This is a genomic window from Streptomyces sp. NPDC028368 (assembly GCF_055565615.1).
In genome coordinates, this window is record NZ_JBVHTY010000008.1 from 1 (window position 1) to 56968 (window position 56968).

The following is a 56968-nucleotide window of genomic DNA, read 5'->3' on the forward strand; positions in this document are numbered from 1 at the left end:
CAGGTCCACCTGATTCTCGACAACTACGCGACCCACAAGACGCCGGAGATCAAGAAGTGGCTGCTGACACACCCACGCTTCCACCTGCACTTCACGCCAACCAGTGCATCCTGGCTGAACCTGGTGGAACGGTGGTTCGCCGAACTCACACAGAAGAAGCTCAAGCGCGGCGTCCATCGCTCCGTCCAGGCCCTCGAACGTGACATCCGGTCCTGGCTCGCCAACTGGAACGAGCAACCCAGACCCTTCACCTGGACGAAAACAGCCGACGAAATCCTCGACAAAATCGCCGCCTACTGCCACCGAATCTCTGACTCAGGTCACTAGTAGTGCTTCGTCAGGTCGGGGCTGCGCTGATGCTGTGCGGGTGAAAGGGGTCCGCCTGGATCAATGCCCGGGCGGACCATGGCCGTCACCCTGGGAGGCGGCCTCCCGGATCAGCGGCTCGAACTCCCGCCGCACGTAAGTGTCGAACGGCTCCGTCAGCGCGCCGTCGATCACCCGCCGCACCCGGTGCTTTGCCGCGAACTCCTTGATCGCTGCGCGGGAGTCCGGCTCCACACCCCCGCCAATGATCAGCACCCCGAACTCCTCGGTCTCCAACAGCTTCCGGGCCTCCTCGTCGGTGCTCACTCCCTCCGTGTCGAAGCCGTCCGCGCGCAGCGCGCTCAGCACCTCCGTCACCCTGGCGGGCGTCCTTCCCAGCACTAGCGTTCTCATGGTCGCTCCTCTCCGGTACGTCGGCATCGGTGCACCCGAACCTAGAACCTCAACTCGACTTGAGGTCAACCCCAACTCCCGCCCCACCCCGACAGCCACATGATCCGCCGGACAGGGCCTAATCCCGGTGACCCGCTATGGGCGAGGTTCACGCCGGTGTCACGTCGGGCCGACGATCTTCCTGCGCATGTGCCCGTAGACCACCGATGTCCGTACGTCGGCTAGTTCCGGGCGCTTCGTCAGCTTGTCCAGGACCACGGCGTGCAGATGGTCGGTGTCCCGGACGGCGACGTGCACGAGGAAGTCGTCGTTCCCGGTGAGGACGAAGAGTGAGATGACCTCGGGCATCTGCTCCAGGAAGGTCTGGAAGGACTCGATCACCGCACGGGTCGGCGGGCGGACCCGAACGGCGATCACCGCCTGCAGCCCGCGGTCGATCGCAGCGAGGTCCACCTCCGCGTGGAATCCCGTCAGGACGCCGCTTCTGCGCAGCGCCCGGATGCGCTCCAGACAGGTGGAGGGGGCGATACCGAGTTCCTGGGCCATGTCCCGGTTGGTACGCCGACCATCCTCCTGGAGCATGCGCACCAGCGCCGAATCTAGTTCGTCCACGCGTCCCCCATCTCACCGGATTCCGAAGGTAATTCGGACTCTTCACATCATTCTCGATGATGTTGTTAGCCTCCAGCCTAATGGGCTGACGTTTATTCGGTAACGATGCGATCGGCGCCGATGGGCTGCGGATAGGGGCGACTTGAGATGCGGGAACGCGGACCGACGGTGGGGGCGGTGTGTGCCGTCATGGCGGCCGCGCTGATGTGGAGCAGTTCGTACGCGGTGACCAAGCGGGTCCTCGACGATGTCGGCCCGCTCAGTATCGGCGCCGTCAGATTCACGCTCGCGGCAATACTCCTCGGCGTGCTGGTCCGGCTGGGCCGACGCCGCCCGGCCCGCCCGGACGCCAGGCAGCGGCGGCAGCTCTACCTGAGCGGATTCCTCGGCATCACCGTGTACTTCGTCTTGGAGAACGTCGGCGTCGATCTATCCACGGCCTCCGATGCGTCGCTGATCGTGGCCACATACCCGCTGATGACGATGCTGGTGGAACTGGTCGCCTTCCGTACCCGGATGCCGCTGCCGAGGGTGGCAGGGGTGCTCCTCGCCACCATCGGCGCCTTCCTCGTCGTACGCAACGGGGCCGAGGTGGGCGGCAGTTCACGCTGGCTGGGGGACGTACTGCTGCTGCTCGGCGGTCTTGCCTGGGCCGGCTACAACGTGCTGGGCAAGCGCGCGAGCGCCGGCCAGGACGCCGCGAGCGTCACCTACTACCAGACCCTGGCAGGCGCGGCCGGGTTCGTGCTCGCATCGCTACTGGAGGCAGGCGACTGGCGGATACCGGGCGCAACGGCCTCAATCCTGCTGGCCTACCTGGCCGTGGCATGCTCGGTCGGCGGCTTCCTGCTCTACAACTACGGCCTGCGCAGGATGGCTTCGAGCGTCGCGGTGAACATCCTCAACCTGGTCCCGGTCTTCGGCGTCATCGGCGCCATCGTGATCAACGGGGAGTCGGTCCGGCTCGCCCAGGTAACGGGTGGCGTGATCATCATCGTCGGGGTGGCGCTGGGCATGATCGAACGGAGACAGGGAACCACAGCGAAACCGGACATGGAGAGAAACGAACCTTCCGGGACTGCGACCGCGCGGACTACGGTGAACGCCGGCCCCATGCCGGACGAGCCTGAAGCGGGAGTGTCAGGTTCTTGGGTCTGACACGAAAAGGTCCCGCAGTTCAACTTCGCGCTCAGACTGTGGGGAGGGAATCGAAGCGGTTGGCCGGCCCCAGGCTCCGCACACCGCCACCAGCGGCGCGTCCGTCTTCCACTTGAGGGTCGAATGGCGGGAGGGCGGGGCTGACCTGCGGCTTTGCCGTGAAAACCCTGCGGACCAGGGGAAACTACGCCCGGTAGTTCTCATTGGTCCGCAGGGTCTTTCGGTGCATTGTGCCCTGTGTGCGCCCGGCAGCATCTTCACCCCGCGGGGGCGGCCACCAGCGTGCGCGCAGTCATGGGCTCAACCAGGACACGGTCCAGGACCTGCCTGGCATGCAGGAAATGGGCGGTTGCGAAATGTCCCTGCAGAGCCCCCAGGTCAGTCCGCTCCTCGACAACCACCATGCGGGCCGTGCCAGGGTCTGCCCCTCTACCAGGCCCTGGACCTCCTCCAACACCTCCTGGCCACCTGGCCACCTGGCCACCTGGCCACCTGGACCGGCACCTGCCCCACCTGCCACCAACACACCCCATGGCAGCCCTACGACACCACATAACGAAGCACTACTCGGGCGTGTCGGAAGTGCTCTAGGTTGGCTGACGTGAGTGCGCGGGGCGGAGTTACCGATATGTCGGACCGGTCGAGCTGAAGACTGCGTGGATCCGCTCCCCGCCACCAAGGTCCTGACCCGTATCGGCGCTCTTGTCGAGGATCGCCGTACCGAGCTGTGGGACTCCGATATCCCCGCGTAGAGAGCTAGTGGGGCAGCGGCGACTGTTGCCGAGTGCCAGCAGGCTGGGGATCTCGTCGATGGCCACCGTCGAGCCACAGTGTCCAGGACGACACCTCGTGGGGAGGGATGCGCCTGCCCGGGGCAGACTGCATCTGCCCCGGGCTCCGTGGGCCACGGTGCCCGTGTTTGCCGTGCCCGCAGTGCGGCGCGAGCAACCCGGTGGGTGCCAGGACTTCCCAGCACAGCTGTCCGTGGTGGCGACCGTCGTCCGGCCCGAGGTGGACGATGCGCTCGGCTGTCTCGTGACGATCCGACGACTCTGCCGGTTCACGCCTCGAACTCGGTGAGATCAATGGCGTGAACGCGCAGCGGAAAGCCGTACACCGGGTGGGTCGTCTCGCGCTCCAGCACCATGCCGAGCTTGCGGATGACGTTCTCGGAGGCGTCGTCACCCGCCCGGCTGATGCTGATGACGCGGTCGAGGCCACGGTCCTGGAGCGCGAACTCCAGCGTGGCCTGGGCGGCTTCGGACGCGTATCCCTGGCCCCAGAACTGTGAGCCGAGCCGCCAGCTGATCGCCACGGCGGGCGCTACCTCCGGCAGGAATTCGGGCACGGACAGACCCGTGAAGCCCGCCAGTTCGCCCGAGGCCAGCAGCTCGACGGCGAAGAGGCCGAAGCCCTCGTCGTCCCACTCCTCCTCCCACCGCTCGATGTCCTCTGCCGTGTCGTCCAGGTCGCGCACCGAGCCGTCGTCGATCCAGTGCATGACCCGCGGGTCCGCGTTGATGTCCGCCAAAGGCACAAGGTCGTCGTCATTCCAGCGGCGGAGCAGGAGGCGGGGGGTGCGGATCTCGGTCATGACGCCCATCCTGCCGAAGGCAAGCCCCTCATAGGTAATCGCCACTCGCCGTGCTGCCGCTCCAGGCCCCCAAGGCATCGGGCCGCCGCCACCCCACGCTGTGACCATCCGACGCGTTCCTGCCGGCCGACGCCCGCGTCGTGCGAGCTCGGGGCACGACTCCAGGGACGGAGGGTCTGGGCTCCGGGCGGATGAACGCCGCCGACTATTCGTCGCCCGTCTAACGGCTGACCCGCTGACTGCGGCTGTGGTGAGGTTCGGCCGACTCGGCACTCCAACGTCAGAGGAAGATGAGCTCGACGCCCTCGTCCATACAGAGGCGCAGGACGACCGTCAGCTGTTGGGCGTCCTCGATGTGCTGCTGGAGGAGCGGCTCGTCGGGCTCCCGCTGCCATTGACCGATGATCGCTTCCAGGCGGGGCAGCATCGCAGCGCACTCGGCAGTCGAGAGGTCGTCACCACCGACGTCCGGGTGATCGAGGAGCGGTTCCAGAACGGTGGAGACCTCACTCCACGGACGGCCGCCCCCGAATCCCCGCATCTCGGAGAGGACAAACCCCTCGGCCCGTGCGAGCCGTTCCCGGAAGGCACCGAATCCGGTGTAGGACCAGGCGACGTCCGGGCTGCTGGTGTCTTCGTCTCCCGGGAACAGGATCAAACCCACGTCGTCCTCCTCGCTCGCGAAGTGGACAGGATCGGCCGGAACAAACGGCGCCGGCAACTGAAATGATCGCCGGGTGGTTGGGCGACAAAGCGGAAGGGCTGGGGCCCGGCCCGATCGTAAGCGGGTCCGCGCTGGGTGGGCCGCGGCTCGGTGCCGTGTTTTTCACCAGGCGACGGTCTGGCCGCGGTAGTCAAGGTATTGCAGGCCGGCGCGGCCGCGTTGTGCGTCGATGGTCGTGACGAGGTTGGGGATGCTCTCGCTGATGGTGAGGCGAGCGTTAGGGCCGCCGAGCTCGGTCTTGACCCAGCCAGGCGCCATCAGAAGCAGCGTTCGGTTGTCGTCGTGGTGACGGGCGGCGTAGCTGCGCATGAGTTGGTTGAGGGCGGATTTGCCGGCTCGATAGATCTCAAAGCCGCCGCGTTCGTTGTGGGTGATGCTGCCTTGGCCGGAGGACATGATCGCGATGGTGCCGTTCGGGGCGATGAGCTCGCTGAGCGTTTCGATGACCCGCATCGGGCTCAGCGCGTTGGTGATCATCAGGCGGGTGAACTCCTCGGTCGTGACGTCCGCGGTGGTCTCCTCCGGACGATTGGTGACGCCCGCGTTGACGAAGAGCAGATCGAACCTGCGGGCAACGAGCCGGTCGCGGAGGGCTTGGACCTGCTCAGGCGCGTTGATGTCCAGGTGCTCGATCTCCAGCCGCCCGCCGGCGGTGTCTCGCAGCTCGTGCAGGGCGGTGCGGGCAGGACCGCGGACGGTCGCCACGACACGAGATCCCCGGTCGATGTATTCCGCGGCGATCGCGTAGCCCAGGCCGCGAGAGGCGCCGATGAGGAGAAGGGTGGTGTTCTCCGAGACCGAACTCATGACTGCTCCTGAAGCCCCACCGGCACCTGGACGTCCGCCTCGGAGGGAGGCTGTTCCAGGCCGTAGAGCGACTCGGCGTTGGCGTGGGCGACCTTCTGTTGATCGTCGCGGTCGGGAAGCGTTTGCAGAAAGTCGGTGATGGTCGCGGCTTCGAGTCGGTGGAAGGGATAGTCCCCTGAGAGCAGGATGCGGTCGACGCTTGTGTAGTCCAGCGCATGGCGGAGCAGACGTGGGGTCAGCATGCCGCTGGTCGCGATGTGAATGTTGGTTGCGAAGTACTCGGCGACTCGCCGCTCGAGGTGGGTTGCAACAGTGGAGAGGCTGTCGATCCGGTCAAGCGCGAACAGGAGCATCTCGCCCCAGTGACCCAGGACGATCTGCAGGTCCGGGTGGCGGTCGAAGGTGCCGCGCACGATGAGGCGAAGCGCCGCAAGTCCTGCCTCGATATGCCATCCCCAGCCGAAGGTGGCCAGCGCGAGGTCGATGGTCGGGTCAAACCCGCGGTAGGACGCCTCTCGGACCGCGTTCGGGGGAATCTGAGGATGGAGGAACACGGGCCGCCCCAAGCCGGCGGCGGTCGCGAGCAGTTCGTCGTAGACGGGGTCATCCAGCGGGCGATCGCCGCTGCGGCCGTAGGACATGATCCCCACGTGGCCGGGCGCGTCCGCGGTTCGCTGGAGCTCGGCCACCGCTGCGTCCGGGTCTGACATCGGCAACGTCGTCATTGCCCTCAGGCGGGTCGGATAGCGAGTGGCGGCCTCGCTGGCGCGGTCGTTCGCGTCACGGCTCAGCGCTACCGCCTCGCGGGCCGGGAGCCCGTGAGTCCCCGGCGGGGCGATCGAGAGGATCTGGACGTCGATGCCCGCCGCGTCCATCGCCTCAACTCGTTGCTTGCCGATGTCGCGCAGACGCGCGGGGATGTCCCCTCGGTCGTTCAACGCCACGCTCTCGTCTCGCGCCCCCGCCGGCCGCGCTCGCAGCGCCCGGTCGATTTTCGTGGTGGTCCAGTGCTCTTCGATGGCGATGACTCTCATCACGCTCCTCCACACCGCTACCAGCGGCAACCATGTACGGATCCTGCGCTCTTTCCGTCGTGCTCGTGCAAGCCTCGGCCAGGCGCGCTGCACAACGGTCCGAAAACGGCACCTTCTGTATGATTGCCGCTATGCCACGTCCGGTGATCGCTGATTCCGTCACCTTGGAGCCTGATGATGTGCGAATCCTTCGTGCCCTTCAGGTTGATCCACGGGTCGGATTCGCGACCGTGGCGACGGTCCTGGGGCTCTCCGAGCTGACCGTCGCCCGCCGCTACCGCCGCATGCGGCGTGCCGGGGTGATCCGGGTGATCGGGGTAGTCGACCCGGGAGCGCTCGGGCAGAGCCGGTGGATGGTGCGCCTGCGCTGCCGGCCCGGCAGCGTCACGGCCATCGCCGAAGCACTCGCGCAACGCGACGACATCAGCTGGGTCGCCCTGAGCGCTGCCGGCTCCGAGGTCACCTTCGCCGTGCGCTCGCGATCACAGGAGCAACGCGACGACCTGCTCGGCCGCCGACTCCCCCGCACCGCCGCCGTGCTCGACCTACAGGCGTCGGTGATACTCCGCCAGTTCCTCGGCGGACGCGGGCACTACTGGGCCGCACTCACCGGAACCCTGACCCCCGAGCAGGAGTCAGCCCTCGGGCCCGGCGACAGGCCGTTCACCGAAAAGCCGGTCGTGCGGAATCAGCCGTCGCAGCTCAGCGCCCATGACGAGAAGCTGCTCGCGGCCCTCGCCGCCGACGGACGGGCCAGTCTCGTCGACCTCGCAGCGGCTGCCGACCTCACCCCGGGCCGAGCGTCACGGCGTCTGCACGCACTGCTCTCCAGCGGAGTGGTCCACATCGACGTGGAGATCGCACCGATGGCCCTGGGATTCCGAGCCCGAGCGAACCTGTGGATGCGAGTTCACCCAGCCAAGATCAAAACTGTCGGGCGGGCGATGGCGCAGATGCCCGAGGTGGGATTCGCCGCCGCAGTGTCCGGACCGTACAACCTCCACGCCGCCGTCCACTGCCACGACCTCGACGGACTCTTCGAGTTCACCACCGACCGCGTCGGAACCCTGCCCGGCGTCGAAGGCATGGAGATCAGTCCCGTCTTCCGCCAGATCAAGCAGGCCGGAACCCGAGTGGACGGCGACCGCCTGAGCGACCCGCCGAGCGACCACAGCCGCGGCTGACGCCCCCGACAGAGAGCATCCCTCGCGAGGAACGAACCGGAACCAGACCTTGATCTGCTCACCTGCGTTCTCCATCGATGGCGCTCTTCGCATTTCCCCACCTGGTGCTCAGCGGTTGGCCAAACCTGCTCAATTGATCTCCCCGACGACACGGTCCGGACGAACTAGGCTGGAGCATGGCGTCTACGTGGTGCGAGATATGGCGTCTACACGGTGGGAGATGTCGTGGATGTCGATCTGCGCAAGATGCGCTACTTCGTGGCTGTGGCCGAGGAGTTGCACTTCGGCCGGGCCGCGGGGCGGCTGCACATCACGCAACCGGTGCTGTCCCGGCAGATCCGCGCGCTGGAGCAGGAGCTGCGCGCGCAGCTGTTCACCAGGAACAAGCAGACCACCGAGCTGACGGCCGCCGGCCATCAACTGCTGGAGGACGCGCGCCCCCTGCTGGCCACCGCGCAGGCCCTGTGCCACCGGGTCCAGCAGGCCGCCCACGGATCTTCGGCGTTCACGGTCGGCTTCATGCCCGGGATCACCGTGACCGGCGCGGTGCGCGCCTTCTCCGCCAGGCATCCCGAGCTGAGTGTGCAGGTGATGCGCACTTCCTGGGGTGACCAGGTCCAGGGCGTGCACGAGGGCCTTCTCGACGTGAGCTTCGTGCGGCTGCCCGTTGACCATCGCGGCCTGGAGCTGCGCCCGCTCTTCCGGGAGCCCCGCGTCGCCGTACTGCCGGCGGACCACCGGCTGGCGGGCAAGGAGTCCATCGTTATCGCTGATCTGGCGCCCGAGCGGCTGCTGCAGGACCCCGACGCCGTCCCCGAGTGGCGTGACCTCCCCGAGCGGACCGGCGGCGAGGAGGCCGGGCCGCGGCCCTCGTTCGCCACCGTCGAGGAGAAGCTGGAACACGTCGCGACGTCCGGGGGCGTCCTCGTCCTTCCGCTGTCCACCGCGGTCTATTACACCCATACCGATGTCGAGCATGTGCCCATCGACGACATCGGCCCCAACGAGGTCTGCCTTGCCTGGAGCGCCGGCCGTCGCTCCCCCCTGCTCCCGGAGTTCGCCGACATCGCCGCTACCCAGCACTGATGCTCTGGGGGCATCACCGCTGACGGAAGAGGTCTTGGACGCCTGCCGCGGCACGGGGCCAGGGTGGAGGAGCGGCGGAATCCTCGGCCGCTATCGACAAGGACCGTGAGAGCGATGCAGATCTTCATCACAGGCGGCTCCGGCTACATCGGCCGCTCCACCATCCGGGCACTGGCCGGGCACGGCATCGGCGTGACGGCGCTGGCGCGCAGCGTGCACGCGGCACGCACCGTGTCGGACCTTGGTGCCACCCCGGTTGCAGGGGCGCTCACCGACACCGATGTCCTCCATGAGGCGGCCCGCCGGGCCGACGGGGTCATCCACGTCGGGGTGGACTACGCCGAGGGCACCGCGGACGTCGACCGCGCAGCGGCGGAGGCGCTGCAGGACGGCGTGGGAAGCGGTCCCTATGTGCACACGGGCGGGGTGTGGGTGTACGGAGACACCGACGGGGTCGCCGACGAGGACGCCGCGCTGAGCCCGCCGCGCATCACCGCTTGGCGGCTGGAGAACGAGAAGCGGGTGCTCGCCCGCGCCGCCACCGGAGAGCACCCGGTGGTGGTGATGCCAGGGCTGGTCTACGGCCGCTCCGGCGGACTGGCTCAGTCGTTCTTCGTCGAGCCGGGGCGCACCGCAGGTGCCGTGCCCTGCATCGGGGACGGCTCCAACCACTGGGCGCTGGTCCACGTCGACGACATCGCCGAGCTATACGTCCTGGCCCTGAACGCCCCGGCCGGTTCCGTTTACGCCGGGGTCAGCGGCCAGAACCTTCCGCTGGCAGACGTCACCCGGGCCCTCAGCCACGCCGCCGGATGCCCGGACCGGATCGAGTCGCTGACCCTCGAGGAGGCCGTACGGCGGATGGGCCCGATCGCCGAGGCATTCGCCCTCGACCAGCAGTTCAGCGGCGACCGGGCGCGCCGCGAGCTCGGCTGGACGCCTACCCGTCTCGACGCCCTGGCCGAACTCGCCCAGGGCTGAACCACCAGGGAAAGGGGTGCCTGCCCCATCGGGAAGGCGGTGCCTAATGCGGGCGCCAGAGTGCAGATCAACGGCTTCTGGGAGGTGAGCACCTTCATCCTCAACAGTGCCCTGTTCGTCCTGGTGGGCATCCAGACACCCGCCATCGTGAGCGCGATCAGCGCCGTCTCCCTGGGACACGCCGTGGTCACCGCGTTGCTGGTCGGCGGCGTGGTGATCGCCGCTCGCCTGCTGTGGCTGTACTCGGTGCCCTACCTCCTCCGCGTCGTCGACCGCCGCCCGGTCCAGCGCACGCTGCGCTCCGGAGCCCGGGAACGGTTCCCCGTCGCCTGGAGCGGGGTGCGCGGGGCCGTGTCGCTGGCGGCCGCCCTCGCTGTCCCGACCACCACGGCCGCGGGCCGGCCGCTTGGGGGACACGGCCTGCTGGTGTTCACCGCAGTGGCCGTCATCCTGGTCACGCTGGTCGTCCAGGGGACGACCATGCCCGCGGTGGTCCGCTGGTCCGGGCTCCACGGCGATGCCATCGAGACCACCGAGGAGCGCCGCGCACATCGCCAGATCGTCACCGCCGCGATGGAGGCGCTTCCCGACCTCGCCGAACGCCTGGACGCACCACCGGAGACCGCCAACGCCATCCTGAGCGAACTGCACGAGTACGCCACTGAGGACGCGGAACCGTCCGACGCCACCGGGCCCGGCGTGCGGGCCGGGCTGGAACTGCGCCGCGCCCTGATCGGCGTCAAACGCAGCGCCCTGATCCGCCTGCGCGACCAGCGCACCATTGACGACATCGTCCTGCGCCGGCTGCAGTCGGTCCTGGACAGCGAGGAAGTCAGGATCGAGCTGGCCCTGCGTGCCTTCACCGGCCGGCCGCCCTCGCCACCGGCCGACGGCACGGCCGATCCGCGCGGCGGGGCGCCCGGGGAGTGAGCGACCGCGTCCGATCCTGGGATGTGATCTTCCGCCGGCCAACTCCCTTGCTTTCAACCGGTATTGACGTGGACGACGACAACGGACACGGTCGCTCCGATTCCTGGAGCCGCATCCCAGGCTTCGCCGGTACACCGTCCCGAGGGACACGGCGAGCCGGAACGTCGCCCACGGCCGGGGCGGGGTAGAACACCCATCGGCTCGAACAGTAGGGGCGGGCAACCCACCGGACAATGGTTTACGCCGCTCGACGTGAAAGCGCGCAAAAATACCCTCTCAATGATGTCGGGAAGAGCCCGCCGTGTCGTCGGCATGGTATTAGGTAGGCACCATAAGGGGCGATGGAGAGTTATTGTCATATACGCTGCCCCGCAAGGAACAGGGAGTCCGATGGCGCAGCTTGAGCGAGCCGTCCATAGCGGGGAACAACAGAAAGACCGCTCCGTTCCCGGCCGGATGATGGTGCACTGGATCACCACTACGGACCATAAGGTCATCGGCAACATGTACATGGTGACCGCCTTTGGATTTTTCTTGCTCGGCGGAACGCTGGCCATGCTGATGCGAGCAGAACTGATGCGTCCGGGCCTACAGATCGTGTCCAATGAGCAGTACAACCAGCTTTTCACCGTGCACGGCACCATCATGATGCTGCTGTTCGCGACACCGATGTTCGCGGGCTTCGCCAATGCGGTGATGCCGCTCCAGATCGGATCCCCGGATGTGGCTTTCCCCCGGCTGAATGCCTTTACTTACTGGGTTTTTCTGCTCGGTGGGCTCATGGTGGTTTCCGGGTTCCTGGTTCCCGGTGGCGCCGCGTCGTTCGGCTGGTTCGCCTATGCACCGCTCAACGGACCGGTCTTCTCTCCCGGCAAGGGAGCAGACTTGTGGACCATGGGCCTGGTGGTTGCCGGGCTCAGCACGATTTTGGGGGCGGTAAATTTCGTCGCAACCATTGTCTGTCTACGGGCACCAGGCATGACGATGTTCCGTATGCCGATCTTCACCTGGAATGTACTGTTCACCTCCATTCTTGCCCTCCTGGCTTTTCCGGTGCTGACCGCCGCGCTCCTCGTCCTGGAAGCGGACCGTAAATTCGGGGCTCATGTCTTCGACGCCGCATACGGTGGCGCCGTGCTATGGCAGCACATGTTCTGGTTTTTCGGGCATCCCGAAGTTTATATCGTCGCCCTGCCGTTCTTCGGGGTCATTACCGAAATCATTCCGGTGTTCAGCCGTAAGCCCGTCTTCGGGTATGTCGGCATGGTAGGTGCAACCATTTCCATCACGATGCTTTCCGCTTCGGTCTGGGCGCACCATATGTTCGCGACCGGGGCCGTGCTCTTGCCCTTCTTCTCCGTTATGTCATTCCTTATTGCTGTGCCGACCGGGGTTAAATTCTTCAACTGGATCGGCACCATGTGGGGCGGCAGCCTCTCGTTCGAAACACCCATGCTCTGGAGCATCGGATTTTTGGTGTCATTCCTGCTGGGTGGGCTGAGCGGCGTACTCATTGCCTCTCCACCGCTGGACTTTCACGTCACCGACAGCTATTTCATTGTCGCTCATCTGCATTACGTTCTGTTCGGCACGGTCGCTTTCGCAATGTTTGCGGGGTTCTATTTCTGGTGGCCCAAGTGGACCGGAAGAATGCTCGACGAGAGACTGGGCAGGGTGCATTTCTGGATGTTGTTCACGGGGTTCCAGGGAACTTTTCTGGTACAGCACTGGCTGGGCGAGATGGGAATGCCTCGCCGCTATGCAAACTACCTGAGCACGGATGGCTTCACCACGTTGAACACAATTTCCTCCGCCAGCTCATTCCTTCTGGGGGCCTCTACGCTGCCGTTCCTGTTCAATGTCTGGCGCACCCGCCGCTATGCCGCCAAAGTGGAAATGGACGACCCCTGGGGCTTCGGTCGATCTCTTGAGTGGGCGACATCCTGTCCGCCGCCACGCCACAACTTCCACACCTTGCCGCGAGTACGCTCCGACTCCCCTGCCTTCGACCTGCATCACCCGGAGTTCGGAACGGGCGGAGTCGCCCTGAGCCCGGCTGGCGGCGGGCGAACGGACGACAAGCCCACTCCTGACCCCCTGAGCGAGTGAGCCCATGAAAATCGAGACATATCTTTTCGGCGGCGTGGCGCTCTTTTTCGGTGGGACCGCTGTGGGTTACGCGTGGTGGTCGGACAGCGAGCCGGCAGGGACCGCTGCGCTGATCGTCGCCTGCATCATGGCGTCGCTGGTCTGTTTCTTCCTTTTCATGCAGTACCGCAGGCGCGGCCTCCGCCCCGAGGACCGCAAGGAGGCCGAGGTGCAAGATCGCTCCGGCCCCCTGGACTTCTTTCCGCCGCACAGCATCTACCCGATGCTTACCGCTGTGGGATTCACGGTCGCTGCGCTCGGCGTGATCTACGGGGCGTGGCTGTTCCTGATGGGCATCGGGGTGCTGGCCGCGGGCGTCTTCGGTTTTGTGTTTCAGTACGGAAACCGCGACAGCTGAGGTGCTGTGGACCGCGGGTCGGGTGAGCTGCGAGGCAAGGGCACTGCTGCTGTGGTGAGCCGGCGGGTGCGTGGTCACCTTGAGTCGCGCGGCGGTGCGTTCAGGGCAGCGATTTTTTCTTGCTGTTCCGCAGTTGCCGGCATTTCCACCTGGTCGCGGTAGTACCAGCGGCCCAACATCGCCCGCAGACGTTCGCGCCGAGGCAGCGCCTCCGGCACCACGGAACGCCGGTCCGCCCCGGCCCCGAGTCCCGAGGGTGCCGGGTTCGACCGTGCGAGCAGCGTGAACTGCTCCTGGTGGGCCAATGCCTTTCGCCCTTCGGCCAGACCGCCGTAAACCGACTGGCTCACCAGGCCCGTTTCGTCGCCCTCGATGAGCCTCTCCCGTTCACGCCGCTGCAGTGCCAGACAGATCCGTTTGGTGATGAGGAACGACAGCGGCGGCGCAGTCACGACCGCCACCCGGAAAATCCACGTCAGGGTGTTCAGCGACAGTTCGAAGCCGAAGGCGATGATGTCGTTGCCGCCGGCCAGGAGTAGGACCGCGTAGCACACGAGGGCGGCCACTCCCAGGCCAGTTCGGGTGTGCCGTTCACGCGGCCGGTCGCACAGATGGTGTTCGCCGTGGTCGGCGGTCAGCCATCGTTCGAAGAAGGGGTAAAGGTAGAGAGCCATGAACAACAGTCCTGGCAGTACGACGGCGGGCAGGAACACGTTCCACATGATGCTGTGGCCCCACAGCTGGGTCTCCCATGGGGGCATCAGCCGCAACGCGCCTTCCAGGAATCCCACGTACCAGTCGGGTTGAGCGCCGGTGGAGACCTGGTCCGCGCGGAAGGGGCCATAATTCCAGATCGGATTGATCTGGGCCACCGCGCCGAGGACGGCCGTGCATCCGAAGAGGATGAAGAGCAGGCCGGTCGACTTAGTGATCCACTGAGGCACCATCGGCTGCCCCGTGACGCTCCTGTTCAGCTTTCCCGGACCGCGCCACTGTGTGTGTTTGAGGAAGACCACGAGGATGAGATGTGCCGTCACCATGGCGATGAGAATGCCGGGCACCAGCAGGATGTGGACCGTGTAGAGGCGCGGAATGATGTCATGCCCTGGAAATTCGCCGCCAAAGGCGAAGAAGGACAGGTACGTGCCCACGACCGGGATGGATCCCATGATGGTGTCCGCGGTACGCAACCCGGTACCGGAGAGCAGATCGTCGGGCAGTGAGTAGCCGCAGAACCCCTCCAGCAGCGCGAGCAGAAACAGTGTCACCCCGATGACCCAATTGCCCTCGCGTGGTCGGCGGAAGGCACCGGTGAAGAAGATCCGCAGCATGTGCACCCCGATGGACGCGACGAACGTCAAAGCCGCCCAATGGTGGATCTGCCGGATCAGCAGCCCGCCCCGCACATCGAAGCTCAGCCTCAGCGTGGAGGCGTAGGCCTGGGTCATGCGGGTGCCGCGCAACGGGACGTACGAGCCGTGATAGGTGCTCTCCGCCATGATCGGGTCGAAGAACAGCGTCAGGAAAATGCCGGTGAGGACAAGCACGATCAGGCTGTAGAGCGCCAGTTCGCCCAGCAGGAAAGCCCAGTGGTCCGGGAAAGCCTTGCGCAGCAGCTTCCCCGCATCGGCTGCGGGCAGTCGTTCATCCAGTCGATGGAATCCGCGTTCAGCTGCGTGGCGAGCCTTGCGCGCCAGACGCTCTTCACTCTCGCGGAAAGGCATGCACCGTGCTCCCTCGTCCCGTACAGCAGCCGCGCATCTCCGCCTCGGCCTTGCGGATGACTAACCGTTACCTGGATTCCTCAATCGGGTACGTCACACGTCTGCAGGGCGAGTCCCGCTGGTCCCGCGGTCCCGGCAATCCGTGATCCGCCGGACCACCATCAGGTGCCGGTCCGGCGCCCGGTGCGCGTGTCCACCTGTTCACCCGTGCACCCGTGCACCCGGGGCATGCGGCGGCCTGAGGGCGTGCGGCGGCACGGTCGTGCGCCGTCTGCCTCGATCTGGGGTTTGCGCCTCCTGGACGCGAGTCCGCCCCCCTTCACGCCGTACCGGCGTGTGCTCCCGCCTGTTTCGCTTGATCTTGCGCACGGGCCACCTGGCTCACCACCGGCCGTCTTCCTCATTTCTGTTCACGTCCCGGGAGGGAATGTGTCCGTACCGGACAGTGTCACCGGTTCCGCTACCGAAGAGCCCGCTCTCGACCCATCCGCAGACACTGCGCTCACCAGCCTCAGCACACAGGCCGCGCGCCAGCTGGCGACCACGACCAAGTCCGAGCCCCAGATGCAGGCCATCACCTCCCGATGGCTGTTGAAGATGCTGCCGTGGGCGGACGTCAAGGGCGGCGCCTACCGGGTCAACCGGCGTCTGCAACTCCGCGTCGGCCGGGGCCGTGTCCAGTTCGAGCACAACGGGGCGGACGACATCAGGGTGATTCCACAGACGCTCACCGAGCTGCCCGTCCTGCGCGGCTACCCCGACACCGAGGTCCTCAGGGAGATCTCCGGCCGCTTCCGTGTCCGGGAGGTCCGGGCCGGCCAGGTCCTCTTCGAGGCGGGGCAGCCGGCCACTGAGGCGTACCTCGTCGTCCACGGCCGGTTCGTCCGCTACGCGGTCGGCAAGTACGGCGAGGAGGAAGTCCTCGGCGTCGTCACGGACGGCGACCAGATGGGGGACGAGGCGATCGGCCGGCCCGACCCACTGTGGCTGACCTCGGTCCGGGCCGAAACCGCGGGCGTACTGCTGGTGCTGCCCTGGGACGTGATCCAGGAGTTCACCGACCGGGTGCCTTCCCTGGGCGCACACCTGACGGCGTACGCGGAGCGGCAGCAGCTCCCCATGAACCGCAAGGGAGAGGCGGACGTGCCGGTGCAGGCGGGGCATGTCGGCGAGCCGACGCTGTCCGCCGGCTTCGTCGACTACGACCTCGCCCCACGCGAGTACGAGCTCTCCCTGACCCAGACCGTGCTGCGGGTGCACACCCGCGTCGCCGATCTCTACAACGACCCTATGGACCAGACACAGCAGCAACTTCGGCTCACCGTGGAGGAGATCCGCGAGCGCCAGGAGTGGGAGCTGGTCAACAACAGGGAGTTCGGACTGCTGCACAACACCGACTACGGGCAGCGCATCAGCACCTACACCGGCCCGCCCACCCCCGACGACATGGACGAGCTGTTGTCCATGCGCCGCAAGACGCGGCTGTTCCTGGCCCACCCGAAGGCGATTGCCGCCTTCTTCCGGCAGTGCAACAAACGCGGTCTGGTGCCTGGCACGGCGAATGTCGAGGGGCACGAGGTTCCCGCCTGGCGCGGAGTTCCGATTTTCCCGTGCGGCAAGATCCCGATCAGTGACGCGCACACCAGCAGCATCATCGCGCTGCGGACCGGAGAGGCGGACCAGGGTGTCGTCGGCCTGTTCCAGACAGGCATCCCCGAGGAGTACCAACCCGGCCTGAACGTCCGGTTCATGGGCATCGACAAGGCCGCCATCATCAACTACCTCGTCACCGCCTACTACTCGCTGGCGATCCTCGTGCCCGACGCAGCCGGAATCCTGGAGAACGTCCAGCTCGGCCGGAGCGCCGACTGACCAGCTGTGGAGTACGCATCATGAGCACGCCCCCGAACACCGCCACCGCCGCGTTTTCGATGCCCGGCCCGCCAACCGTCGCCCGCACCCCGCGGACCCGACGCGGCGGAGCCATCCCCGGGCTGAGGTACCGGCCCGTCGCCCCCGCCGACCCGGAAAAGGCCCAAGAAATCGACCGCAGGTTGGAGGCCTGGGCCCGCCAACTGGATCTGTTCCCCGCGCAGTGGACCGGGGACTTCACCGAGTTCCAGTTCGGCCGGGCCGTCGTCCTGCAGCATCCCGGTGCGGCCGACCTCGAACACCTGACCGTCGCGGGCAAGCTGCTGCTGGCGGAGAACATCGTCGACAACTGCTACTGCGAAGAGGACGAGGGCAAGGGTGGCGCGCACCGCGGCCTGGGCGGCCGGCTGATCATGGCCCAGTCGGCCCTCGACCCCTTCCACGGCACCGTCGAAATGGAGGAGGAGTGGTGCCGCGGCGTGCAGGCCGACGGGCCACTGCGCTCATACCACTGGGCCCTGAAGGACTACGCGGCCCTCGCCACCCCGAGCCAGACCGACCGGTTCGTCCACGACATCGCCCGGTTGCACCTCGGCTATCTCGCCGAGGCCGCCTGGGCGGAGACGCGGCATGTGCCTCAGGTCTGGGAGTACATGGTGATGCGGCAGTTCAACAACTTCCGCCCCTGCCTGTCCCTCGTCGACGCCGTGGACGGCTACGAACTGCCCGAAGCGCTCTACGCCCGCCCCGAGATCCAGCGGATCACCGTCCTGGCCAGCAACGCCACGACCATCGTCAACGACCTGTACTCCTTCACCAAGGAACTGGCGAGCGATCCGAACCACCTGAACCTGCCCCAAGTGGTCGCCGCCAACGACCAACGCGGCCTGAAAGCCGCCTACTTGAAGAGCGTCGAGATCCACAACCAGATCATGGAAGCGTTCGAGACGGAGTCAGTCCCGCTGTCCGCCACCTCACCCCTCGTCGAGAGGTACGTCCAGGGCCTGGCCGACTGGGTGTCCGGCAACCACGAGTGGCACGCCACCAACACCGACCGCTACCAGCTGCCCAACTACTGGTAGACCGATCCCGCTCCACAGCAAGGAGTCACCGTTGACCATCGCTCACGCCGACACCACCCGCACGCCGGTGCCGACCCAGTCCACATATCAGTCCCGCGTTGCGGACTACTGGAACGCCGAGGAAAACCCGGTCAACCTCGAACTCGGAAAGATCGACGACCTCTACCACCACCACTACGGCATCGGGGACGCTGACTGGTCGGTGCTGGACGAGCAGGACCCCGACCAGCGCCGCGAACGGGTCACCGGCGAACTGCACCGCCTGGAACACGCCCAGGCCGAACTCCTCGCCTCCCACCTCGGCAACCTCTCTCCCACCGACCGCGCCTTCGACGCCGGGTGCGGACGCGGCGGCGGCAGCGTGGTCGCGCACCTGCGCCACGGCTGCCACACCGACGGGGCCACAATCTCCGCCAAACAGGCCGGCTTCGCCAACGAGCAGGCCCGCAAACGCGGCATCGACGACAAGGTGCGCTACCACCACCGCAACATGCTCGACACCGGCTTCACCTCCGGCGCGTACGCGGCGTCCTGGAACAACGAGTCGAGCATGTACGTCGAGCTGGACCTGCTGTTCGCCGAGCACGCGCGGCTGCTGCGGCGCGGTGGACGCTATGTGGTGATCACCGGCTGCTACAACGACGCCTACGGGCGCGCCTCCCGCGAAGTCTCCCTCATCAACGCCCACTACATCTGCGACATCCACCCCCGCTCGGCGTACTTCCGCGCGATGGCCCGCAACCGCCTCGTCCCCGTGCACGTTCAGGATCTGACGGAGGCCGCGCTTCCGTACTGGGAGCTGCGCCGGCAGGCCGACCACCTGGTCACAGGCATTGAGGACACCTTCTTGACCGCGTACCGCAACGGCAGCTTCCAGTACCTGATGATCGCCGCCGACCGGGTGTGAGGTCGCCGGGGCCGCGCCGCGCGTGGCGCGGCCCCGGCGGGGCGGGCAGTGGCTCGATTGCGGGCGCCGCTGCCCCGTCAGCCCGGTGCTGCCGCGTCGGTGTCGGTCGCGTCGGTCGTGTACGGGCAGGCTCGGACGATGAGCAAGGCCACGTCGTCGTGCTCCCAAGGTGTGCGCAGCGTGTACAGGAGCACGTCGCAGGTCTCCTCCAGGGACCGCTGAGGTCCGGTGAGAAACGCGAGGAGGGCGTCCAGACGTTCATCTATGGCTTGGTTGCGGGTTTCGACCAGGCCATCGGTGTAGAGGACCAGTTCGTCGTCGGGGTGCAGGGTGATCGTGGTGGTGTGGAACGGCACGTCACCGACGCCGAGCGGGGCGCCGGTGGGCAGGTCGAGCAATTCCGCTTCCTGACCGGGGCGGACCAGCGCAGGGGGCAAATGTCCGGCGTTGGCGATGCGGCACTGGTGATCGTGGGGGTCGTAGACGGCGTAGATGCAGGTGGTGATCGTTTGCCCCATGCGGTCGGAGAGGTTGTCGAGATGGTGCAGCACCTGGTCGGGCTCGAGGTTGAGTTCGGCGAAGGCGCGGGCCGCGCTGCGCAACTGCCCCATGGTGGCGGCGGCGCTGACGCCGCTGCCCATGACGTCACCGACGACGAGGACGGTCTTGTCGCCGGCAAGGGGGAGGACGTCGAACCAGTCGCCGCCGATTTCACTGGCGACCGAAGCGGGCTGGTAGCGGTAGGCGATCTCCAGTCCTGGCCGGGGTTCCGGGCACTCGGGCAGGAGACCGCGCTGAAGAGTGAGAGCGGTGTGGCGTTGGCTCTCGTACCAGCGCGCGTTGTCCATGCACAGGGCCGCCCGCGCCGCGAGCTCGCCGGCGAGAACCTCGTCGTCGTGGCGGAACGGTTGTGGATTGCTCGTGCGTCTGAGGTCGAGGGCGCCGAGAACATTGCCGCGGGCGATCAGCGGCACCGCCAGGTAGGAGTGGAGCCCGGCTCGGGCCAGGCGGTCGGCGGCCTCAGGGCAGTGGGCGATACGTGGCAGATCGCTCTCGCCCACATGCGGCACGACGACGGGCCGGCCGGTGTGCACGCACTCAGTGACCAGCCGGTCTGCGCCGTACTGGGCGAGTTCGCCCGGCGGGTCGACGACGGCGGCCGACTCCGCCGTCGATGCGGTGGAGACCGCCAGGACACGGAATGGTGCCGGACCGTCGAGTGAGTTGACAGGCGAGAGGTGGGTCAGGACACCGTCGAGCACATGTACGGCGGCCACGTCGGCCAGCGTCGGCACGGACATCTCGGCGAGTTCCCGCGCAGTCTGATCAACGTCCAGCGTGGTCCCGATCCGCAGGGAAGCTTCGGCCACGAGCGCCAGATTCCGCCGGGCCTGCATAGCCTCGACCGTGGCGCGATGCCGCTCGGTGACGTCCACTACCGAGATAGCTACCCCCAGTACCTTCCCGTTCGATGCCTCCAGCCGGTAATAGGACACGGACCACGCATGCTCGTACGGATCAGCGGCGGTGTGCCCGATGGACTCCTGGTCAACGATGGGGGTACCGGTGGCCAGGACCTTCCGCATCGCGGACTCAATGGCCTCGACGTCCAAAAAGGGAAGAGCCTCGCGGACACTGCGGCCCACATGGTCGGCAGCGGGCAGCCCATTGATGCGCTCCAACGCCGGATTGACGCTCACGTACCGCAGATCGGTGTCCAGGACCGCCAGACCGATCGGAGACTGGGAGACCAGCCGGGTGGACAGCGCCAGATCCCGCTCCACCCCGCGCAACGTCGCCTGGCCGGTCGCCAGCCCCAAGGCGTACAGGTCCTTGTTCTGGTCTTCCAGCCGCATGTTGCGGAATTCGACCAGCTTGGTGCTGCCGTCCTTGTGCCGCACGGGGAAGACGCCCGCCCAGCTCCCCTCGCCCGCCATGACCTGGGCGAACAGGTGGATCACCAGTTCCAGGTGTTCTTCGTTCACCAGCAGGCGTCCGGCAAATTGGCCAAGGGCCTCGCTAGCCGCGTAGCCGAAGAGCTCTTCGGCCTGAGGACTCCACAAGACGATCCGCCCGTTACCGTCGAGCATGACAGCGGCTACGTTGAGTACATCCAGCAGATCGCCCGGCTCAGCCGTCACATCCTGCTGCAGAGCGTCCCGGGCAGAGGAGGACTCGGCTGCGCTCATCGCAGAACTCCTTTCGAGCGCGTCGGTCACGGCTCCTCCGCAGTCACCGGCCGGGAGAGTCGACGCCCCACCTGCCACTCGAAGGCCGGGGGGCTGCCTCACGACGGGCGCGGAATCTCGGTGCGACGCCCTGCCGCCCGCCCCCCTCCGCAGGGAAGAGGGAGGTCGCGCAGGGACGGGCCCTTCTCACAGGCTAGCGTCTTTGTCCATATTCGGGCGGTGTGAATGCCCCACCCGGGTATTGCCGCAGTTGTCACCTACGTGTGCTCCGGGGGAAGGAAGTGTGCGTCCCGGCGGCTTTGGGCGCCTTGCGGGCCTTACGGGCCTTCCTGGCCTTGCGGTCGGCCTTTGCGGTGGTGTGCCTTACGGACTCCGCGGACTAACCGTCAGCGAGGCCAGCTATACGTAGGGTGATTGCTTTCTGTGCCATAAGGGCCGTCCCGTAATGCAGCGCAAAGGCGATCGGCGCATTCCCCATTCCCTCCCCGCCGCCCAAGGGATCACGGATATGGCGAGCAGGAAGCCGACCCCATTCTCTCGATGGGCGGCGCCGGGGTGCGCGGCGTCCAGCGCCGCCGAGGGTCTGAGCTCGCACCGGACAGGGCGATCGCCGACGGGTGGACAACCACGCGAGGCTCCCGGTAGATGGTTGATCTTGGTCGACAACCCGTCTACCAGGAGCTTCCTCGTTCCGGCAGGTCCATCCAACTAGCATTCCTCACACTGGAGTTGGAAACGCCCCCATAGCGCCAGGCCCCGTTCGTTGCGAAAGGGGCTCCCGAATGAAGGAGGAACATGAACGACGTCACCGGATTCAAAGACATTCCCCCGACCACTCTTGCCGACCTTCTGGGACGCGAGCAGGTCATGGATATCGGCATTCGCCCTCTGTGGCCCTCGATCCCGCGAGTTGCCGGACCGGCGTTCACCGTGCGGTGTCCTCCTGGTGACAACCTCATGCTGCACGCGGCTATCCATCGCGCGGAACCTGGCTCGATCATCGTCGTCGAAGCGGGTGACGTGGACTACGCCCTTGCCGGCGGCAACGTGTGTGCCGTCGCTCAACGTCGCGGGATCGCAGCAATCGTGGCCGACGGAGTGATGCGTGACCTCGCCGAGGTGCGCGAGAGGGGATTTCCTGTGTTTGCCAGGGGAGTTATCCCCATCCCGGGCACCAAGGCGGCCGTTGAGCCGCTCAATGTCCGGGTGCGGTGCGGCGGTGTGATGGTGAGTGCCGGCGATATCGTGGTGGCCGACGAAGAGGGCGTTGTGGTCACTCCCCGCGCCCGTCAGGAGCAGGTGCTCCTCGCCGCCCAGGCGAAGTTGGCCAAGGAGGCCGACGAATCCCTCGATGCATGGGAAGAGGCGCATCGCGCTCGCATCAACAAAATCCTCGATGACAAGGGTTTCGCAGACTGATCGACACCGTTCAAGGCTCGACACCGACGCGGCGAGCACTCAGGAAGCCCCGCCCCGTCTCAACAGCCGGCGGCCGTCCTCCGAGGCCCAGGGGCGGTGGCGCTCAATGGGGGGTGGGGTGTACGGGGCGAGTTCCGGAGCACTCGCCCCCGCGTGACAGGTATTGGCCAGCCCTCTGTCATATGACTTTCCGGCAGCTGCCCCCATTTGGCCGGCAACGCCTCATACGACGTGCCCTGATAGACGTCCGCCAGCTGCTTAGCGGTCGCAGTGGAATCTTTGTGGTTGTCACCCGCCTTCTGCGCGAAATCTCTCATGTGGGACGCGAATTCGCGGAACTTATCCGCGTTGACGTGTGGACGTTCGGCCAGTTCATCCCGATGAAGCGAAAAGGGGCTATCAGCCGAAGACCCGGCGCGTACGCCCGTATGCCCGTACGCCCGTACGCCCGCAGAGGGGCAGGGCGGCCTTTGCGCGCCTGGGCATACACCTCCGCCGCCGCCCCTTGGGGTGGCCTTCGTGTTGGCGGGGCTCTTCCAGGACCGGATCGAAGGAATCCGGATCGATGCCACGCCAGGTGTCCAGGCATCTTCGACACGGAAATCGTAGTCCGGAACTCCGCTTGACGTATGCAGACCGCAAGCATGTCCGCGGCGGTCGGGCCTCCGGGGAGCCCGCACGAGGATCGCCGACGCCGCCCTCGCGCCGCCACAGGGCCACTCGATGAACATTCAAGCAATTCTTTCCGCTATCACCCTCTTTAGGTGGTATTTAGGGCTTTGGGTTATCGCTGGAGATGAAATCGAACGAGATTTATCGCCAAGGAATGGGCGCAATCGCGCCGCAGTGAATAGTCTTCCCTCTCAAGCCGACACTTCTTGAACGAAGTTGACAGGCTATGCGCACAGGACATGTATCCCCACGTACAGGAGATTCCGGTGATTGCCCCTCATGGCCGAAAGGATGCCGGTCCGATACCGGGACCGGCGCCCACTTGCGCCCTGAGGCCGGGCCTGTGCACGCGTTACCCCGCGGATCCGCCGAAGCGTCCGATGCTCGGCCCGGATGAACGCCATTGCCGGACCCCGGTGTCCCATGACCAGGACTGCCGGTCCCATGGCCGTTCGCTCAGCGTGACGAGCTCGCCCGTACGTCGGACTCCGCCGCGGCGGACGCCCACCTGGAGGCAGGAAAAGTGCCCGTTGATGCCGCCCTCGCGCACGGTGAGGAACTGCTCCCCTCGCCCGAGAAGACCGTGACGGGACAGCTGTGAAACGCAAACGGGTATTCGACCGGCATCCGGCACGGGACGACTCCCCGTTGCGCACGGTGGTGGAGGACGCAGCGATGGGCAGATGGGAAGGCGCACGCGAACTGCTGACCGCGACCGGTACCGACTGGGACCGCCGGATCTTCCGCCTCCAGGTACTCGCCCGCGCCGGGGCGCGGCTCACCTTCGCCGACACCTGGGCCCAGGCCGAACCGCGTTCTCCGCATGCCCTGGCTCTCCTCGCCACCGTCCAGGCCCTGCGCTCGATGGCCGGCCCGCGCGGGCAAGGCAGCGGCACGGAGATGGAAGCGGCGTGGGAGCTGTGCCATGCCGCCGGTGATGCCCTGCCTGCCGATCCGACGCCGTACGTCGTCATGCTCGCCCTGCTGCGCTTCCACTCCCCCGACCGCGACCGGCAGTGGCGGGAGACGGTGCAGAGCGTGTGGCAGGAGGTCGAGGCACGCGACCCGTGGAACAGGGAAGCGCACCACGAGATCCTCACCTACATGTTCCCCGACTGGCACGGCGTGGCGGGCGAGATGTTCCACTGGGCGCAGGACCGGTGCGCCCATGCCCCCCGTGGCATGCCGTTGCACATCTTGCCGCTGGTCGCGCTCGCCGAGTCGCACCGCCTGCGGATGAAGAAGGAAGGCCACCGGTACGGCCTGACGGTCCATCCCTGGACCGACAACCCGTCGACCCAGCAGGCGTGGGTGAACTGGTGGACGTACCGGGCTCCAACCAGGCCGCATGCCGCCTTCCATGATGACGCCAACTACCTGGCCCACGCGATGTCCTTCGCGAATCAGCACCGGGCGGTGGCGGAGGTGTTCGACGCCATCGGACCGTATGCCACGGATGTGCCGTGGAGCTACTGCGGAGACGCTCAACAGCTCTTCACCCGTCATCGGAACTGGGCGGTCAAGGCGTCCGTACCGTAGCGCCGCCTCGAGACCGGCAGACCGATGTCGTTCCGCAATTCACCGTGCCACCAACATGGAGAGGGCCCAGCCATGCCATTGGACATTCCCAGCGTTACGCAGACGGAGGAGGAACGCCTCGCCGAACTCGGTATCACCCAGACGTTGGACCGCTCCATGTCCGGGCGGCAGAACTTCGCCGTCTCGTTCACGATCATCAGCATCCTGTCCGGCTGCCTGACCATGTACGGGTTCGGGATGAACACCGGCGGGCCGGCCGTGATCATGTGGGGCTGGGTTCTCGTCGGTCTGATGACCCTTTTCGTCGGCCTGGCCATGGCGGAGGTCTGCTCCTCCTACCCGACCTCCGCCGGCCTCTACTTCTGGGCGCACAAGCTCGCCCCGAAGAAGTCCGCGCCGGCCTGGGCCTGGTTCACCGGCTGGTTCAACACGCTCGGCCAGGTGGCGGTCACCGCAGGCATTGACTTCGGCGCCGCGTCGTTCCTCAACGCCTACCTGAACCTTCAGTTCAGTTACGCCGCCACCCCCATCCACACCATCACGCTCTTCGGGCTGATCCTCCTGCTGCACGCCGTGGTGAACACCTTCCGCGTGCGCGTCGTCGGCTTCTTCAACACCGTCTCGGTCTGGTGGCATCTGATCGGCGTCGTCGTGATTGTCGGCGCCCTGCTGGTGATCCCCGACAAGCACCAGTCCCCCGGTTTTGTCTTCACCGAGTTCGTCAACAACACCGGCTGGGGCTCCGCGGTCTACGTCGCGCTCATCGGTCTCCTGATGGCGCAGTACACCTTCACCGGCTATGACGCGTCCGCCCACATGACGGAGGAGACGAAGAACGCCTCGGTCGAGGGGCCGAAGGGCATCGTCCGCTCGATCGTCGTGTCCTGGGCAGCCGGATTCGTGCTTCTCTTCGGCCTGACCTTCGCCATCCAGTCCTACACCGGCGCCCTGAAGTCCGGCACCGGGGTCCCGCCGGCGCAGATCTTCATGGACGCCCTCGGCGCGAGCACCGGCAAGCTGATGCTGCTTGTCATCATCGGCGCCCAGCTGTTCTGCGGTATGGCGTCCGTGACCGCGAACTCCCGCATGATCTACGCCTTCTCCCGCGACGGGGCGCTGCCGTTCTCCTCCGTCTGGCACAAGCTCCACCCGGGGACCCGGACACCGACCAACGCCGTGTGGCTGGCCGCCGGCGGTGCGTTCGTGCTCGGTCTGCCGTATCTGTTCAACACGACCGCGTACGCCGCCGTCACCTCCATCGCGACGATCGGCCTCTACATCGCCTACGTCGTGCCCACCCTGCTTCGGCTGCGCCAGGGAGAGAATTTCCGGCGCGGTCCCTGGCACCTGGGGCGCTGGTCCAAGCCCGTGGGCCTGATTGCGGTCACCTGGGTCGTGATCATCACCGTTCTGTTCATGCTGCCCCAGCTGAGTCCGGTGACCATCGAGACGTTCAACTACGCGCCCCTCGCCGTGGGTGTGGTGCTGGTCTTCGCCGGCACCTGGTGGCTCGTCTCCGCCCGCAAGTGGTTCCTCAACCCGCAGCACCCTCGGAACAACCCGTCGCAGACGTCGGTACCGGAACAAGCGCACTCCGCCTCACGCTAGGCCCGCGCCCACCCGGCCGCGCCCGCCAACGGCCCGCCGCCCCGTCCCAGGGCCTCATTCCCTGCGGACCGGGCGGCGGGCCGTCCCCGTTCCGCCGCCGCGATCACGGCGGCGAGTGGCGCTGATGCCCGCCCTGCCCGGAGCGGTGTGCTGCTCCGGGCAGGGCGACCGTGCGTCCCTCTGAACCGCTCCTCGACAGGCTGAAGCGGCCGGGTGGTGCGGAGGGTGTTACGGCGCCATCTCGTACGTACCGGCCAGCGCCTCGACGCGCTCCCAGACCCGCGTGGAGCGGGCGTCGTCGATGACCGGGCGGCGGACCGCGCCCAGCGCCCAGCGCTGCTGTTCCTCGGTGGCGGAGTCCTTGCCGTGCAGCTCGACGGCGTGCGCGGAGAAGTCACGTACGAGGACGGCGAACAGCTCGTCGAGCACATCCGTTTCGAGGCCGGTCAGGCGGGCCTGCTCCAGGATCAGCTGGCCGTGGACGACCAGCGCGAACAGCTGGCCGACCGCGAGGAGCAGGTCGAGGTCGCGGCTCTGCTTCTCGTCCGGGGCGGCGGTGGTGACGAACTCGCAGAGGGCGTCGGCCTGTTCGCGGAAGCGGGCGACGTTGGGCACCTCGGCGTAGCCGTCGTAGGCGGTCCGCCAGTCGTGGAAGCGTATGGAGCCCAGGCCGCGGGCGGGTCCCTGCTGGAAGAGGAACGCGTCGTCGGCCGCGTCGAGGCGGGTCGGCACCGCCTCGTACTCGGCCGGGTTCAGCAGGTGGTTGCCCATGAACTTGAGGATCAGGGCGAGGTTGACGTGGACCGTGCCCTCCAGCTTCGGCAGGCCTCGGATCTCGGTGGCTGCCTGGGCGAAGTAGGTGTCCTTCTCGAAGCCCTTGGCCGCGATGACGTCCCACATCAGGTCGATGACCTTCTCGCCCTCGGTGGTCACCTTCATCTTCGTCATCGGGTTGAAGAGCAGGTAGCGGCGGTCGTCGGGGCCGGCGGAGCGGAAGTAGTCCACGGCCCGGTCGCTGAACAGCTTCATGCCGACGAGGCGGACATAGGCGTCGGTCAGCTCGCGGCGTACGTGCGGGAAGGCGGTGACGGGGCGGCCGTAGAGGATGCGGTTCTGCGCATGGGTGACGGCCTCGTACATCGCGTGCTCGCAGATGCCGATGGCGCCGGTGCAGAGGTTGAACTTGCCGACGTTGACGGTGTTGAGGGCGGCGTCGAAGGCGGCGCGGCCGGTGTGCAGGACGTCGTCGGGGCCGACCGGGTAGTTGTCGAGGCGGAACTCGCTGACGTACTTCGAGGAGTCGACGACGTTCTTGACCAGGTGGTACGCCTCGTGGCGGCTGTCGGCGGCGAAGAAGACGTAGCCGTCGGGGCCCTCGATGTCGGTACGGCGGCCGAAGACGGAGACGAGTCCGGCGGCGTTGCCGTTGCCGATGTAGTACTTGGAGCCGCTGGCCCGGAAACCGCCGTTGCCGTCGGGCTCCAGCAGCATGTCGGTGGAGTAGATGTCGGCGCCGTGGCTCTTCTCGGAGAGGCCGAACGCGAACACCTCGCCCTGGGAGAGGAGTTCGGCCGCGCGGGCGCGGACGGTGGCGTTGTCGCTCTGCCAAATCGGGCCGAGGCCGAGGATGGTGACCTGCCAGGCGTACCAGTAGTCGAGTCCGTAGAAGCCGAATATCTCGTTGAGGGCGGCGATCCGGGCGGTGTCCCAGCGCTTGTCCTGCTGCCCGTCGGCGGCGGAGGCGGGCGTGAGGAACGTCGCGAACAGGCCTTCCTTGGCGGAGAACGCGAGGAAGTCCGCCAGCCAGGCGCGGGAGCGGTAGTCCTCGATCAGCTTGCGCTTGCCGCGCGCCTCGAACCAGTCGACGGTGGCGCGCAGCAGCCTGCGGGTCTCGGGGTCGAAGTGCGCCGGGTCGTAGGTGCGCGGGTTGAACAGCAGCGGGTCCGCCATGAGTGTTCGCCTTTCCGGCTTGGGGGTTGAGGGGTGGTGGGCTGTGGCGCCGAGGGGTGGTGGGCCGCGGTGCACGCGCGGCTTTCAGCGTGCGGGACGGAGTCGGTGAAGGGTGGCGAGGACGTCGTCGAGCCAGGCGATCGTCATGCGTTCGTACGCGATGCCGCCGCGCAGTACGACGTGCTGGAGCTCCTGGCCGGCATCGAGCGCTTCGTCGGTCTCGGGTCCGGTGAAGTCACGCCGCTCCCCCGCGAGATAGTGCGCGAGCCGGTCGGTGTGCGCCTGGCGGTGCCGTTCGACCTCGCGGATCAGTGCGGCGGGGTCGTCGAAGGCCGCGCCGCGGATCTTCACGGCGAGGTCGTGCCGGACGCTTTCGGGTTCGACCGGCTCGTGGAGCCACTCGGAGAGGGCGGTCCGTCCGGGGTCGGCGACGGAGTACTCCCTCTTGTCCGGCCGGCCCTGCTGCGGCACCTCACGGACATCGATCCAGCCGTCGCTCTCCATGCGTTTGAGAACGCGGTAGATCTGCTGGTGGGTGGCGGTCCAGAAGTATCCGATGGACCGCTCGAACCGCCGGGACAGCTCATAGCCGGAACCCGGCTTCTCCAGCAGGGAGACGAGGATCGCGTGCTCGAGCGCCATGCCCCGATCCTTCTATGCAACTCGTTGCATAGACAAGCGGCGCCGCCCGAGTGAGACACGGCTCACCCGGGCGGACGGAGCATCTGGAGACCGGTGGCCCGGACAGGAGGAAGCAGACCACCGGCCGCCGGCTCAGGCAGGCGGCAGCTTTCCGTGGCCGAAGAGCTTGCGCTCGTCATGCAGGGCGAACGGGGTGGTCCTGAGGTCGGCGATCTGGATGCCGAAGATCTTCAGTTGCAGCATCAGCTCGGTCTTCAGGTCGTAGCCCGCGCTGAGCGCCCACGCCGGAGCGCCGCCGCCGGTGGCCGCCGCGGCCCGCCCGGTGAGGTGAACGGAGAGATCGCCGCCCACGCCCGCAGTGTCGTAGAGGAACACCTGGGCGTGCGCCCCGATGCGGGCCGTCGCGGAGGCCGCGCCCGCCACCCGGGGCGCGGCGCCCTTGGTCTGCTGGTGCGCCGTGTGCAGCGGCTGCCATCCGTGTCCGCGGTCGTAGGACGCACCGACGGCGAACGAACCGGAGGTGCGCTGGTCGGCGTCGAGCACGATGCGCCCGCCGGCGGTGAAGCGGTAGGTGAAGGTGACCTCGGTGCTGACCACGACCGGGACCGGGCCCACCCAGAAGACGTGCCTGCCGGTGACCACCGCCAGCGGCACCGCGATCTGCCCGGTGTCGGCGGTGCCGCGCACCTTGCCGTGCACCTGCCAGCCATAGGCGTAGGAGCCGCCGAGGCCGACGGCCGCGCGCTGCGGCAGCAGGTTCAGCCCGCCCCGCTTCTCGTACTGGAAGATCAGCTCGGGCCGGAACGTCACCTTGCCGGACAGCCGGGCCGGAGACGTACCAGTCGCCTCCACGCCCTTCGGCAGCGGCACATTGACCCCGAGCCGCAGGGTGGTGAGCGCCTTCGCCGCGTCGGGCGGCAGCGCACCGCCGCGCGGGGCGGCGTGGGCCACGCGGGCTCCGGGCCGGGTGAGCTGGGTGCGCGCCGCCCCGGAAGCCGACTCGGAGGCGGCGGCCGACGGGCTGGGCGAGGCCCCGGTCGGCGTGTCGGAGCCGGCGCCGGCGGTGGGAGCACCGGCGTCGGCGTCGCCGGACGACGGGCTCGCTCCGTCGGACGGCGTGGCCGAGGCGCCGCCGCCCTGGCCGCTTCCGGCGGGCGGATGCTGCACGGTGACGCCGGAAGAGAGCGGCTTGACGGTGAGTTCACCGGCGCGCAGCGCCGCCCGCCGGTCCACCTTCTGATCGCCGAGCAGCTCCGAGAGCGTCGCGGGAACCGTGGTCACCCGGACCTCGCCGCCCCGGGACCCGGTGACCTTGCCCACCTTGAACAGCGCCCCCGACGGCGCGTGCCGGTTCGGCGCGGCGGCGATGACGTCCCCTGTGCGCACGGTCTTGCCGGCGGACGGCTTCACCACCGCCTGCTGGCTGCGGGCGTCGTACGACGAGAGCCGCACGGGGACCGAACGGCCGGAATCGGCGGGTGCGTCGGAGGGCTGGGCGACGACGGCGGCGCCCTCCGGACCGGCGGCTCCGGCGCTGCCGTCCGGCACGCTCTCCGGGTCCGCGGACCCGGTGGCCCGTATGCCGGCCGGGGGTGCGCCGGAACTACCGGAGTCCGCGAGCAGGGCGTGGGTGCCGAGGGCGGCGGGGACGAGTACGCCGACCGCGGCGGCGGGCACCGCGATACGGCGCCAGGAAACGGCCATGGAATTCCTTGCTGGTGTGGGGGTGACCGGGGGGGGGTTGCAGGGGCCGGGTACCGAACGACGGACGGAACGGACGGATCCTCATGACGACGGAAGAGTCGTCCAAGATCGAACATCTGTAGGGGTTCGGGCGGCTTGCTCGTAGCATGGCGATGAATGATCGCTTTCGCCATGGGGAAAGACACCGAGTCGGGAGGGGATGGGTGGAGAGTTCCACAACGGTGCCGGAGGCCGTCGCCGCGTTGCACGCCGGAATCGACGGCCTCACCGACGAGGTCATCCACGCTCTCCGGGACCAACTCCCTTCCTACGCAGTGGTGTCGGCCGACGAGCTCCGGCCGCGGGTGCGGGCATCCCTGCGCAACGGGCTGTCGCTGGTGCGACGCTGGTCGGACGAGGAGCGCCGGTCGCCGCTGGGATCCGGGCGCGGCGGCGGCCGGACGTACGGCACCCTCCCCACCACACATCTCGACGAGGTGACGGCGCCGGCCCGCTCCTTGCCCGTCGAAGACCTCATCTCGGCGTACCGGATCGGCACGGACATCGTCTGGCGGCGGTTCGGCACGGAGATGGCGGCCCGGCACGGCACCGCCGAGGACCTGCTGCCGATCGCCGAGACACTCCGCATCTGGGCCGATGCCAACACCCTGCACATCATCCGCAGTTGCCGAGCCGGCGCCCGGGGAGGAGCGGCGGCGGACCGCCGGCGGACGGCGCTGGTCCGCGCGCTGCTGCTCGGGGAGGCGGACGTCGTGGGGGCCGGCGTCGTGGACCCGGCTGGTGTCATGGCAGCGGACGTCGTGGACGCGGTCGGCGCAGACGAGCGGAGCGCCGCCCTCCGGCTCCCCTTCCGCGCACGGCTGCCCGGCGCTCCCGGCTCCGGCCATCCCCGAGGGACCTCGGGTAGCGGTGTGCGCGACTCCGGTGACGGCGTCCTCGCCCGTACCGTCGATCTGCTGCGCCCCTGGCTTGTCCTGGACGCCGCGGGGAAGCCCCTGGTCACGATCGTGGACGGGGATGCGGCCGGGCTGCTGTCCTGCCGGCCGGGCGGGCTGTGCCGCGGGCTGGTCGTGGGACTGGGTGCCCCGGCGCCCGCGTCCGGACTCGCCACGGAATTCACCAAGGCCACCCAGGCGCTCCGCGCCGCCGTCGGCTGCGGGCTCGTCGGGGCGTTCACCCGCGAGGAACTGGGACTGCGGGCCACGGTCGTGGCGATGCCGGCCGTGGGTGAACAGCTGGTGCAACTGCGCCTGGCACCGCTGGCCGAACGGGGCGAGGACGGCGCTCAGTTGGAGGACGCGGCGGCCGCCTACCTACGACAGGGGCTGCGCCTGGAGGCCACCGCGCGGACCCTCTACGTGCACCCCAACACCTTGCGCAACCGCCTCCGGCGCTTCGAGGAGATCACCGGCACCAGCCTGCGCGACCCGGCCGACCTCGCGGAGATCTGGTGGGCACTGACGCACCGCCAGGTGCACGGCGACAGCCCGGTGAGCTGAGGCGCGCCCCTCCCCCTGCGCAGACGTTGGGCTGACGTTGCCGCGCTGCGCTTCCCTACTGAGGCCGCTGCCTGTCGTGTTGCCCGCGCTCACACCGGCCAGACGGATCCGGAGGCGTCGGTGGTGGGCTGCAGGACCGCTTCAGTGACGGCTGCGGTGCGCAGGCGGGTGCCGCGTTGGGAGTCGTCATCGCGCAGCATCTGCGCGTAACCGTGCTCGCCGTCGGTGGCGAAGCGCAGGAGGTTGAGCATCACGATCCCCGTCGTCTGCTGCCGACTGCCCAGGAATTCGGTGCGGTGCCGCCTTCTGGGGTCGCTGACTGACGGGCTGACACACGACGGTTAGCCTGCACAGGTCGTCATCACGATGATGTGCGCACCAGCAGCCAACCACGGGGGAACTCAGTCATGTCCGCACCGCCGCCGCCCCGCCCGAATCAGCCGCGGCGGCCGGGCGGGCGGCGAGGGGCCCCGCGTGCGCTGCTCACCGCCGCCGTGGTCCTGGCCGTCGTTGGCGGGGCGGCTTGGTACATGGGGAAGGGCGCCACCGAGCCCAACGGCGGGAAGGCCAAGGCGGAGGCCTCGCGGGCCGCACAGGCCGAGGTGAACAAGGAGTACAACCCGCCGCGGGTCGGCGACTGTGTGAAGTTCCTGGGCCCGGCAGAGGACGCTCTGACGCAAACGGTCGACTGCGCCTCCGCCGAAGCCGAGTACAAGACGAGCGAAAGGCTGACCGGCGCCGACTCGAAATGCAGGTCGCACTTCGACAACAGCGTTCATGTCTCCCCCGGCCGGGGCGTCGGTTTCACGGCGTGCTTCACCAAGATCTGACCATCGGCCTGCCATCGGTGCCCTGAGAAAGGCTCAGGAAGCGCGTATCGCGGATGACGCTGAGGGCAAGGTCGACAGACATTCCGGTGAGGGACCACGATCCACCTCTCCCGATCGCGGCGTCACGAGACGCCCTTCAGCGCAGGTGCTCCTCGATCAGATCCGCGCCCCGGGCGGCTCCGCCGCTCTCCCGCACGACCCTTTGCATCCGTTCGAGGTTGGCTCGTACCGCGGGATCGGAGGCGACTCGGGCGACCGCGGAACGCAGCGACTCGGCGGTCACCTTGGTGGCGTCCAGTTGTTCGCCGAGCCCCAGTTCCTCCGCTCGCCCGGCATTGGCGGCCTGCTCCGGCATCTGCGGAACCGTGATCAGTCCGACGCCGTAAAACAGGGACTCCATCGTGGAGTTCATACCGGCGTGGGAGATAAAGGCCGCGGCATGTCGCAGCACGGCCGGCTGGGGGAATCGCGGTCGGACGTCGAAGTTGGACGGAATATCTCCCAGCAGAGCGGGATCCAAATCGCCTACGGTCATGGCCACTTGATAGGGCCCGTCACCGAAGGCTTCGATGCAGGTGCGGTAGAACTCGGAGCGGTCGGTGAAGACCGTCCCCAGCGAAATGAACAGTACCGGCGCTTCGGGGTCGGCCGGCGACCACGGTTCGGCGTGCTCGCGGCTGCCCAGCGAGGGGCCAACGAAGTGGAACCGTGCGTCGAAGGTGTCGCCGGCGGGCTGGAACTCCCTGGGAATGAACACGAGGTTCAGTTCTTCCGTCATGTCCAGGAGGCTTGCCGGATCGAGGGCGATTCCGTGTTCGGCGGTGAATTCCGCACAGCCGGCGGCGACCGCGGCCATGACGGGATTCTCGTCGCCGAGCCCGGCCATGAACGTGGCGAACAGCGAATACGACGCGTTCGAGGCGAGGTTCGGAACGCAGCGCACGGCGGGCAGACCCAGTTGCTCGGCGAGAACCCGGGGCGGCCAGTTCATCGTGTCGTAGCAGATCGCGTCCGGCGATGCGGTGAGGCAGTGTTCTCGCAGGACGGGGTAGGCCGCGCTCATCGATGTGAAGAGCTGCCCCATGAAGACACCGAACGCTTCGGGACCGAACTCGCTGGGCGGCGGGAACAGTTCCGGTGTCGGGAGCTCCACCCAGCGGGCGCCCGCCTTGGTGACCGCATCGGAGTGTTCCACTGCGGTTGCGTAGTCCACACGGTGCCCGCGCCGTACGAGTTCCTCGACCAACGGCAAGGTGGGGTTGACATGCCCGTGCCCGACAAGAGCCACAAATAACAGATGCTTCTGCATACCGCAGATCCTACCCAGTCCGGAATTCCGGGCCTCGCCTCCCCCGTACCGCACCGGCGAACGCCACCGGACGCCACCGGACACCGGCGAACGTCACCGGATGGCGCCGGACGGCGGTCGTTCCCCCTCACCCCTGCGGGCCGGTCCCGGACCGGTGCCCGCGGCGTCGCCGTCGCTCGTGCCGCGGTCAGTGCAGAATCTTTTCCTTCGCCCGGCGGAATTCCTCATCGGAGATGTCGCCCCTGGCGCGGATCTCCGAGAGTTTCGCGAGTTCCTCGACCTCACTGGATCGTGCTCCGCCGCGTGCCGTCTCCCGCACGTAGGTGTCGAATACCTCCTGCTGGGCGCGGGCGTGTGCCACCTCGCGTTTGCCCATGCCCTTGCCGCGGGCGAGGACGTAGACGAAGACGCCAAGGAAGGGCAGAACGATCACCACGACGAGCCACCCGGTCTTGGCCCAGCCGTTCATGGTGTCGTCGCGGAAGATGTCACCGATGATCCGGAAGAGCAGGACGAACCACAGGACCCACAGGAAGATCCACAGCATGGTCCAGAACGCGCCCAGAAGCGGATAGTCATAAGCCATGTACACGGGGCTTTCCATTTTCCTTCTCCCATCCATGCCGTCCCTGGTGGTGTCCGAGTGTCCGCGCTACGGGGGGCCGGACGCCTCACCCGGCGCGGGTGAGACTCCGGCGGTCTCGGGTTGGCCGGTCAGTTCACCGTCACCGGTCGCGGGCGCTCGCGGTGCCTGTCCCAGCGTCCTCGGAGGCCGGGCCCGGTCTGTCGGCCGCTGCGGCCAGAATGCCGAGAAGCACCAGGACGAGGGCCACGATGCCCAGGACGAGCGCGACGGATGCCGGGGTGGGGTAGTTCCACAGCACCAGGGCGACCGCGCCTGCGGCGATGGCGACGCCGGTGGTCCAGCCGCGGTGGGTGTCCAGCCAGTGGCCCGCGCCGCCGGTGCGCAGGCCACAGCGGGCCAGGGCCCGGCCGGCCGCCCCGGTACTCCGGGCGGCGCCGGAGCGTACGGCGCGGGCACCGCGGCCGGGCCCGTACAGGTAGGCCGCGAGGGCGGTGATCACCGCGATGACGAGGATGGTTCGGGTGCTCTGGCGCAGGAAGCGGACGAGCGTGTCGAAGATGGCGGTGGCCGCGTCCCGGGGCAGTGTGGCCGGCGGGACGGAGTCCAGATACACCCCGCGCATGACTGCGAGGCCGATGAGCAGCGCGATCATCATCACGCCGGTCCCGATCGCAGCGCTCATCAGGGCCACTCGGTGCGCGGGCACCACCCAGACAGCGAGTGCGGTCAGCGCAAGGGCCACGACGGGCAGCCAGGTGCCGACGACGTCGAGCACGCGCATGGCGTCCTGTGCCTTCTGGAGCTTGTCGATCTGCACCAGCGGAACGGTCCGGTCGGACGCGGGGATGTGCGCCGCCTTTTCGAATCCGGCGTCCACCAGGCGCTGCTTGACCTTGTCGACGACGGTGCCGATGTCCAGGACGATGGTGTTCCCCCGTGCTTGCACCGCGCTGCTCCCCTCGCCGGTGAGGACCTTCACCACCGCAGCGTGGGCACGGAGGTTGGCCTCCTTCCACACTTGGGCGAACTGGTCGCTGGTCACCACCTTCGACACCACACCGTGCACAGTGGAGGTGAGCGCGCTCTGCAGGGGGCCGGCCAGCGCCGGAGTGTGCTTCACCACCACGGGTGGCGCGCCGGCTTTCTGGAGTGCCGAGGCGAGGGATTCGGTGACCGCTTTGACGTCAACGTTGCCGACCACGCGATGGGTCAGCCGGTCGGTCACCACATGCTGCACGGCGGGCTCGGAGGCAAGGGGCGCCACGGTCTGCACGTACCGGTCGGTGTCGGCGATCTGCCCGTTCACCCAGGTGGCGACGACAGCCAGCGGGGCGAGGAGGAAGACCAGTACCAGCAAGAGGGATCCTGCCGCGTAGCGCAGGCGCCGGTGGCGCCCCGCGGCGGCCTTGCGCAGCCTGTCGTACTCCGCACGTTCGGTCGGGCTCAGGGCGGGCTCCGCTTCGGGCCGGTCGGGGCCTTGGGAGGCGGCGGGTTCGGACGGAGCCATCGGCTCCTCCCTTCACACGCGGAATGGTCTCTGGCCGGGCGGTGGTCTCCACCGTGACCGGCGCCGCGACTGCTCCGCATCGCCCGGGACGGGTGAGTGCCCGGTGCCGGATCCGCCGGCTGCGGCGGTGATCCGGCCAGTGCGGCGCAGCCTCGGCGAAGACGTCGTAGTCGTGCCTCCCCGCTCCCGGCATCAGTCCGCGAGGCGGCGCATCTCCTCGACGCGCAGGCCGAGATCCCGGAAGCGGTTCAACAGCCCGTACAGATGTGCTTCGTCTGTCACCGCGCCGAAGAACAGCGTCTGCCGGGGGGCCAGCACCCTGTCCAGCTCCGGGAACGCCTCGGCCAGGACCGTGGAGACATGACCGGTGACACGGAACTCGTAACGCATGCGTCCCACCGGTCCTCCCCGCGCCTGGAAAGCCGTCATTCCGCATGCTGCCCGCCGTGCGACGGGAGGGCATCACCCACAGCAGGTGAGCGCACGGCAGGCGAGCGCACGGGAGGGCCGGCAGGCTCACAGAAGGCGGAGTTCCCGGCCGCGCTCGACCGCTTCCCGACGGCAAGAGACGCACATTTTGCGGTAGATGCTCCGCAGATGTGTCTTGATGGTGTTGGCGGACAGGTGCAGGGCGGCGGCGATCTCGTCGGTGGTCATCATCCGCTCCAGGTACCCGAGCACCTCCCGTTCTCGAGCGCTCAGCGGTTCGACCAGGATCGGGACGTCCGGACGGTCCGGTGGCCGTGCGGTGAGCCAGGCATGTACGCCGAGCGGGCCGTCCGGGCGGTGGAGCAGGTGCCGCATCCAGGGTCCGGCATCGGTGAAAGGCCGTCGCAGCTGTTCGGGGCGTGCCGCGTTCAGAGCCTGGGCGAGCAGGGCGTGAGCGGCCGGCCGGTCGCCGTTCAGCATCGCGGCGCGGGTCCGCAGCAGCCGGATCCGTACGCGATCGGGCAGGCTCAGCCCGGGTGAGTCATCCATCGGTGCGACGAGGCGCAAAGCGGTCTCGGTGTGTCCGGCAGCGAGATGGGCGAGTGCGAGGGCGACGGTCCTGGACGGGCCTGCGGATTCGGTCCCGTCCAAGGCGGAGATCGCCGTCGCATGGTCTCCGCGGGCCAGGGCGATGGTGGAGCGCGCGACGGCCAGGCGCTCGGCGGGCCAGACGAGGGGGGACGGACCGAGTTCGTCCAGGTCCTCGAGGGCCGCTGCCCACCGGCCCCGCGCCAGTTCCAGCCCGGACCACAGGATCGCTGACTCGGTCGTCAGAACCGGGTCGTCGCGGGTGCCGGGGCATGCCCCGGCCTGGTCGACGTGGTGCATCGCGGCGCCGGCATCGCCGCGTTCGCATGCCACGATGGCCAGCGCCAGGTGTCCGGCGCCCGAACGGTGGGGCTGGGGTATGCCGTGCTGGTCGGCGACGGCGAGGGAGTACCGGGCGTGGTCTGCCGCTGCGGTCAGCGCCCCCTCGATGCTCTCGGCCAAAGCGAGCCGCCCCAGGCACCGGTGCCGCACGAGCTGCGGCACGTCGGCCGTACAGGCCCGCACGGCCTCCGTGAACGCGGTCCTGGCGTCGTCGAGGTGTCCGGACTTCAGCAGGGCGCAGGCCAGCCCCTGGCGTCGCAGTGCCTCGATCTCGGGGTGCTCCTTGATCCGGAACCGCGGCAGCTGCGCCGTCAGTTCCCCGACGTGCCGTGCCGCCTCTTCGGCCGCCGCCATGCCGTCCGCGCCTTCGTGCTGCTGCTCGTACGGTTCGGACAGCAGCCGCAGCAGGGCGTGGGTGAGCCGTGCCTCGGGCGTGGGCCGTGCTCCCTTGCGTTGCAGGTGGTGCTCCGCCCGCGCCAGGCACGCGCGGCAGCCCGCAGCGTCGCGCCGGGACAGGTGGCAGGCTCCCGCGACCAGGGCCGGTTCGGCTCCCGGGATGTCCGCCGGCATGCGGGAGAAGAGCGCTTCGAGACCGTCGGCCTCGGGGTCGGCCAGCAGACGTCCGATCATCAGGTGCTGAACGGCCTCGATGGCGCCGTACTGCCAGTCCCCTCCCGCGGCCGCGTGGACGAGGGCCTCGGTGACCTGGCCGGAGCCGGTGAACCAGCGTGCGGCCCGGCGGTGCAGCCGTGGTTCGAGGCCGGGATGCCGGCTGCGCAGGTGCGCATGGAGTACCGCGGCGAACATCGGGTGGATGCGACACCACCCCGTGTCGGCAAGGGGTTCGACGAAGGCATTGGCGCGCGTCAGCCGCGTCAGGATCCGCTCGGCATCCGCGCGTCCGGTCAGCGCGTGTGCGAGCTCTGGGTGCACCCGGTCCAGAATGCTGACACGCAACAGCAGCTCCCGGGTCGCGGCGGGCTGGGCCTCGAGGATCTCGGCGAGCAGATAGTCGGCGACCGCGTGCTCGGAGGCGGTGAACGACCGCACAAAACCGTCCGCGTCGCCCGGCCCCTCCATGGCCAGGGCGCACAGCCGCAGCCCGGCGGCCCAGCCCTCGGTGCGGCTGGTGAGGGCTTCCACGGTTTCCCGGCCCGGCATCAGGCCGTGCCCGCGCAGCAGCGCGGCCACCTCGTGCGGGGTGAACGCCAGGTCGGCGCCCCGGATTTCGTAGAGCCGGTCCTCGGTACGGTAGCGGTGGAGCGGCAGCAAGGGGTCCGTCCGGCTGGTCAGGACCAGGCGCAGCTGCGGCCCGGCGTGGTCCAGGACGAATCCCAGGTCCGATGCCACCTCCCGGCCGGGCACCTTGTCCAGGCCGTCGAGTACGAGGGCCACCGGCTCGGGCAGCCGTTCCAGGACGGAGCAGAGGCGGACCAGCAGCGAGTGATCGACACTGTCGGCGCAGGCGGGCATGCCGATGTCGCCGGTGAGCCCGAGAAGCCGGTGGCGGAGTGCCTCCACGATGTAGGCCCAGAAGACACCGGGGGTGTCATCGGAGTCCAGGGTCACCCACACCACCGGTCCGGGTGGCGTCCCCCACTGTGCCCAGGAGGAGACGAGGGTTGTCTTGCCGGCCCCTGCCGCGCCCGTGACGACGGTGAGCGGCCCGTTCGTGCCCTCGGTGAGCCGGTCCAGGAGCCGCTGTCTGCGGACGAAACCGCGGGCGACGGTCGGGACCGAGAGCTTCGCCGCGAGCAGCGGTTCCCCGGCCGGATCCAGCGGCGCTCCGGCTGCGTCGAAGGACGGTACGGCGACGGACGGTACAGCGGTGTTCTCGCCGCTCTCTCCGGCTGAGGTACTGGCTGGAAGCATGGGCACCACCCAAGGGGGCCAGGGGCGGTGCCTTGCCGGGCGCCGTCTCCGCTCCCGCCGCTGAGTACACCGGCTCGTGTCGAGGAGCCGGTATTTCCATGGTCACGTCCTCGGCCGTTGATCGCCACGCGACGCCGTGGTGCGGGCCGTCCGCGCCTGGTGATGCGCTTGACGGGATGCGCCCGTGGAATGGAGGAGAGTCGAATGGAGGAGGGAGGGGCGGCTGGAGGAGGGAGGGGCGGCGAAATCGGCGGGAGGTTCGATCGCGTGGACAGGCGTTGGGCCGCACGACTGGCACTGGCGGCGGGAACGGCGGCGTTGCTGGTCCTGCTGGTGTTCGCCGGGCTTCGGAGCTTCGCGCTGGTGGGCGTGGGGCTGGCCGGGCTGGCCGCCACGGCGGGCGGCCTGTGGTGGGTGCTGGCGCGCAAAGGTGTGGCGAGGGTGCTCGCTCTCCTACTGGCGGCAGCCGCACCGGTCGCCGTCCTGGTGCTCTACGCGATCGCCGGGCTGCTGTGGGTGGTGCTCGTCTCGCTCGCCCTGTGGACGCTTGCCGTCTTCACGGGCAGAACGGCACTGGCACAGGACACCGGCCCGGACGCCGGCCCGGCGCGTACACCGGAACACCCGGTCACTCCTGCGAAGCGCCCCTTCCTCATCATGAATCCGCGCTCGGGCGGCGGGAAGGTCGGGAAGTTCCATCTGGTGGACAAGGCAAGGGCGCTCGGCGCCGAGGTCGTTGTGCTGGACCCCGCGCAGCCGCAGGACGTGGCCGAGTTGGCGAGGCGGGCCGTGGACGACGGCGCCGACCTGCTCGGTGTCGCGGGCGGCGACGGCACGCAGGCCCTGGTCGCCGACGTGGCGGCGGAGCGCGACGTTCCGTTCGTCGTCATCTGCGCCGGGACCCGCAACCATTTCGCCCTGGACCTCGGCCTCGACCGGGAGGATCCCGCGGCGTGCCTTCAGGCGCTCACCGACGGCGTCGAGCTGCGCATCGACCTGGGCTTCATCGACGTGGGGGCGCCCGCGGCGGAAGGCCGGGGACGCGTCTTCGTCAACAACGCCTCCTTCGGCGCGTACGCGACGGTGGTGCAGAGCCCGGCCTATCGCGGCGACAAGGCCCGTACGACCCTTCAGATGCTGCCGGACCTGTTGACCCACCACATCGGCCCGCGCCTGAAGGTGCGCGCCGCCGCCGTGACCGTCGACGGGCCCCAAGCCGTCCTGGTGAGTAACAACCCCTACCGGATGGGAGATCCCGCGGGTCTGGGGCGCCGGGAACGGCTGGACTCCGGTGTCCTGGGAGTGCTCGGCGTCAAGGTCGACAACGCGGTCCAGGCGGCCTCGATGCTTCGCGGCAGGCGTGGGCCCGAACTGACCTCGGTCGCCGCCCAGGAGGTGGTCATCGACGCCGACGCACCCGTCATTCCGGTCGGTGTCGACGGCGAGGCGCTCACCGTGCCCGCCCCCGTACGCTGCTGGATCGAGCCGGGCGCCCTGCGCGTACGGCTGCCCCGCCACCGTCCCGGCGTGCCGCGCGGCAAGCCGCCGATGAATTGGCGCCGGGTGCGCAGGCTGGCCCTCACGGTGGGACGGACCGCGGCGGGGCGTGACCACGGCTGATCAGCGCCGGCCGCTCCCCCGGCCGACGCACGCTGTGGCCGTGCGAAGTGCACCTGGTCGGGGATCCTGGAAGCGTGACACAACGGACCCGCTCGGATGACGCGCAGACCCGGCCGCCGGCCGGTGCCGCTCATGTCGACTACAGCGGCGCGGTATACGGCTCACTGCTCGCCGCCTCCGTGGTGGTCGGCGCCGGCGCACTCGGCTCGTTTCCGCGGCTGGAACTCGTCTTGCTGCTGCTGTGTACCGGTGCGGTGTTCTGGGCCTCGCACGTCTTCGCCCGCCTCTTCGGAACCCGGATGGCGCAGCAGTCCGTCAGCTGGCGGGAGGTTCGCCGCATGTGCGCCGACGAGCGGCCGATCCTTGAGGCGGCCGTCCCACCGGCCGTCGCCGTGGCGATCAGTCCACTCCTTGGACTGGGCATTCAGGGCACGGCGTGGCTGGCACTGGCCGTCGCTCTGGGCGGACAGGTCGGCTGGGCGACTCTGGCCGCCGTTCGCTCCGGTGCCTCACGCCGTCTGATCCTGGTCGCGGGTGCGGTGAACCTTCTCCTCGGGCTGGTCATCGTGGCGTTCAAGGTCGCGCTCCAGCACTGAACGGACACGAGCGCCAAGCATCAGCCCCCTGCCGCGATGGCGGTCCCTGGCTGCGAGCGTTCAGCAGACCGATCGGCGCGTGAGGCACCCCGTACGGATGACTCGAGGCCACCAAAGACACCGAATGCCCTGTACAGGGACAAATCTATGCTCCGGTGGATCCTGATGCCGCTCCCGGCCCGCCGCGACTACGACGGACCGCGGCGGACTGCGGCTGGCCGCCGCGGAACCTGAGGAGGTGCGACGCCATGGGGCGCTGGCGGGCTCTGCTCATCCTCGGGACGGCCCAGTTCCTGATGGTGCTGGACACCTCGGTGATGAACGTGTCGATCAGCCAGCTGGTCAAGGACTTCCACACCGAGGTCACCGCGATCCAGGCCGTCATCACCCTCTACACCCTGGTCATGGCCGCCTTCATGATCACCGGCGGCAAACTCGGCGACATGCTGGGCCGCCGCCGCGCGTTTGTCATCGGCCTGGTCGTGTACGGCGTGGGGTCCGCGCTCACCGCGTTGGCTCCGGTCCTGTGGGTGCTCACGCTCGGCTGGTCGGTCATCGAGGGGCTCGGCGCGTCACTGGTCCTGCCCGCCCTGGCCGCGCTCGTGGCCGGGACCTACAGCGGCCGGGACCGGGCCGTCGCCTACGGGGTCATCGGGGGGCTGTCGGGGGCGGGCATCGCGGTCGGGCCGCTGGTCGGCGGCTGGGTGACGACATACCTGACGTGGCGGCTGGTCTTCGCCGCCGAGGTCATCGTGGTGGTGGTCATTCTCTGCTGTATGAGGTGGGTGCAGGATCACCCGCGAACGGGACCGCGGATCCGCCTCGACGGCGTCGGCGCCGTACTGTCCGCACTCGGCCTGGCGCTCGTGGTCCTCGGCGTGCTGCAGAGCAGCTCCTGGGGATGGCTACGGCCCCGCAACTCCCCGGTCACCGTCTTCGGATTCTCCCTCACCGTGTTCGTCATCGCCGCGGGCGCCGTCATCCTCCATCTGTTCCGGGCGTGGGAGAGACGGCAGGAGACTCGGGCACGCGATCCGCTGGTGCGGTTCTCGCTGTTCACGATCCCCCCGCTGCGCGCCGGCCTGACCATGCTGCTCTGTCAGAACCTCATCCTGCTCGGCCTGTTCTTCACCATCCCCCTCTACCTCCAGGTCGTGCAGGGCCTCAACGCGTTCGAGACCGGCCTGCGGCTGCTGCCGGTCTCGATCACCATGCTGCTGTCCGCCATGTGCGGTCCCCTCCTCGGACGGATCGCCGCCCCCCGGACGGTGGTGCGGCTCGGGCTGCTGGTGCTGTTCGTCGCCATCCTGTGGCTGCTCGCCACGATCGAGCCCCGCCTCGACAATCTGTCGTTCGCGCTGGCCATGGCCGTACTGGGCCTCGGCATGGGACTGCTCGCCTCGCAGCTGGGAAACGTCACCCAGTCCAGCGTCGGGGAGTCGGACCGCAGCGAGGTGGGCGGCCTGCAGTACACCGCCCAGAACCTCGGTTCCTCCCTGGGAACCGCGCTCATCGGCTCCCTCCTCATCGGGGCCCTGGTGCACGCGTTCACGTCCCAGATCGAGGACAACCCCAAGATCTCGGAAGCGGTGCACCAGCAGGTCGGCACCGTCATCGAGGCCGGGGTCAGCTTCGTCAGCACCGACCAGGTACGAGCCGCCACCGCAGCCGCCGCGCTGCCGCCATCGGAAGCCGAGGCGGTCGTGGACGCGTACGCCGAAGCACAGCTCGGAGCCCTCAAGGCCGCCATCCTGGCCACCGCCGGCATTACGCTCGCCGGCTTCGCGTTCACCCGCCACTTGCCCACGGAACGACTGGCCAAGCAACCGGACACCGCAGCAACGGCATCCTGACCGGCCGGCACCATCGGCACTCGACGATGGCGCCGCGAAAGCGGACCATGAAGGGTCCGCCGCGTGGAAGGGCCGGCGCAGGGCGAGCAGGAACGCGGGCGGGGTGCCCGCATCGATGCCGACCACTGCGGCGGTACTGCTCGGCGAGCGGGCCCCGGCCTGGGCCGCCTGGGCGCCTTCCGGGCGCGGTGGTGCACATCGATCGCGTCGCGCAGCGGTACGGGCACACACCTACCCATACGGCCGCTCCACGACTGGCAGCCGTAATCCGGCCCGAGGATGCTTGAGCATGTTGTACGGCGCGACAGAGCGGGAGCGGGTACGTGAGGGCACCGAGCGCGAGACGCACCGCCGTCAAACGCTGGTGTCTGCGCCACCTCCAGCTGCTGCCCGTCGTCCTGCTCGTCGGAGGCGCCCTCATCGATTACCACACGCCTCCGCATTTCAGCGGGGAAGCCTTCTATACCGCCGCGCCGATGACAGCCGCCGCACTGCTGTCGCTGCGCGCGACGATCCTGGCGGGCATCGGTGCCTGTGTCGCCGACTTCGCGCTGCTCACGCACTTCGGCTTCATCCTGGGTTCCGGTGGGCTGAGCGAGCTGGCGGCGGTCGCGACCGTCTCGGCCTTCGCCATCGTCGTCAACCGTCTCATGTACTACAGCAACGTGCGCCTGCAGTCCGCACGCAGAATCGCCCTCGCCGTGCAGCGCGCCGTGCTGCCGCAGCTGCCGGCCTCGATCGGGCCTCTGCGGATCGCTGTGCGCTACAAGGCGGCCGTGAAAGACGCACAGATCGGTGGTGATCTGTACAGCGCTCAGGACACCCCGTACGGCGTACGCTGCCTGATCGGCGATGTACGGGGCAAGGGCATGGAGGCGGTCAAGGTGGTGGCCGTGGCCATGGGGGCGTTCCGGGAGGCCGCCGAGGAGGAGTCCACGCTCGTCGGGATCGCAGCCAGGCTGGAGCGGGCGCTCCTACGGGAAAAAGAGCGGCGGACGGGGCCCGAGCGGACCGAGGGATTCGTTACCGGCGTGCTCGTCGAGATCCCGCCCTGCGGCGAGGAACTGCGACTGCTCAACCGTGGTCACCCGGCGCCTCTGCTGCTGCACGGTGGCCAGGTGCGCAGCGCGGAACCGTCCGAACCGGCCCTGCCTCTGGGACTGGCGGAGCTGGGCGCCGACCAGGACCGGACCGACACGCTGCCCTTCCCCCCGGGCGCGACTCTCCTCCTGTACACCGATGGCCTGACCGAGGCACGGAACCGCGCCGGGCACTTCTACGACCCCGCGGCCCGGCTGACCGGGCGCGATTTTCCCGACCCGGACGCGCTGCTCGACACCCTTCTCACCGAGGTGCGCCACCACGCCGACGGCCGCAACACCGATGACATGGCGCTGCTCGCGGTCACCCGGGGCAACGGTGCACGCGGCGCAACGCGCGGACAACACGGGGCACAACGCGCGGGCTGATGAGGCGTGCGCGTCTCAGGCCGGCTCGGCGGCGAACGGTCCGCCGGTGCGGAAGGCCAGATCGGCGAAGCGTTCGCCGATGCGGCGGTGTGTGGCGGCGTCCGGGTGGAGCTGGTCGGGCAGCGGCAGCTCGGCGAAGTCCGCCTCGCCGTAGAGGTCGCGGCCGTCGAGGTAGTGCAGATGGGGGTCGTCGGCCGCCCTCTGCTTGACGATGCGGGCCAGCTCGTCCCGGATGACGTTGAGCGTCAGCTTCCCGGCGGCGCGCTCCGCGGGGTCACCCATGGCCCGGAACTGCAGCTTCCCGGCGCTGAGGTTGCTGAAGTCCGGGACGCTGGGGCCGGGCGTGTCCTCGTGGATGGGGCACAGCACGGGCGAGACGACCAGCAACGGCGTGGTGGGGTGCCCCTCCCGGATGGTGTCGAGGAAGCCGTGCACCGCCGGGGTGAAGGCACGCAGCCGCATCAGGTCGGCGTTGACCAGGTTGATGCCGATCTTGATGCTGATCAGGTCCGCGGAGGTGTCGCGCAGGGCGCGGGCGGTGAACGCATCGAGCAGGGCACTGCCGCCCAGGCCCAGGTTGATCAGTTCCACCCCGCCGAGGGAGGCGGCCAGCGCGGGCCAGGTCGTGCTGGGGCTTGCGGCGTCGGAGCCGTGGCTGATCGAACTGCCGTGGTGCAGCCACAGCTTGCCGCCCCTATCCGGTACGGGCTCGACGGGGGCGTCGGTGCGCAGAGCGACCAGCTGGGTGATCTCGTTGTGCGGCAGCCAGATCTCCACGTCCTTCACCCGGTCGGGCAGACCGGGGAACGGGACGGTACCGACCGGGCCGGGCCGCGTCTCAGCAGAGCCGGTGGTCATGTCCACGGTCAGGACGTTGCCGCCGGGTGCGCTCGCCCGGCCGGCCAGGCGGCCGTCGACGAGCAGGTCGTACACGCCGTCGGGACGGGGCGGGGCGCCCTTGTAGACCGTCTTGGTGGGGAGCGTGTCCAGCTCGACGACGGTGGCCCGGGTGCGGAAGACCAGTCGCACGCCGGAGGGCTGGGCCTCCGCCATGGCCAGCTGCCCGTCGGCGCACTGCGCGCGGGCACGGGCGGGCAGCCGGTGTGGCAGCACCCCGTGCTCGGTGCGCTCCAGGTCGAGCGCGCCGCGCAGGAGGTCCGCGGTGAGGGGTGTGGTGATCCACTCCGTCGGCCGGGGCGTGGCGGAGGAGCCGGGGATGTCGTCGTGCTGGTGCTTCATGGCCTCAGCCTGTCAACCGGATTCCCGTTCCGCACATGCTTTTCCGGCCCCCCGCTCTCGTGCCTGACCCTCCGACGGCCGACATCTGCCCCACCGCGTCCCCGCACCCTGCACGACCCGCGCGACCTGGAACGCGGCATCGCCTCGGGCCGCTGCCTCTCCGCCCCTCCAACCATCACCGTGTCCGCGATGGGCGGGGCCCTCCTCTCCCTGCTGGAGCTGAGGTTCGCCCGCCCCGGCCTGGACGGTGACGAGGCCTCGGCGAACCCGGCAGAGACGGTCCTGCGCATGTGGGCGTCCCGCCGGACAACGCCCGCGAGGTCGCCCGGCGCCCCCTGCCCAACCCCGTCTGACGGCGGCCGCCGAGACCGGCAAGAACTACTGGCCGGAGTCGGCGTACTGCTCGTCCCGGCCTTCCGCGGCTGCCGCCGCCTCCGCCGGCCCGCGCTTTCCGGCACCCCGGCGGCCGGGCAGGACGGCGAGGACGAGCAACGTGCCGGCGGCCATGATGATCCCGCCGACGAGGCTGGTCCGGGCGACACCGTGAGCGAAGGCTTCATGGACGGCGTCCGCCACGGCTTGGGCCCGCTGGGGTCCGCCGGACGGATCCTGGGCGATCCGCTCGGCGACCGCCAGGCCGCCGCCCACCGAGTCCTTGGCGGTCTCCATCGCGGCGGCCGGTAGCCGGCCGCCCACCAGGCCGGTCAGCTCGTCCCGGTAGGCCGTGCCCAGCAGCGAGCCCAGCACCGCGATGCCGAGGGAGCCGCCGAGCTCCAGCGCGGTGTCGTTGGCACCGCCACCGACGCCCAGCTCCGACTCGGGGAAAGAGCCCATGATGCTGTCCGTGGCCGGGGACACGCTCAGACCGATCGCCACCCCCAGCATCATCATCGGCGCCAGGAAGTCCGTGTACGTCGAGCCCTTGTCGACCTGCACGAGCAGGAAGACGCCCACGGTGCCGATCACCATGCCGGCCGTCACCAGCGCCTTCATGCCCAGCCGCGGGGTCAGCCATCCGGTCACCACGGCGCCGACGAAGACGGCTCCGGCCAGCGGCAGCAGCCGTACGCCGGTCTCCAGCGCGTCGTAGCCGAGGATGAACTGCAGATACTGCGTCGAGTAGTAGATCGCGCCGAAGGTGCCGAAGAAGAAGAACAGCACCGCGAGCATGGAACCGCTGAAGGGGCGCAGCCTGAACTTGCGCACGTCCAGCATGGGGTGGGGGTGCCGCAGCTCCCACCACACGAAGGTCAGCAGGCCCACGCCCGCAACCACGGCTGCGGTGATCGGGCCGACGCCCCAGCCGAAGTGCGGGCCCTCGATTGTCGCGTAGACCAGGCTGCCGACGGAGACGATGGACAGCAGACCGCCCACGAAGTCGATCCGGCCCATGCCGTCCGCCTTCGACGGCGGCACCAGGACCAGCGCGCCGACCACGGCGACAACGGCGATGGGTACGTTGATCAGGAAGGTGGAGCCCCAGGCGTGGTCCTCCAGCAGCCAGCCGGCCACCAGGGGGCCGACGGCGATGGCCAGGCCCGAGGTGGCGGTCCAGGCCGTTATGGCGCGGGCGCGCTCGGCCTTCGGGAAGATCGCGACCAGCAGTGACAGCGTGGCCGGCATGACGACGGCGGCGCCGACGCCCATGATCGCTCGGGCTGCGATGACCAGCTCGGTCTGGTCGACCAGGCTGCCCGTCACCGAACCGCCCGCGAAGATCACCAGACCCGTGATGAGTGCGCCGCGACGGCTGTATTTGTCGCCGATCGAGCCGAGTACGAGCATCAGCGCGGCGTACGGGACGGTGTATCCGTCGATGACCCACTGGAGGTCACTGCTGCCCAGGCCCAGGTCCCTCGTCATGTCCGGTGCGGCCACGATCAGGGACGTGTTCGCCATGACCACGATCAGCAGGCTCAGACAGAGAACCAGCAGGGCCCACCAGCGCCGTGCGTACGGCCCGGCCATCTTCTCGACGGGCGTGTCTGCAAGGAAGGGCATCGGAGGCTCCTCGGGGACGGATTATTTGCACATCGATGAGCAGATTAATTTCTTGCCCATCGATGTGCAAATAAAGCGCGGCCTTTTCACTTCCACGGAGACACAAGAACACCCAGACACCCAGACACCCCGACACCGAGGCACCAGGCACCAGGCACCAGGCACCAGGCACCAGGCACCAGGCACGGAATTGACCGGTCGACCGGCCCCGCACGGGCCACGGCGCCGTGCGGCGTCGACACCGGCTGTCCAGGACGCGGTCGGGCCTCAACCCAGCCCAGGAATGCCGCCATGCGACGGCGCGACAAGATCAGACGACGCTGCCCCGGCGGTCCGCGCCGGGACAGTCAAGGTGGAGCCGACGGCCGTGCAGCCGTACGACGACTCAGGCGTCGGCGACCGACTCCGCGAGCGCCGCGGACGCGACGTCGCCGACCACGTCGCGCGCCCGCTTCTCCGGCACACCGGCCGCGATGAGCGTGGCGACGGCGACTCGGGTCCCGTCATCCTCCAGCCCCCCGGTGTTGACCGCCTCCAGCAGAGCGACCGTCATGGCTTCCAATCCGGCGCTCAGCACAGCGGGCGGCAGATGGGCGTGAAAGACGCCGTCCCGCTGCCCCCGCTCCAGGATGGCCGCGGTCTCGTCGCGGGCCGGCGCCAGGATCTCGGCCACGCGTTCGGCGCCCAGATCCCGACGAGCGAGCGCCAGGAGCATCCGGTAGCGGTCCCCTACGGGCCACATGGAGTACACGAAGTACGCGAGCGCACGCTCGGCCGGCTCCGACGGCTCCGCTCCTGCCGCCACCGCGCTCCGAAGGGCTTCGGAGGCTTCCTCGGCCAGCGCCTCCAGCAACGCCGCACGTCCCGGGAAGTGCCCGAAGAGGGTGCGTCGCACGACACCGGCGGCTCGCGCCAGCTCTTCCAAGGTGACGTCGGGGTTCCGCCCGAGCTCCTGCCGGGCCGTGGCCAGGATGCGCGCCCGGTTGGACCGCGAATTGCGTCGCAACGGCTCGCGGGTCACGGGCTTGGGCACGGAGACAACCTCGGTTGGATCTGTACGGAGAACGATGGAGCGGAGCGAACGGCGCTCCCATTTTGACACGGAGGTACGGGCGCTCCCCGGGACCGGGCGTTCGGACCGCTCGGGCGCGGCAGGCCCGTAACGGCCAACGGCCCGAGCCGTGGAAATCGAAGCCACGGCCGACGGATTGAAGAGCGGCCCCCGGACAGCACTACTCCTGTCAGTCCTGCCGCCGTCAGCTCTACCGCTCTCGGTTCTACCGCTGCCAGCTCTACCGCTGTCAGTCCTCGTCATCCTCCGCTCGGCGCTCTCCCTCCGCCTGTGACGGCTGGGTGCGGGTCGTCGCGGGGTGTCGCTCCTCAGCCGGATCCATGTCCTCCTCCAGCCTCTCGCCCTCGGCCTGCGACGGAGTCGTGTACTCGTCGTACTGGCTCATGGCCGCCTCCGCAAGATCGGAACGCGTGCATACAAATCGAGCGTATCCCTTCGACCGGCTGGCGGCCTGGGCTATGGGTGCCGCCCAGGCCACACGCTGCGGCGGAGACGTTTGCCCGGCGCGCCGCGACTGTCCTCAGGTGCCTGGCCCATGTGTCTGGCCCATGTGTCTGGTCCAGGACCGGCTGACCGAGGCCGGCGTCAGCGTCCAGGTCGGCGAGCCGTGGGCGCCGAACGTGGTCGTCGACCGCCACCTGGTCACCGGCCAGACCTCCGCCTCCTCCGCCCCGCTCGTCACCGAGCTGCTGAAAAAGCCGGCCTGATCCCCAGGCACCGGCAGCAAGAGCAGGAAGGCAGCAAGAGCAGCCGCCCTCACCACCTTCACCATCCTCACCAGGGGCAGCGTTACTATGGCTCGCTCCCGCGACCCGTGGCAGGCTCCGGGGTGCAGAACGGGCCCTGTGTGTCCGCCCGTTCAGCCTCCTGGAGGGAACCGCATGGCAGAGCAGAGCCGTTCGTCACAGAATCCGCAGTCGGCGCCCGAGGGGTTCGGCCGCCGCAGAATGCTCGCCTACATTCTGGCGGCGCCGACCCTCGCCGTCGGCGTGCGGTTCGGCCTGGATGCGGTGGACGGGCCGGCGGCGGAGGCGGCGGTGCCGTCCCCGCCACAGCCCGAGGACCTCTTCGACCTGGGAGATCTGCAGAATCTGGCGGCGGCCCCGACCTCGGGCCTGATCACCGTCCGGGTGCACTCCGATGGCACCGCGTCGTTCGCCGTGCCGCGGGCGGAGGTCGGCCAGGGCATGACCACGGCCGTCGCGATGATGGTTGCCGAGGAGTTGGACCTGCCACTGGACAAGGTGCGGGTCTCGCTCGCCGATGCGCGCCCGGAGTTGCTGATGAATCAGCTCACCGGCGGCTCCAACTCGATGCGCAGCATCTACCTTCCCGTGCGCACCGCCGCGGCGGTCGCCCGGCAACGGCTTGTCTCAACGGCCGCCGAACAGTGGGGTGTTGCGGCCTCGGAGCTGACCACCCGGGACGGCGTCGTCCTGCACGGCTCGCGTAAGCGGGCCACTTACGCGTCGCTCGCCGAAGCGGCGGCCAGCGCGCAGGTGCTGCCGGCTGCCGCCCGCCTGAAGGATCCGTCCGACTTCACGATCCTGGGCACGTCCCGCAACCGGATCGACGCGCTCGACGCCGTCACCGGCCGGAAGCAGTTCGGCATGGACCACCAGGTCCCCGGCGCCAAGCCGGCCATGGTGCGCAGACCGCCGACGATCAACGGGACGGTGGAAACGGTCCACAACGCCGACGCCGTGCGGCGGATGCCGGGCATCACCGACGTCGTGACGATCAGGCACGGGGTGGCCGTGCGCGGGGAGACGTTCGGCCAGTGCATCGACGCACTGCGTGCCTTGGAGGTGACCTGGGGGCCGGGCACCGTGGACGGGGAGTCCGACGACACCGTGCTGCGCAAGCTCAAGGCGGCTGCGCTCCCCATGGTCGTACCGCCGCTGCTCACCAAGAAGATCGATGCGCAGTTCACGTTCGCGTTCGCCAGCAACAGCCCGCTGGAACCGGACAACGCGATCGCCGACGTCCGTGCCGACCGCGCCGAGATCTGGGCGAGCCTCAAGGTCCCGATCGTCGCCCAGCGCGAGATCGCGACCCGCCTCGGTCTGCCGCAGCACGCCGTGACGGTGCACGTGGTGGAGGGCGGTGGGTCGTTCGGTCGGCATCTGTTCCACGACGTGGCCGCCGAGGCCGCGGAGATCTCGCAGAAGATGGGCAAGCCGGTCAAGCTGTCGTGGTCCCGTACCGACAACTTCCGCCAGGGCCGTACGCACCCGATGTGCATATCGCGCGTGCGTGCCACGTACGCGCTCGGTGAGGTCCTCAGCTACGAGCAGCGTCACACCAGTACCCAGACCGACTTCGGGCACGGGCTCGGCGAGATGATCACGTCGACGGCGGCGAAGCTGCCCGTCGTGGGCAATCCGACCTTCGCCGAGACGATCTTCGAACTGACCCAGTCCTCGCCGTACGACTTCGGTCTCACCACGCAGTTGCTCAACGAGGTGCCGCTGCAGTTCAACACCGGCAGCATGCGCAACATCTACTCGCCGAACGTGACCTGCGCACGGGAACTGATCGTCGATCAGCTCGCCTCCCGCATGGGCAAGGACCCCGTCGCGTTCCGTCGCGAGTTCCTCAAGGACAAGCGGCTGCGTGCCGTGCTGGACAAGGCGGATGAGGTCGGCGAGTGGGGCACGTCGCTGCCCGCGGGCGTGGCGCAGGGCATCGGGCTGCACTCCGAGTACCGGGGTGCGGTCGCCACACTCGTCGAGATCGACTGCCGGCCGGAGACCGTGAACCGGAAGATCCGGGACGCCGTGACCGGGCCGCGCGTCACCAAGGCGCTGATGGTGATCGACGCCGGGTTCCCCATCAACCCCCGCGGCCTGGAGGCGCAGATGATGGGCTGCCTGAACGACGCACTGGCCCTGGCGCTCACCTCCAGCCTGCACATCAAGGACGGCATCCCGCTCGAGGGCAGCTGGGACGAGTACTTCTACACCCGGCAGTGGAACACCCCGCCCGAACTGCGGGTCGTCGTCATGCCGAGCACCAGCGACAAGCCCTCCGGGGCCGGTGAGCTCGGCGTGGCTCCCGCCTTCGCCGCCATCGCGTGCGCCTACGCGCGTGCCACGGACACGCTGCCGACCAGCTTCCCGATCAACCACAAGACCCTCAGCTTCGAGCCGCTGCCGCTCGAACCGTCCACGCCCCAGTCCCCCACCGACGGTCTCGACCGGGCCTTCTGACTCGACCGCGCCTTCTGAGGAGTACGCCACCATGCCCAGCCACACCTTCATGCTGAACGGCAAGCGGATCACCGTCGACACCGAGGACAATGTGCGCCTGCTCTGGGTCCTGCGCGACCTGCTCGGCGTGACAGGGCCCAAGTACGGCTGCGGTCTCGGCGTGTGCCAGGCCTGCACGTCGCATATCAACGGCAAGGCGTTCAACCCCTGTTCCGTCCCCGTCTCGAAGATCGCGCCGGACGACGAGATCACCACGATCGAGGGGCTGCCCGCGACCGTGGGCAAGGACCTCCACCCCATGCAGGAGGCCTGGCTCGACCTCGATGTCGCCCAGTGCGGCTACTGCCAGCCCGGTCAGATCATGACCGCCGTCGCCAAGGTCCGGCAGGCGGCCGCCGAAGGCCGCGAGATCGCGGACGCCGACCTCGACCAGATCCGCAACATCTGCCGCTGCGGCACGTACACCCGCATCCGCGAGGCCATCAAGGCAGGCGCGAAAAACATGTGACCCGCTTCCCTATGACGCGGCTTCGTGGACGGGCAGCAGGCGGTAGGCGTCGGCTTCTGTGGTGACCCGGCCGGCGGTCGGGGGCGGGAAGTGGCTGCCCAGGAGCAGGGTCTCGGTGTCGGCGATCGCGGCGAAGAGGTCACGGCGGCTGCGGATGGCCTGGTCGGGGTCGATGTCCACGCAGCTGGTGATGCCGGGGCGGTGCAGCTGCACGGGGTGGTGGACGCAGTCGCCGGTGACGACGGCCGAGCGGCCGGCGCTGCGGAGTTCTACGGCGACCTGGCCCGGGGTATGGCCGGGCGTGGGCAGCAGGCGGATTCCGGGGGCCACGTCGGTGCCCGCGTCCGGCACGTCGACCAGGTCGAGCAGGCCTGCGTCCCGCACCGGGTGGACCGAGTCGCGGAACATCTGCCGGCGAGGCTCGTCCATGTCGGCACCCGCCCAGTAATCCCACTCGGTACGGGAGACCAGATACCGGGCGTTCGGGAAGGTGGGGACCCAAGTCGCCCCGTCCGCGCGGGTGTTCCAGCCGACGTGGTCGGTGTGCAGGTGAGTCAGGATGACCAGGTCGACGCTTTCGGGCGCGAAGCCCGCCCCGGCGAGCCGCTGGAGGTAGGCGGTGTCCAGGTGGTCCCACGCAGGGTTGGCGCGGGTCTTGCCGTTGCCGATGCCGGTGTCGATCAGTAGCCGCAGGCCGTTCGCCTCAACGGCGAAGCTGTGGCTGGCCAGGCGCAGAACACCACTGGGCGTGGCGAAGTCCGGCCGCAGCCAGGGGGCGCCGCTCACGACGTCGGGGGTGGCGTCGGGCAGCAGCCAGGGGCCGGTCTGTGGTGCAAGTTCCGTCTCGTCGACGCGGTGTACGCGCAGGTCGCCGATGACCCAGGTCGGCGCGGAGCCGCCGGCGGTGGTGTGCGCGGACGGGGTTGACCCGTTCATGGAATTCTCCGTCTCCTCAGCAGGCTAAAGCATTTCCTTTGCTTTAGTGGAGAGTAAGACGTACGGACCACTAAAGCAACTACTTGGCTTTAGCGGCACGGAGTGAGTGCGGGCATGTGGCGCCTGCCGGGCTCCGCGCAGGCCCTCGAAGGGATCTATCGAGTTGATGTACCGCGCGGGCCGGACCTGACGGACGCCTCCCGACGAGAGAGAAGCAGGCCCATGCCGCAGCGAAGGGCACCGGTTGCGGCAACGAATTTGCGTTAAGGTGACAGGCATGAGACCGAAAGCAGCGATCCGCCCCGGAGGACGCAGCGCTCGCGTGCAGCAATCGGTGCACGCAGCCGTGCGCGAACTCCAGGCCGAGCAGGGGCGCACCGATCTCACCATCCCCCAGATCGCCGCACGCGCCGGCGTCACCCCGTCGACGATCTACCGCCGGTGGGGGGACCTCCAGGAACTGCTCTCGGACGTCGCGGTGGAACGGCTGCGCCCCGAGACGCCGCCGGCCGACCACGGAAACCTGCGCGCGGACCTGGAGCACTGGGCCGCCGACTTCCTGGAGGAGATGTCCTCCCCTCCAGGGCGCTCCTACATCCGCGACGCCCTCGCCGGCGATCCGGACGGCGGCAACTCCGGACAGTGCTCCGCCTACGCCATCGACCAGGTCACCACCATCCTCACCCGCGCGGCGCAGCGCGGCGAACACGTGCCGGACACCGACACCGTGATGGACCACGTCGTGGCTCCCCTGATGTACCGCGTCCTCTTCCGTCCGGGCCTCCTCGACCCGCAGTACGCCCGCGATCTCGTCGCCACCGTCTTCTACCGGCTCATGCCTCTGCCGTGACCGGGTTCTGCACGCGGCCCATGGTCTGAGCACACCTCTCGGCAGCGCCGTGGTCGGTGCGGCGGTCCACCGGGGCGGCGCACTGGACTCTCTCACCGCGCTCGTCACCCCTGCCCACGGCGCCGCATACGCCGACGCCTTCGGCAACGGCCGACTCGAGGTCATTCCCGAAGCAGGCCCAGGCGCGCTCGCTCCATGCCGAGCCGCCTCGCGCCGGACCCCACAGGAGGGTGCGGTCCAGGTCGCCGCGTGGGGTGTAGCGGCGGATGGCCGCCGTCCCACAGGGCGACCCAGACGCAGCCGTCGGTGTCGACGGGCAGGCCGTCGGGGTAGCCGGCACCGGGCTCGATCGTCGTCAACGGGCGCCGCTCAGGCGGGAGTTGGCCCTGCATACGGCAGACGTCGATGCGGTGGTTGGTGGTACGGCCCGGGGAGATCCACGCCGTCTGCGGTGAGAACGGCCTCGTTCGTCGGCGGCGCCTCCATGAGCGGCCCTAGCCGCTCACCGTGGGACTCTCGGCGGCGACCGCGGGCATCATGCGTCGAGGCCTCCGCGCTTGATGAGCTGGCTCGCGATGACGTTGCGCTGGATTTCGTTGGTGCCCTCGCCGACGATCATCAGCGGCGCGTCGCGGAAGTAGCGCTCCACGTCGAACTCGGTCGAGTAGCCGTAACCGCCGTGGATGCGCATGGCGTTGAGGGTGATCTGCATCGCGGTTTCGGAGGCGAAGAGCTTGGCCATGCCGGCCTCCATGTCGACGCGTCGGCCCGCCTCGGCCTCACGGGCCGCGTACAGCGTGAGTTGGCGCGCAGCGGTCAGCGACGTGGCCATGTCCGCGAGGTAGTTGCCGATCGACTGGTGCTGCCAGATCGGCTTGCCGAACGACTCCCGCTCCTGGGCGTAGGCGAGTGCGTCCTCCAGTGCCGCCCGTCCGACGCCGAGCGCGCGGGCGGCCACCTGGAGCCGTCCGGTCTCCAATCCCTTCATCATCTGGGCGAAGCCCTTGCCCTCGTTCTCACCGAGTACGGCATCGGCCGCCGCCCGGTAGTCGTCGAACGACAACTCGCAGCTCTCCACACCCTTGTAGCCGAGCTTGGGCAGGTCGCGCGAGACCGTCAGACCGGGCCCGTGCTCGACGAGCAGGATCGAGATGCCCTTGTGCGCGGGCTCGGCCTCCGGGTCGGTCTTGCACAGCAGGGCGATCAGCTGCGAGCGGCGGGAGTTGGTGATCCAGGTCTTCGCACCGTTGACCACGTAGCCGTCCGGGTCCTTGCGGGCGGTGGTGCGGATGGCCTGAAGGTCGGAGCCGCCGCCCGGTTCGGTCAGGGCCATGGTGGCCCGGATCTCGCCGGTGGCCATCCGGGGCAGATAGCGCCGTTTCTGCTCCTCGGTGCCGAAGTGCAGCAGCAACTTGGCGACCACGGTATGGCCGCCCATCGCACCGGCCAGGCTCATCCAGCCGCGCGCGAGCTCCTCGGTGATCAGGACGTAGAAGGGGGCGGAGACCGGGGTGCCGCCGTACTCCTCGGGGATGGCCAGGCCGAAGATGCCGAGCCGCTTCATCTGCTCGATCAGAACCTCGGGGTAGGTGTTGGCGTGCTCCAGTTCCTGGACGACGGGCTTCACCTCCTTGTCGACGAAGTCGTGCACCGTGCTGACGATGCACCGCTCGTCCTCGGAGAGGATGTCGAGAGTGCTCATGCTGTGACGCTCCTTGCTCAAAGGGCTGAGAGGTCCGAAAGCGCTGAAAGGGCCGATGGGCTGAAAGGGCTGAATGGGGCGATTGGTGTTGCCGGCGTTGCTGCCGCTGGCGTCCCTGTTCCGGCCCTGGGCAGGCGGTTCAGATGACCTGGTCGGCCCGCAGGCCGTCGATGTCGGCCGTGCTGTACCCCAGCTCGGCCAGGATGTGCTCGGTGTGCTCTCCGGCTGCGGGTACGGCGTCCATGCGCGGGGCGGTGCCGGTCAGGTCCGCCGGTGGCAGCAGTGCGGGCACCATCGCTCCCCC

48 protein-coding genes and 2 pseudogenes (1 of these 50 cut by a window edge) are annotated in these 56968 nt (G+C 68.7%); 25 read left to right on the plus strand and 25 right to left on the minus strand.

The features are described from left to right. Positions 1–327: transposase (locus ACZ4S3_RS19395; protein WP_467935642.1), on the plus strand; the 327-nt coding region annotated here is incomplete at its 5' end. A 60-nt stretch (positions 328–387) separates the two neighbouring features. Here ACZ4S3_RS19395 and ACZ4S3_RS19400 read toward each other — a convergent pair. Both ACZ4S3_RS19400 and ACZ4S3_RS19405 read right to left on the minus strand, forming a co-directional pair. After that, on the minus strand, positions 388–720 hold the full coding sequence (locus ACZ4S3_RS19400) for a hypothetical protein (protein WP_467935646.1): 333 nt from the start codon (positions 718–720) through the stop codon (positions 388–390). Positions 721–879: 159 nt separating this feature from the next. Then, positions 880–1332: an Lrp/AsnC family transcriptional regulator gene (locus ACZ4S3_RS19405; RefSeq protein WP_467935651.1), complete on the minus strand. Its 453-nt coding sequence runs from the start codon at positions 1330–1332 to the stop codon at positions 880–882. A gap of 147 nt (positions 1333–1479) precedes the next feature. On the opposite strand from ACZ4S3_RS19405, the gene ACZ4S3_RS19410 reads away from it, so the two are divergent. Continuing rightward, positions 1480–2490, plus strand: a complete 1011-nt coding sequence (locus tag ACZ4S3_RS19410) for a DMT family transporter (RefSeq protein WP_467935656.1) — start codon at positions 1480–1482, stop codon at positions 2488–2490. 1060 nt (positions 2491–3550) lie between these two features. Here the strand turns inward: ACZ4S3_RS19410 and ACZ4S3_RS19415 are convergent. From ACZ4S3_RS19415 to ACZ4S3_RS19430, 4 genes are all read right to left on the minus strand, one after another. Further along, a complete protein-coding gene (locus ACZ4S3_RS19415; RefSeq protein ID WP_467935661.1) occupies positions 3551–4084 on the minus strand; it encodes a GNAT family N-acetyltransferase in 534 nt (177 codons plus the stop codon). Between the two features lie 280 nt (positions 4085–4364). Then, positions 4365–4748, minus strand: coding sequence for a hypothetical protein (locus ACZ4S3_RS19420; RefSeq protein WP_467935665.1), 384 nt, complete (start codon positions 4746–4748; stop codon positions 4365–4367). 162 nt (positions 4749–4910) lie between these two features. Then, positions 4911–5615: an SDR family NAD(P)-dependent oxidoreductase gene (locus ACZ4S3_RS19425; protein WP_467935669.1), complete on the minus strand. Its 705-nt coding sequence runs from the start codon at positions 5613–5615 to the stop codon at positions 4911–4913. Then, the gene (locus ACZ4S3_RS19430) at positions 5612–6649 is read right to left on the minus strand and encodes an amidohydrolase family protein (protein ID WP_467935673.1); all 1038 of its coding nucleotides are present in this window, start codon (positions 6647–6649) and stop codon (positions 5612–5614) included. The genes ACZ4S3_RS19425 and ACZ4S3_RS19430 overlap by 4 nt, the downstream gene beginning before the upstream one ends. Positions 6650–6780: 131 nt before the next feature. Here ACZ4S3_RS19430 and ACZ4S3_RS19435 point away from each other — a divergent pair, with 131 nt between their 5' ends. The 6 genes from ACZ4S3_RS19435 (at position 6781) to ACZ4S3_RS19460 (ending at position 13336) form a co-directional block, all read left to right on the plus strand. Beyond that, positions 6781–7833 carry an Lrp/AsnC family transcriptional regulator gene (locus ACZ4S3_RS19435; protein ID WP_467935677.1) on the plus strand — a complete coding sequence of 351 codons (1053 nt, stop codon included), beginning with the start codon at positions 6781–6783 and terminating at the stop codon, positions 7831–7833. Positions 7834–8058: 225 nt separating this feature from the next. Next, positions 8059–8919 carry a LysR family transcriptional regulator gene (locus ACZ4S3_RS19440; RefSeq protein WP_467935681.1) on the plus strand — a complete coding sequence of 287 codons (861 nt, stop codon included), beginning with the start codon at positions 8059–8061 and terminating at the stop codon, positions 8917–8919. Positions 8920–9033: 114 nt separating this feature from the next. Next, the gene (locus tag ACZ4S3_RS19445; RefSeq protein ID WP_467935685.1) at positions 9034–9900 is read left to right on the plus strand and encodes an NAD-dependent epimerase/dehydratase family protein; all 867 of its coding nucleotides are present in this window, start codon (positions 9034–9036) and stop codon (positions 9898–9900) included. A 39-nt stretch (positions 9901–9939) separates the two neighbouring features. After that, positions 9940–10830, plus strand: a complete 891-nt coding sequence (locus tag ACZ4S3_RS19450; protein WP_467935687.1) for a cation:proton antiporter domain-containing protein — start codon at positions 9940–9942, stop codon at positions 10828–10830. A 456-nt stretch (positions 10831–11286) separates the two neighbouring features. Further along, positions 11287–12939, plus strand: a complete 1653-nt coding sequence (gene ctaD / locus ACZ4S3_RS19455; RefSeq protein ID WP_467936448.1) for an aa3-type cytochrome oxidase subunit I — start codon at positions 11287–11289, stop codon at positions 12937–12939. A 4-nt stretch (positions 12940–12943) separates the two neighbouring features. Then, on the plus strand, positions 12944–13336 hold the full coding sequence (locus tag ACZ4S3_RS19460) for a cytochrome c oxidase subunit 4 (protein ID WP_467935692.1): 393 nt from the start codon (positions 12944–12946) through the stop codon (positions 13334–13336). A gap of 74 nt (positions 13337–13410) precedes the next feature. On the opposite strand, the gene qcrB is transcribed toward ACZ4S3_RS19460, so the two are convergent. Beyond that, complete coding sequence (gene qcrB, locus ACZ4S3_RS19465) at positions 13411–15060, minus strand: cytochrome bc1 complex cytochrome b subunit (protein ID WP_467935696.1); 1650 nt, start codon at positions 15058–15060, stop codon at positions 13411–13413. Positions 15061–15489: 429 nt separating this feature from the next. On the opposite strand from qcrB, the gene ACZ4S3_RS19470 reads away from it, so the two are divergent. Genes ACZ4S3_RS19470 through ACZ4S3_RS19480 form a run of 3 tightly spaced genes read left to right on the plus strand, consistent with a single transcriptional unit; the run spans position 15490 to position 18921 of the window. Then, positions 15490–16932 (plus strand): family 2B encapsulin nanocompartment shell protein, encoded by a 1443-nt coding sequence (locus ACZ4S3_RS19470; RefSeq protein ID WP_467935700.1) that lies wholly within the window; start codon positions 15490–15492, stop codon positions 16930–16932. 20 nt (positions 16933–16952) lie between these two features. After that, positions 16953–18014: a family 2 encapsulin nanocompartment cargo protein terpene cyclase gene (locus ACZ4S3_RS19475; protein WP_467935705.1), complete on the plus strand. Its 1062-nt coding sequence runs from the start codon at positions 16953–16955 to the stop codon at positions 18012–18014. A gap of 31 nt (positions 18015–18045) precedes the next feature. Continuing rightward, positions 18046–18921 (plus strand): geranyl diphosphate 2-C-methyltransferase, encoded by an 876-nt coding sequence (locus ACZ4S3_RS19480; RefSeq protein ID WP_467935710.1) that lies wholly within the window; start codon positions 18046–18048, stop codon positions 18919–18921. A gap of 77 nt (positions 18922–18998) precedes the next feature. Here the strand turns inward: ACZ4S3_RS19480 and ACZ4S3_RS19485 are convergent, their stop codons facing one another. Then, a complete protein-coding gene (locus ACZ4S3_RS19485; protein WP_467935714.1) occupies positions 18999–21110 on the minus strand; it encodes a SpoIIE family protein phosphatase in 2112 nt (703 codons plus the stop codon). Positions 21111–21905: 795 nt separating this feature from the next. On the opposite strand from ACZ4S3_RS19485, the gene ACZ4S3_RS19490 reads away from it, so the two are divergent. From ACZ4S3_RS19490 to ACZ4S3_RS19500, 3 genes are all read left to right on the plus strand, one after another. Further along, positions 21906–22529 (plus strand): RraA family protein, encoded by a 624-nt coding sequence (locus tag ACZ4S3_RS19490; RefSeq protein ID WP_467935718.1) that lies wholly within the window; start codon positions 21906–21908, stop codon positions 22527–22529. 1347 nt (positions 22530–23876) lie between these two features. Next, positions 23877–24740: a hypothetical protein gene (locus tag ACZ4S3_RS19495; protein WP_467935722.1), complete on the plus strand. Its 864-nt coding sequence runs from the start codon at positions 23877–23879 to the stop codon at positions 24738–24740. A gap of 72 nt (positions 24741–24812) precedes the next feature. After that, positions 24813–26348 carry an amino acid permease gene (locus ACZ4S3_RS19500; protein ID WP_467935725.1) on the plus strand — a complete coding sequence of 512 codons (1536 nt, stop codon included), beginning with the start codon at positions 24813–24815 and terminating at the stop codon, positions 26346–26348. Positions 26349–26576: 228 nt separating this feature from the next. Here the strand turns inward: ACZ4S3_RS19500 and ACZ4S3_RS19505 are convergent, their stop codons facing one another. From ACZ4S3_RS19505 to ACZ4S3_RS19515, 3 genes are all read right to left on the minus strand, one after another. Further along, positions 26577–28298, minus strand: a complete 1722-nt coding sequence (locus ACZ4S3_RS19505; RefSeq protein ID WP_467935729.1) for an acyl-CoA dehydrogenase family protein — start codon at positions 28296–28298, stop codon at positions 26577–26579. Between the two features lie 84 nt (positions 28299–28382). Next, entirely contained in the window at positions 28383–28940 is a 558-nt protein-coding gene (locus ACZ4S3_RS19510; protein ID WP_467935732.1) for a PadR family transcriptional regulator, read from the minus strand. A 132-nt stretch (positions 28941–29072) separates the two neighbouring features. After that, positions 29073–30644, minus strand: a complete 1572-nt coding sequence (locus tag ACZ4S3_RS19515) for a hypothetical protein (protein ID WP_467935736.1) — start codon at positions 30642–30644, stop codon at positions 29073–29075. Positions 30645–30847: 203 nt separating this feature from the next. Between ACZ4S3_RS19515 and ACZ4S3_RS19520 the strand changes: the two genes are divergently transcribed. After that, entirely contained in the window at positions 30848–32143 is a 1296-nt protein-coding gene (locus ACZ4S3_RS19520; protein ID WP_467935738.1) for a PucR family transcriptional regulator, read from the plus strand. A gap of 89 nt (positions 32144–32232) precedes the next feature. On the opposite strand, the gene ACZ4S3_RS19525 is transcribed toward ACZ4S3_RS19520, so the two are convergent. Continuing rightward, entirely contained in the window at positions 32233–32397 is a 165-nt protein-coding gene (locus ACZ4S3_RS19525) for a hypothetical protein (protein ID WP_467935740.1), read from the minus strand. A gap of 153 nt (positions 32398–32550) precedes the next feature. Between ACZ4S3_RS19525 and ACZ4S3_RS19530 the strand changes: the two genes are divergently transcribed. Continuing rightward, on the plus strand, positions 32551–32973 hold the full coding sequence (locus ACZ4S3_RS19530; protein ID WP_467935743.1) for an LppU/SCO3897 family protein: 423 nt from the start codon (positions 32551–32553) through the stop codon (positions 32971–32973). A 136-nt stretch (positions 32974–33109) separates the two neighbouring features. Here the strand turns inward: ACZ4S3_RS19530 and ACZ4S3_RS19535 are convergent, their stop codons facing one another. From ACZ4S3_RS19535 to ACZ4S3_RS19555, 5 genes are all read right to left on the minus strand, one after another. Then, complete coding sequence (locus tag ACZ4S3_RS19535) at positions 33110–34282, minus strand: macrolide family glycosyltransferase (protein ID WP_467935747.1); 1173 nt, start codon at positions 34280–34282, stop codon at positions 33110–33112. A 187-nt stretch (positions 34283–34469) separates the two neighbouring features. Then, positions 34470–34886, minus strand: coding sequence for an SHOCT domain-containing protein (locus ACZ4S3_RS19540; RefSeq protein WP_467935751.1), 417 nt, complete (start codon positions 34884–34886; stop codon positions 34470–34472). 121 nt (positions 34887–35007) lie between these two features. Next, positions 35008–36375 (minus strand): hypothetical protein, encoded by a 1368-nt coding sequence (locus tag ACZ4S3_RS19545; protein WP_467935756.1) that lies wholly within the window; start codon positions 36373–36375, stop codon positions 35008–35010. A gap of 192 nt (positions 36376–36567) precedes the next feature. Beyond that, on the minus strand, positions 36568–36765 hold the full coding sequence (locus ACZ4S3_RS19550) for a hypothetical protein (protein ID WP_467936450.1): 198 nt from the start codon (positions 36763–36765) through the stop codon (positions 36568–36570). A 126-nt stretch (positions 36766–36891) separates the two neighbouring features. Then, positions 36892–39606 carry a winged helix-turn-helix domain-containing protein gene (locus tag ACZ4S3_RS19555; protein WP_467935761.1) on the minus strand — a complete coding sequence of 905 codons (2715 nt, stop codon included), beginning with the start codon at positions 39604–39606 and terminating at the stop codon, positions 36892–36894. 267 nt (positions 39607–39873) lie between these two features. Here ACZ4S3_RS19555 and ACZ4S3_RS19560 point away from each other — a divergent pair, with 267 nt between their 5' ends. The 4 genes from ACZ4S3_RS19560 (at position 39874) to ACZ4S3_RS19575 (ending at position 45144) form a co-directional block, all read left to right on the plus strand. Then, positions 39874–41226, plus strand: a complete 1353-nt coding sequence (locus ACZ4S3_RS19560) for a diacylglycerol/lipid kinase family protein (protein WP_467935764.1) — start codon at positions 39874–39876, stop codon at positions 41224–41226. 74 nt (positions 41227–41300) lie between these two features. After that, positions 41301–41822 (plus strand): hypothetical protein, encoded by a 522-nt coding sequence (locus ACZ4S3_RS19565; RefSeq protein WP_467935768.1) that lies wholly within the window; start codon positions 41301–41303, stop codon positions 41820–41822. A 248-nt stretch (positions 41823–42070) separates the two neighbouring features. Then, the gene (locus ACZ4S3_RS19570; RefSeq protein ID WP_467935773.1) at positions 42071–43675 is read left to right on the plus strand and encodes an MFS transporter; all 1605 of its coding nucleotides are present in this window, start codon (positions 42071–42073) and stop codon (positions 43673–43675) included. A gap of 323 nt (positions 43676–43998) precedes the next feature. After that, the gene (locus ACZ4S3_RS19575; protein ID WP_467935777.1) at positions 43999–45144 is read left to right on the plus strand and encodes a PP2C family protein-serine/threonine phosphatase; all 1146 of its coding nucleotides are present in this window, start codon (positions 43999–44001) and stop codon (positions 45142–45144) included. 15 nt (positions 45145–45159) lie between these two features. On the opposite strand, the gene ACZ4S3_RS19580 is transcribed toward ACZ4S3_RS19575, so the two are convergent. Further along, positions 45160–46383, minus strand: a complete 1224-nt coding sequence (locus ACZ4S3_RS19580; protein ID WP_467935781.1) for a GDSL-type esterase/lipase family protein — start codon at positions 46381–46383, stop codon at positions 45160–45162. Between the two features lie 120 nt (positions 46384–46503). On the opposite strand from ACZ4S3_RS19580, the pseudogene ACZ4S3_RS19585 reads away from it, so the two are divergent. Next, positions 46504–46736: pseudogene (locus ACZ4S3_RS19585) on the plus strand (TetR/AcrR family transcriptional regulator); the annotation flags it as partial. Positions 46737–46761: 25 nt separating this feature from the next. On the opposite strand, the gene ACZ4S3_RS19590 reads toward ACZ4S3_RS19585, so the two are convergent. From ACZ4S3_RS19590 to ACZ4S3_RS19600, 3 genes are all read right to left on the minus strand, one after another. Then, positions 46762–48384, minus strand: a complete 1623-nt coding sequence (locus tag ACZ4S3_RS19590) for an MFS transporter (protein WP_467935784.1) — start codon at positions 48382–48384, stop codon at positions 46762–46764. Positions 48385–48769: 385 nt separating this feature from the next. Further along, positions 48770–49417 carry a TetR/AcrR family transcriptional regulator gene (locus ACZ4S3_RS19595; RefSeq protein ID WP_467935786.1) on the minus strand — a complete coding sequence of 216 codons (648 nt, stop codon included), beginning with the start codon at positions 49415–49417 and terminating at the stop codon, positions 48770–48772. 268 nt (positions 49418–49685) lie between these two features. Continuing rightward, the gene (locus tag ACZ4S3_RS19600) at positions 49686–49841 is read right to left on the minus strand and encodes a hypothetical protein (RefSeq protein WP_467935788.1); all 156 of its coding nucleotides are present in this window, start codon (positions 49839–49841) and stop codon (positions 49686–49688) included. A 169-nt stretch (positions 49842–50010) separates the two neighbouring features. Between ACZ4S3_RS19600 and ACZ4S3_RS19605 the strand changes: the two are divergent. The 3 genes and pseudogenes from ACZ4S3_RS19605 to ACZ4S3_RS19615 all read left to right on the plus strand — a co-directional run. Beyond that, positions 50011–50163, plus strand: a pseudogene (locus ACZ4S3_RS19605) (type 1 glutamine amidotransferase domain-containing protein); the annotation flags it as partial. 174 nt (positions 50164–50337) lie between these two features. Beyond that, positions 50338–52668, plus strand: coding sequence for a molybdopterin cofactor-binding domain-containing protein (locus tag ACZ4S3_RS19610; protein WP_467935791.1), 2331 nt, complete (start codon positions 50338–50340; stop codon positions 52666–52668). A 31-nt stretch (positions 52669–52699) separates the two neighbouring features. Beyond that, complete coding sequence (locus tag ACZ4S3_RS19615; RefSeq protein WP_467935793.1) at positions 52700–53176, plus strand: (2Fe-2S)-binding protein; 477 nt, start codon at positions 52700–52702, stop codon at positions 53174–53176. 9 nt (positions 53177–53185) lie between these two features. Here ACZ4S3_RS19615 and ACZ4S3_RS19620 read toward each other — a convergent pair whose 3' ends face one another. Next, positions 53186–54112 carry an MBL fold metallo-hydrolase gene (locus tag ACZ4S3_RS19620; RefSeq protein WP_467935795.1) on the minus strand — a complete coding sequence of 309 codons (927 nt, stop codon included), beginning with the start codon at positions 54110–54112 and terminating at the stop codon, positions 53186–53188. 277 nt (positions 54113–54389) lie between these two features. On the opposite strand from ACZ4S3_RS19620, the gene ACZ4S3_RS19625 reads away from it, so the two are divergent. Further along, positions 54390–54962 carry a TetR/AcrR family transcriptional regulator gene (locus ACZ4S3_RS19625; RefSeq protein WP_467935797.1) on the plus strand — a complete coding sequence of 191 codons (573 nt, stop codon included), beginning with the start codon at positions 54390–54392 and terminating at the stop codon, positions 54960–54962. Positions 54963–55123: 161 nt separating this feature from the next. Here the strand turns inward: ACZ4S3_RS19625 and ACZ4S3_RS19630 are convergent, their stop codons facing one another. From ACZ4S3_RS19630 to ACZ4S3_RS19640, 3 genes are all read right to left on the minus strand, one after another. Continuing rightward, complete coding sequence (locus ACZ4S3_RS19630; RefSeq protein ID WP_467935799.1) at positions 55124–55354, minus strand: SMP-30/gluconolactonase/LRE family protein; 231 nt, start codon at positions 55352–55354, stop codon at positions 55124–55126. 143 nt (positions 55355–55497) lie between these two features. Next, a complete protein-coding gene (locus tag ACZ4S3_RS19635; protein ID WP_467935801.1) occupies positions 55498–56664 on the minus strand; it encodes an acyl-CoA dehydrogenase family protein in 1167 nt (388 codons plus the stop codon). A 139-nt stretch (positions 56665–56803) separates the two neighbouring features. Next, on the minus strand, positions 56804–56968 hold the final stretch of the coding sequence (locus ACZ4S3_RS19640) for a CaiB/BaiF CoA transferase family protein (protein WP_467935803.1). 1035 nt of this gene lie beyond the right edge of the window; 165 of the gene's 1200 nt are visible here — the last part of the coding sequence; the start codon falls outside the window, past its right edge — the gene reads right to left on this strand; the stop codon is at positions 56804–56806.

What these genes read in the sequence shown, in the direction of transcription:
- ACZ4S3_RS19485 (WP_467935714.1), bottom strand. Translation starts at nt 21,110, where the DNA reads ATGAGCGCAGCCGAGTCCTCCTCTGCCCGGGACGCTCTGCAGCAGGAT.
- ACZ4S3_RS19410 (WP_467935656.1), top strand. Translation starts at nt 1,480, where the DNA reads ATGCGGGAACGCGGACCGACGGTGGGGGCGGTGTGTGCCGTCATGGCG.
- ACZ4S3_RS19495 (WP_467935722.1), top strand. Translation starts at nt 23,877, where the DNA reads ATGGGCAGATGGGAAGGCGCACGCGAACTGCTGACCGCGACCGGTACC.
- ACZ4S3_RS19615 (WP_467935793.1), top strand. Translation starts at nt 52,700, where the DNA reads ATGCCCAGCCACACCTTCATGCTGAACGGCAAGCGGATCACCGTCGAC.
- ACZ4S3_RS19515 (WP_467935736.1), bottom strand. Translation starts at nt 30,644, where the DNA reads ATGGCCGTTTCCTGGCGCCGTATCGCGGTGCCCGCCGCCGCGGTCGGC.
- ACZ4S3_RS19545 (WP_467935756.1), bottom strand. Translation starts at nt 36,375, where the DNA reads ATGGCTCCGTCCGAACCCGCCGCCTCCCAAGGCCCCGACCGGCCCGAA.
- ACZ4S3_RS19555 (WP_467935761.1), bottom strand. Translation starts at nt 39,606, where the DNA reads ATGCTTCCAGCCAGTACCTCAGCCGGAGAGAGCGGCGAGAACACCGCT.
- ACZ4S3_RS19540 (WP_467935751.1), bottom strand. Translation starts at nt 34,886, where the DNA reads ATGGAAAGCCCCGTGTACATGGCTTATGACTATCCGCTTCTGGGCGCG.
- ACZ4S3_RS19435 (WP_467935677.1), top strand. Translation starts at nt 6,781, where the DNA reads ATGCCACGTCCGGTGATCGCTGATTCCGTCACCTTGGAGCCTGATGAT.
- ACZ4S3_RS19580 (WP_467935781.1), bottom strand. Translation starts at nt 46,383, where the DNA reads ATGAAGCACCAGCACGACGACATCCCCGGCTCCTCCGCCACGCCCCGG.
- ACZ4S3_RS19430 (WP_467935673.1), bottom strand. Translation starts at nt 6,649, where the DNA reads ATGAGAGTCATCGCCATCGAAGAGCACTGGACCACCACGAAAATCGAC.
- ACZ4S3_RS19530 (WP_467935743.1), top strand. Translation starts at nt 32,551, where the DNA reads ATGTCCGCACCGCCGCCGCCCCGCCCGAATCAGCCGCGGCGGCCGGGC.
- qcrB (WP_467935696.1), bottom strand. Translation starts at nt 15,060, where the DNA reads ATGCCTTTCCGCGAGAGTGAAGAGCGTCTGGCGCGCAAGGCTCGCCAC.
- ACZ4S3_RS19425 (WP_467935669.1), bottom strand. Translation starts at nt 5,615, where the DNA reads ATGAGTTCGGTCTCGGAGAACACCACCCTTCTCCTCATCGGCGCCTCT.
- ACZ4S3_RS19500 (WP_467935725.1), top strand. Translation starts at nt 24,813, where the DNA reads ATGCCATTGGACATTCCCAGCGTTACGCAGACGGAGGAGGAACGCCTC.
- ACZ4S3_RS19600 (WP_467935788.1), bottom strand. Translation starts at nt 49,841, where the DNA reads ATGAGCCAGTACGACGAGTACACGACTCCGTCGCAGGCCGAGGGCGAG.
- ACZ4S3_RS19570 (WP_467935773.1), top strand. Translation starts at nt 42,071, where the DNA reads ATGGGGCGCTGGCGGGCTCTGCTCATCCTCGGGACGGCCCAGTTCCTG.
- ACZ4S3_RS19550 (WP_467936450.1), bottom strand. Translation starts at nt 36,765, where the DNA reads ATGCGTTACGAGTTCCGTGTCACCGGTCATGTCTCCACGGTCCTGGCC.
- ACZ4S3_RS19475 (WP_467935705.1), top strand. Translation starts at nt 16,953, where the DNA reads ATGAGCACGCCCCCGAACACCGCCACCGCCGCGTTTTCGATGCCCGGC.
- ACZ4S3_RS19635 (WP_467935801.1), bottom strand. Translation starts at nt 56,664, where the DNA reads ATGAGCACTCTCGACATCCTCTCCGAGGACGAGCGGTGCATCGTCAGC.
- ACZ4S3_RS19630 (WP_467935799.1), bottom strand. Translation starts at nt 55,354, where the DNA reads ATGCAGGGCCAACTCCCGCCTGAGCGGCGCCCGTTGACGACGATCGAG.
- ACZ4S3_RS19415 (WP_467935661.1), bottom strand. Translation starts at nt 4,084, where the DNA reads ATGACCGAGATCCGCACCCCCCGCCTCCTGCTCCGCCGCTGGAATGAC.
- ACZ4S3_RS19610 (WP_467935791.1), top strand. Translation starts at nt 50,338, where the DNA reads ATGGCAGAGCAGAGCCGTTCGTCACAGAATCCGCAGTCGGCGCCCGAG.
- ACZ4S3_RS19510 (WP_467935732.1), bottom strand. Translation starts at nt 28,940, where the DNA reads ATGGCGCTCGAGCACGCGATCCTCGTCTCCCTGCTGGAGAAGCCGGGT.
- ACZ4S3_RS19625 (WP_467935797.1), top strand. Translation starts at nt 54,390, where the DNA reads ATGAGACCGAAAGCAGCGATCCGCCCCGGAGGACGCAGCGCTCGCGTG.
- ACZ4S3_RS19445 (WP_467935685.1), top strand. Translation starts at nt 9,034, where the DNA reads ATGCAGATCTTCATCACAGGCGGCTCCGGCTACATCGGCCGCTCCACC.
- ACZ4S3_RS19620 (WP_467935795.1), bottom strand. Translation starts at nt 54,112, where the DNA reads ATGAACGGGTCAACCCCGTCCGCGCACACCACCGCCGGCGGCTCCGCG.
- ACZ4S3_RS19490 (WP_467935718.1), top strand. Translation starts at nt 21,906, where the DNA reads ATGAACGACGTCACCGGATTCAAAGACATTCCCCCGACCACTCTTGCC.
- ACZ4S3_RS19400 (WP_467935646.1), bottom strand. Translation starts at nt 720, where the DNA reads ATGAGAACGCTAGTGCTGGGAAGGACGCCCGCCAGGGTGACGGAGGTG.
- ACZ4S3_RS19505 (WP_467935729.1), bottom strand. Translation starts at nt 28,298, where the DNA reads ATGGCGGACCCGCTGCTGTTCAACCCGCGCACCTACGACCCGGCGCAC.
- ACZ4S3_RS19590 (WP_467935784.1), bottom strand. Translation starts at nt 48,384, where the DNA reads ATGCCCTTCCTTGCAGACACGCCCGTCGAGAAGATGGCCGGGCCGTAC.
- ctaD (WP_467936448.1), top strand. Translation starts at nt 11,287, where the DNA reads ATGATGGTGCACTGGATCACCACTACGGACCATAAGGTCATCGGCAAC.
- ACZ4S3_RS19535 (WP_467935747.1), bottom strand. Translation starts at nt 34,282, where the DNA reads ATGCAGAAGCATCTGTTATTTGTGGCTCTTGTCGGGCACGGGCATGTC.
- ACZ4S3_RS19460 (WP_467935692.1), top strand. Translation starts at nt 12,944, where the DNA reads ATGAAAATCGAGACATATCTTTTCGGCGGCGTGGCGCTCTTTTTCGGT.